Genomic DNA, 57,671 nt, shown 5'->3' on the forward strand with positions numbered 1-57,671 from the left:
GCGGCGGGTTTGAATTTCGGCAGCGTGACCTCGTCCGTGAGCTTCTCGAAGACCACTTCCACCGGCATGTCGCAGCGCACATCGTGGGGATCGCACCCGACTATGTTCGTGAGCATCTGCACGCCCTTTTCCTGGAGCTTCACTATGGCGATCACGAAGGGCATATCGTCCACGAAAGCCGACGGGCAGTTGCTCTCGACCACCGTATAGGAATAGACGGTGCCCCTGCCGGACGACTGCACCCATTCGAGCTTATCCGAAGAACAGTTGATGCAGGCGATGCGGGGATAAAAGATGTTCGTGCCGCAATCCTTGCATCTCTGATAGATGAATTTTCCTTCCTTCGCGGCCTCCCAGAAGGGCCTGGCCCACGGATTTATTACCGGTACCGGCTTCTTTGGCTTGTCCATTGCAATCCTCCTCTCGTCATGGAATCTCGGTTCCCAGGATGGTCACCTGGGCGTCCATGTAGGTCCCTCCGGTGGCCGTCTCCAGGCCAAACCGGGCGTTTGCGACCTGCCGATCCCCGGCCTTGCCCATGAGCTGCCGCACGGTCTCGATCATAAGGGCCACGGCGCCGCCGGCGCCGGTGTGCCCCTGCGACAGCATTCCGCCGTTGGTGGTGCAGGGCATTTTCCCCCCCGGCCAGGTATCGCCGTTGAAGAACATCTTCCCGCCCTGGCCCCGTTCGGCGAAACCCAGCTCCTCGAATCCGATGAGCTGGTAAATGGGATAGGAGTCGTATATCTCCGCCACGTCGATGTCCCTGGGACCGATCCCGGCCATGTCAAAGGCCATTTTCCCGGCCCTGGCCCAGCCGAACCTGCTGATATCCGGCTCCTGGGAGTAGACGAAGTGCGTCACCGCACCGCCCTCTCCCAGAAGGTAAACCGGCCTGTCGGTGAGATCGCGGGCGCGCTCCGCCGATGTCACGATGAACGCGGCGCCGCCGTCAAAGAGCATGTTCGACATCTTCGCCCGCAGCGGCGTGGAAAGCATCTTGCTCGCCATCACCTCTTCCAGGGCCAGGGGCTTTCTGAAAAAGGCGTTCGGGTTGAGCTCCGCCCACTTGCGGTTGGAGACGCAGATCGAAGCCAGCTGCTCGTCGGTCGTCCCGGTTTCGTGCTTGTAGCGCATTGTCGCCAGGGCCGCTATTGCCGAATAGTGCATGCCGTAGGGCACCTCCCACTCGCCGGATATGCCGGCGGTGGAGAAAAGGTCGATGCCGCCCTGGAGGCTGACGCCCGTGCCCAGCTTGTCCGCGTGCACGAAGAGGATCGTGGTCGCCCCGCCGCTGTTGATGAGACTGGCGGCGATCTCCAGGGCGCAGGTGCTCGAGGAGCCGCCGGCGAAAATCTGGCAATTACGCTTTACGTTTTTCAGTCCCAGCTCCTCGACGACGCGGCACGTGACCAGCTCCGTGTTGAAAACGGGGCTGAAGAGCGACGCGGTCGGCAGCACGTAGTCGATATCGTCCTTCTTGATTCCCGCGTCCTTGATGGCCATACGGGCCGATTCGATCGCGTAGCTGATCGCGGCGGTATCGGGATATCTTCCCGTCGGGATTTCACCGATGCCAATAATGGCAATCTTTCCCTTGAGCTTGCTCATAGCATCCTCCCGCTGCTCCTTATTTTTTGATGCCGGCCATTTCCTCAGCGAGCACCTTGGCCTTGGCGACGACCTTCTTCGCTTCCATGAGAATCGTCATGCGCTCGGCAAAGGGGGACCCTTCGCCATGGAGGCAGATGGTCTCCAGATCGCCGGCGGTCAGGCGCCGTATCAGGTCGAACATGCGCAGCCGGTGCTCCGTGGGAACGTCGGGGTTCGCCTTGAGATATTTATCGATATCGTCATGGGTCTCCGGGTTCTGCCAGTCCCTGTAGGTCGGCGCGGTTACGAGGAGGCCTCCCGCCAGGTCCTGGATGATTTCCACGATCTTGTGATAGTTGTGCGCAAAATGATATTTGGCGATATTCGTCGTGATCGGGTTCGGCACGGGGATGCCCGCATGCATGGTATGATCCAGGCAGGCCGAACGGGAGAGCGCGTTCAGCGTCTCGAGGTAGATGACGATCTCGGTTATCTTTTCCTTGACATGGGGCGCCTGTGACACGCCGTTATAGTCCGCTATGGCGGCGGCGATTCCCAGGAGCTGTTCGCTCAGCGGAATGCGGTAGGCGCAGCCCGTTCTGCGGTGCATGAGTGCGAAGTTGTAGACGCAGGTGGCCGCCGCCTTCCACTCCCCGCAGAGGAACACGCGGTCGTTCGGAACAAACACGTCGTCGAAGATAATGAGGGAGTCGGTGTGCATTTTCCGCAGCTCGTTCGCAACCGGGAACTCGTCCTTGCTGATCCTGCCGCGGAAGGGCCGCACGATCTGGCGGATCCCCTTGGCGTTGGCCGGGACCGCGACGGCGACCGCGTAATCGCTGTCCTCCGGTCCACTGAGGGCGCGGCACGGAAGGGCGAAAAAGTCGTTGCAATAGGCGGCCCCGGTGATGTGCACTTTAGCGCCGCGCAGCACGATGCCGTCCTTCCTCTTCTCCACGATGCGGAGGTTGAAATCGGGGTGCGCCTGCTTCGGATCGGACGGTCGGAGATGGCGGTCGCCCTTGACGTCGGTAACGCCCGCGACCACGCACTTGTCGGTCTTCTTGAGATGCTTGCGGTAATTCTCGATACGCTCCAGGTACACCTTGCCTTCGTCGCCCAGGGTCCGGGCGGTGATGGCTATGGCGTTCATGGCGTCGGCGCCGATGTCATGGGCGAGGGGAATATAGCCCTCTCCCAGCTCGGTGGCCTTGATAATCAGATCAAGATGCTTCAGGAGATCGTCGGCATTTTGGGGGACATGGTAATAGCGGCTGATGTTTTCCTTCAGCTCCTCGTCATACACGAGGGCGAGGTCCTTGTACTGGGGATCTTCGGCCATGTGATAATCGACCGCCACCGTCTCAACGCAGGCCTTGAGATCGGGCTCTTCGTTGACGTTCTCGATCTTCTTGCCCTTGTAATACACGATCCTTCCATCGTTTAAGCTGTCCTTATATTGTTGCGGAGTCATCAAACCCATAATGATTTCCTCTTTTCTAAAAATTTTTTCTTCTTATTATCAATTATAAAGGGCGCACTGGCCGTACGGAACGGCCGGCGCCCCTGAATCAATACATGCTACCAGGATTTCACCCTCGCCGGCATTGCCCGGTGATAGGGCTTGAACACCTTTTCCTCCAGGTTGGAGCCCATCATGGTGTCAACGCAGAGAGACGCGCTCAACGCCGCGGCGTCAACGCCGCAGCCCCAGAGGCGCTCGCCGTACTGGTCGCCTGCGAAATAAAGCCCATCGACCATCTGCGCCTTGACGTCAATGCGGTCATACCCAACGGGCTGGATCCACGCAAAGGCATGGTCGGTGCACATCCAGAGCAGAAAATCCATCTCCGACTTCCATTTGTCCGCGCCGAAAGTCCGCTTCCACCACCGCTCGTTCCATTCGATGACGCGGGAGACCTTGTGGGGATTGCGCATTTCGTCGTGGGTCATGGCGGTCGAGAAGATCCAGCCGTGCTTGCCCTCGGGAGCGCTCCCGGTTTCCTTGGTCAGGCTCGGGTTGGAGTTGCTCCCCTTCGCCGTGGACGCCAGGTTCCAGAGGACCATGTCTATGCAGCCGCTGTAGCCCTCTTCGGTTCCGATGACATCGGGCATATAGATGAAGCTCCGCTCCTCGATGCCCTTCGCTTCCCACACATTTGATTTCATGTTGCCGAAGCCGGTGATCATGCCGGCGCCCCAGAACTTCTTCTGGATGCGATCCACGACATCTTGCGGGAAATAGCGGGGATGGATGACATTGAGCATCTGCTTGGACGGGATGTTGCAGATCACCTTGTCCGCGTAAACGGTCTTGACCCCTTCGGCGTTCTGATAGGTCACGCCCCTGGCGACGCCCTTCTCGATGACCACCTCGAGAACATTGGTGTTGCGCATCACCGTGGATCCCTTTTCCTTCAGCAGCTGCTCCATGAGAAGCGCGAAGGATATGGTGCCCGGGTTCGCCACGGTCGAGCAGGAGCCTTCCACCAGGTTCATCTTGATGTCGCCGGCGATGCACATGTGTCCCAGGACATCGGGTGCCGGCGTCATGCGGAGGTCAGCCTGTCCCGTCTGCGACGCTGCCAGGACCTTGATATAATCATAGGCTTCCTTGTGCACGTTCTTCGATCTGAGCCAATCCTCGAAGGATATATGAGCCGTCTGCGCCACATCGTTGAAGCTCATCGTGGCCATTTCCCGCAGGGCCTTCATCGTGGACTTGAAGCCTTCGGGGCTCATCCACTGATAGGGCTCGTTTTTTCCAACCTGGTATGCCTTGTTCCCTTTTTTATAATCCACGAAGGCGAAGCCGACGTTGCAGGGCATATCAACGGGTTTTCCCAGGTAATCCATCAAATTGCGGATTTTCCCCTTGTTTCCCCAGAAAAGCCCGTGCCCCGTGTCTATTGTCGTGCCGTCAAAGAGGCCCTTTTCAAAACATTCGTCAACGTCGGGAGTGCACTTTGGAATCCAGGCCCCGACCATAGCCAGGGCGCGCTTGAACCCGTTGGCGTCCAGCTCCATCCCGTCAATGGTCACCTTGTTGCCCTTGCCTACAAACGACGCCAGGCGGCCGCCGATAAAGGGCGCTCTCTCGAGCACCAATACCTTTTGATTGAAATCCTTCGCGAGAAGACACGCCGTGCCCAGACCCGCGACGCCGGAACCAACCACTATAACATCATAATCTTTTCCCATGGTTCACCACCTTTTACTTTTCATAATGATATCTACCCGTGCGCACACGCGCCGGCGCGCCTATATTGAGCCGCCTCCGTCCGCCACAAGGATCTGGCCGGTCATGTACGAAGAAGCGTCCGACACGAGGAACAGCGCGATCCGCGCGATCTCCTTGGGCGCCGCGATCCGCCGGAGCGGCGTATGGGCCATTTCCTGCTTCAGCAGCGGCTCGTTGCTCCAGAGGGCCTGGCTGAACTTGGTCTTCACGACGCCCGGCGCTATGGCGTTGACGCGGACGCCGAACTCGCCCAGTTCCTTGGCCATGGAGCGGGTCAGCATCCCGATGCCCGCCTTGCTGATGCAGTAGAGGCCGAGCCCGATATCGGGTGATACGCCGCCCACCGAGGATATATTAAGGATATTGCCTGATTTCTGGTTCTGCATGACCTTCCCGACCAGCATGCTCATGATGGAATATCCCTTGAGGTTGGTGACCATGATCTGGTCATACATCTTCTCGTCCATGTCCACCAGCAGCCCCATGCCCGGATTTGTCGCCGCGTTGTTGACCAGTATATCGATGCGCCCGAATTCCTTTACCACGCCGTCAACCAGCGCCTTGATGGTTTCCGCCTCGCGGTTGTGATAGGCCATGCCGACGCCCTTCCTGCCCATCGCCTTTATCTTACCGGCCACGACATCCAGATCGGCCTGCTTGCGGCTCGCCACCACGACATCGGCGCCGGCATCGGCCAATTGCAGCGCGATTGCCTCGCCTATACCCCGGCTGCCCCCAGTTACCAGCGCGACTTTCCCGTTCAGAGACAAATAAGATGCATCCATTGTGATTCCTCCTGAAATTTTTGCTATTGATGGCCGCTGCCATGTAGTGTGGATAGCCCATCAATTAAACATCATTATTGACGTTGATTAATATTTTGCTGATACTACCGCTTACAATTTTATTGAGTTTTCCTTGTACATTTCATCAATCAGCGATGAGTACCTGGAATTGATGACCCGCCGTTTCAATTTAAGGGTCGGGGTCAGCTCGCCGCTCGTCTGAGTCTACTCGTTGGGGATCAGGCGGTACTTTTTGATCTCCTCGACCCGGCCGAATCCCTTCATTTTTTTCTTAACCTCCGTGTCGAACAATTCCTTGACCTTTTGATGCGAGAGAAGCTCTTCTTTTGATCCAAACGCTATCTGGTTCTTGGCCGCCCACGCCTCAAGATCGGGGAACGACGGGACGATAAGCGCCGTCAGGTAATTCCGATTATCGCCTATAACGGCGACCTGCTCGATGAACGCGGATTCCTTAAGGCTGTTCTCGATATTCTGCGGGGAGATATTCTTCCCGCCGGAAGTGATGATAATGTCCTTGAGCCGTCCCGTAATAATAAGGTTTCCCTCGTGGTCGATGACCCCGGTATCGCCGGTCCTCAGATAGCCGTCCCTGGTAAAGGCCTCACGGGTCGCCGTTTTGTTCTTGTAATACCCCACCATAAGCTGCGGTCCCCTGATGAGGATCTCGTCGCCGGCGCCGATCTTGACCTCCGTGTTTTTCACCGGAAGACCGACGGTCCCGAGCCTGATATGGCCCACCGTGTTGAAATTCGTCACCGGGGAGGTCTCGGAAAGGCCGAACCCCTCAACGATATGTATGCCCATGCCTATGAAGAACTGCGCGTCCAGAGGATTTAACGGCGCGCCGCCGCATCCCACGTAGCGCAGATTATCAATTCCGAGCGCCGCCTTCAGCTTAGTGAAGATCAGCTTGTCGGCCAGATTATACTTATAAGCGAACATTCCCTTCCGCTCAACGCCGTTACACACATAATCCATGTTCCGCTTCCCCACAGACATGGCCCATTTGAACAGCGCTTTTTTAATGGCCGGGGCAGACGCGACCTTGCCGTACACGCCGGCGCGAATTTTTTCCAGAAGGCGCGGCACCGTGGCGATCAGGGTCGGCTTTGAAAGCTTCAGGTCGTCCAGCACCGTGTTGATGTTCTCCGCGAAGTAGACCTTGATGCCGGCATAAACGCAGCCGTAGTAGACAAGGGTGCGCTCAAAAACATGGGAGAGCGGAAGGAAGGAGAGCACCTTCTGCTCCTCGTTGATGAACATCGGAAAAGCCGAAAAGTGCTGATCCACGTTGGTCATGATGTTCCGATGGCTCAGCATGACTCCCTTCGGATCCCCCGTTGTGCCGGACGTGTAAATAAACGTAATAAGGGAGTCCGGCTTTACCGCGCTGAGACGCTTATCAAAGAGCTTCTTGTCCTTGACGCCGGCGCCGGCCTTGAGAGCCTCCTTGAACGTCTTTACTCCCTTAATCTTTTTATCGATTTCATCGAAAACGACTATCTCGAGCAGCCGCGGAAGCTTTTTGCGGATCTCCAGGACCTTGTCAAGATGCTCCCTGGTCCCGACAAAGCATATGCGAGAATCGGAATTGGCGAGTATATACTGGGCTTCGACGGCGGTATTGGTCGCGTAAATCGGAACGGTGATGGCGCCGATCGATATCGATCCCATATCGGCTACCCACCATTCATATCGATTCGGAGAAAAGATCGCGACCTTGTCGCCCCGCCTGATTCCCTTCGAGACGCAATAGAGGCCGATGGAACGAACCATTTCATCCATCTTGTTCCATGAAATTTCCTCAAACATGCCCTGATTATTTTTTTTGAACACGCAGGGCTCATCTCCCATCTCTTTCACGCGGCGCTGGAAGATTTTGGGCATTACAGTGTCTTTCGCAATTTTTGTATCCTTCATAATTACCCCACCTTTTTGGGCTTATCCCATCCCAATCCCCCCCTGCACTAGTCTGGATGCACGGGGAGAGTCCACACCGGCCCCGTCAATTATTCGTGGAGAACGATTCGTCCACGATCTCGACGACGCTGATGTCCTCGCTTTTTATTGCTTTTACCGCGGCAAAAACTTCCGGGAGGACGTTTTTAATGAAATACCGCGCGCTCGCGACCTTGCCGGAATAGAACGCCGCATCCCTGTTCTCTTTTACGAACGCCGCCATCGCAATCTTGTCGGCGTCATTCACATTCTTAGTTTTCGTAAGTGCATCAAGCCGCTCCTTTGCGATGCCGGCCTGCCACAGAAGTATCCACGCGCACACGACCTTCCCCATCATCATCAGGAACGGATAGGCATGACAGATCGGCACGAAAAATTTGCCCTGCTTCCCGCAGGAGGCGAAGAAGATCCCCGTGCCGGCGAGGGCGTCCACCGCCTCATCGACATCGGCGGCGAAATCCGGAAGGCTGCCTTTGTATTTCGCGACAGTCGCTTTCATCTCCCCCAGCAGTCCCATGAAATAGGCGCCCTTTTTCATCCCCAGCTTGCGGCCGATAAGATCCAGGGACTGGATGCCGTTCGCGCCTTCATAGATGGACGCGATCTTCTCGTCGCGCATGAACTGAGCCACCGGGTAATCGCTGCAGAAGCCGTAGCCGCCGTATACCTGTATGGCGAGCTCCGTAACCTTGAAGCCGATATCCGAGCAGAAGGCCTTGCAGATGGGAGTCAACACCTCGAGCATGCCTTTCCATTTTTCTTTTTCCGCTTCGTCTTTCGCGATCGTTTCCCTGTCAATGGCGATCGCCGCGTAGTACATGAGGCCCCGCATCGCGTCCACATGGGACTTCATCCAGAGAAGCATTCTCCGGATGTCGGGGTGCTGTATGATAGGAACGCGGGGGGCCAGGGGATTTTTCATCTCCAGCAGCGACGACCCCTGGAGGCGCTCCTTGGAATAGGCAAGGGCGTGCAGATAGGCTATGGAAGCGCTGGTCAGTCCCTGCATGCCGACGCTGATCCGCGCCTCGTTCATCATCTGGAACATGATCCCCATGCCCTGCCGTTCCGCTCCGAGCAGCTCTGCATGGCAATTGTCGTTGTCTCCGAAATTGATTACGCAGGTCGCGCTGCCGTGAATGCCCAGCTTTTCTTCGATTTTGCTGATTTCGACGTCGTTACGGTGCCCAAGGCTCCCATCCTCATTGACCAGGTACTTGGGCACGAGAAAGATGGAAATGCCGGCGGTCCCGGCCGGGTCCCCTTCGATCCGCGCCAGAACGGGGTGGACCACGTTGCTCACCAGGTCGCTGTCCCCCACGGTGATGAATATTTTCGTTCCCTTGATCCTGTACGTTCCATCGGGCTGACGAATCGCCTTTGTCGTCAGGCTTCCCACATCAGAACCGGCCCCGGGCTCCGTGAGACACATGGTCCCGCCGAATTCGCCCGTCACCATTTTGGAGAAATAACGCTTTTTCTGGTCATCGGTGCCATAGGTGAGTATCAAATGGGCGGCGCCTTCGGCAAGTCCGGGATAGGACAGGAAGGAAAAGTTATGGGCAAACCAGTCCATGGACGCGAAGCGTATGATCTGCGGAAGCCCCTGGCCGCCCGCATCCTGGGGGAACGTCATGGAGTTCCATCCGCCCTCGACAAAGAGCTTATAGGGCTTGTGAAAACATTCCGGCACATGGACCTGGCCGTTTTCCAGGCGGCACCCCTGCTCGTCCGACTCTTTCAGGGTGGGAAAGATCTCCCTGATAGAGAGCTTTTGAGCTTCAGATAAGATCATATCGAATGTTTCCGTGGAAAAATCGCCATAGAGCGGCGAACTGCAGAGAGAACCAACATCGAGCATTTCATGCAATACGAACTGTTGATCCCTTTCATCGACTATCAAATTTGCCATTTGCTCCTCCGGTGGTAACAACGTTAACTTGTCTTATGTTTTGTTAACATTAGTTATTTATGGAAACTTATGTGTTATATGTCAACTTTTTTCTTCCTGATATAAAAAAAAATTCATGGGCCGCCATGCGACATAATAGTGCGCGCCAACATGGACAAATTCAGAACAATGTAATTGTTAATAGGTGAATGATGTAGATTTATCGTAAGATTCTGATAGCGACGAAGACGCGGCTATAAAAGAAGGTTGTTCAGCTTGATTTTTCGAGGTTCCCTTATGCCTGGCGGACCTGTTTTTTTCTCGCATAGGTCGAGAGAGCGTGAAGGGACCTCACGGCGCTGTGGAGATCGTTAAAGACAGGGATCTTCATGGCGGTGAGGATCTTCCTGGTTTCCCTGATCATCTCGGTCACCTCCATAGACTCCAGCTCCTGCTTGAGGTCCGGCAGCACCATGATGACCGGCTTATTCGTGGTCCTGACGACATCGCCGATTGTTTCCGCCAGCTCCCTGAAAGGAGTGAGGGGCTTCACCGATGCTGCGCCGTAGCTGATGGCAAGGGCCTTGTAGTGGTACAGGAGCTGGATCACGATCTGGGCATCGATGGCGTCATCCCGCGCCGCCTTCACCAGTATCTCGCGCAGCACCTCCGGTGTGACATAGGGATTGGCTATGTCGATGGGATTGCGCGCGCTGGAGCCGGGCTTCGGCAGCAGGGAATCGATCTCCTCCCGGATATCGGCGGCAAGCTCCGGGATCCTCATGCCGTACTGTTCCGCCATGTCGGCTGCGGAGACCCCAAGGGCCCCGCCGCCTCCCACGATTGAAACATTGCGATACTCCCCGTGGGGAAGCATTGAGAACGCCAGGGCATAATCGGAGAGCTCATGGAGGTCATAGGCCTGGATCGCGTTGCACTGGCGTATCACCGATTTCCAGATCACCGAGCTTCCGCCCATGGAGGCGGTGTGGCTCAGGACGGCCCGGCTCCCCGATTCCGACAGCCCCCCCTTGAGGATAATGACCGGCTTTCGCGAGGCCGCGTCGCGGAGAGCGTGAAAAAAGGCCTTCCCGTCCCTCACGCCTTCGATGTACATGCCGATGATCTCGGTTTCCGGGTCGTCGGCGAGGTAGCGCAGCAGCTCCGTTTCCCTGAGGTCGATGCCGTTGCCCAGGCTTATCATTTTACTGAAGGCGACCCCTTTCCATCGGCCCATGTGGGCGAAATCGATGGAATGGCCGCCGCTCTGCGAGATAAAGGCCACGGAGCCGGGGTCGCGCGAAAGATCGGGGCCGGGCAGGAAGGTTAGCCCGCCCCGGGGAGTGTGAACGCCAAAGCAGTTCGGGCCGATGATGCGGATGCCCGTCTTCGCGATTTCCGACAGCCGCTCTTCCAGCCGGGCGCCCTCGGGTGCGCCGGTTTCCGTGAAGCCCGATGAAAGGATCTCCACGGCGGCCGCGCCTTTTTTCCTGCAGGCCTCCACGGCATCGGGCACATCGGGGGCGGGGACGGCGATGATGCCGAAATCGATCATGCCCGGAATATCCTCCACGCTTTTATAGATCGGCAGGCCCTTGATTTCACCGCCCTTGGGGTTGACAGGGTACAGGGTCCCGGAATAACCGTAGGCCAGCAGGGACAAAAGGATACCCCTGCCGAAACCAAAACCCTTGGTTGCCACGCCGATGATGGCGATACTGCGGGGCTCGAAAATCTTTTTGAAGCTATCGACTGCATCAAAGCTCATGGTGACGCTTCGGTCAGGACAGGAGGAACAATGATAATGCGCGGTCAATGAACTGCTCAGCTGTTTTTGCCTTTCTTCTTTTCCTGTTTCGCGAGCTTCTTTTCTTTGGCGGTCTTGGCCGGTTTCTTTTTTGCATCTTTTCTGGTGTCCGCTGTTTTTGACATCACCATCTCCTTTGAATCTCTCATAATCTCATTTTCGACTGTCAATGAGACACGTCATACGACACTATGATTTTTTTTCAAATATTTTTTTAACGCCCGGCGGGAGAATAAAATACCCCGCAGCAAGCTGCGGGGTATTTTGTCGCATGATGTTTTCGCGCTCTCATCCCCGGAGGGGGACTACATGGCTCAATGTGAGTTTACAAGCCTCCGGGATTATTCCCGGCATCAGTCGTGGCATACCGCGCACTTGTTGCTGATGCCGAGGGCGGTATGACAATCCTCGCACTGGCCCATCAGCATTTTTCCCTTGATCATGGCCGTAGTGGTGGACGACGCTTTGTCGCCATGGCATGATCCGCACCGGGCCTTCAATTTGCCGTCTTCAAATTTCGCCGTCATGACGACCTTGTGGCTGAAATAGACGAGGTCCGGTTGTTTTGCCCAGGAGGTCCATGGTTTATCGGTATCCTTGAATGAATCAAACATGCTTTTCCTTCTCGGGGATTTGTGGTCGTTGTTCGTAAGCTGGCCGTCACGGGCATGGCACTGCGTGCACTCGCCGACGGTCGGAAGGCCCTGAAACCTTCCGTTTTCGTCATACTTGTGGCATGTTTCACAGTCACTGATGTCATATTTTTCAATATGCGTCTTGTGCATGAATGGTATGCTTTTGACGGCATCCGCCTGCATTATGTTATTGCATGATTTCTTAGAGATGCCGAAGAAAAACCATGTACAGATTATAAAAGGTATCAAAAAAAACCATACTGTGCGTTTCACGGGTATTCTCCTGATAATCTATTCTTATTTATAATAACGCTTATCGTATTAGAACAAGTCAGATATACGGATCGCTATATGTCAATACTTTTAACGATCAATTGCGGCATTTCCCGGGTGACACCCCGCATCGACGAGATATACATCGAGGTACTGTGCCGATATTGTCTCCAGTTCAGATAAAACGAACAAAGTATTTTCTGAATTTTAAAAAAGTTAAAAACGGCAAATCCATCGTTTATTACTTTTTTAATATTTTCTTCACTAGTTGTTGAATATGCTTATCTCAATTGTGGCAGAAAACGCACGCGTTGACAAGCTTACGAGCCGCATGACAATCCATGCATTGATCCATCAATTGCTTGCCCTCCAGCTTCGTTGCAGCGGCGGGAGTGGCTTTATCGCCATGGCACGAGACGCATCGCAACTTGATACTTCCGTCAGCCATTGTGGCCGACGCCGCGACCTTGTGGCTGTAATACACGAGTTCCTGCTTTTTCGCCCTGGAGGTCCAGGGCCTGTCCTTGTCCGTGTACGCGTCAAACATGGTTTTCTTTCTCGGGGACATGTGATCCTTGTTGATCAATTCGCCGTCCCGGGAATGGCACGCCGTGCATTCACCGATCGTCGGAAGTCCCTGGAATCTTCCAATCTTATCATACTTGTGGCATGTGCCGCAGTTCTTGATACCATATTCCTCGATATGAGTTTTATGGATGAAGGGGATCGGCGTGGCCTCATCCGCCTGTGCGTAATTGCATGATTTCATTGATATACCGATGACCAGTCCTATGCATAGCGCTACAATAATGACAACGATCAATGATGAACGATTCATGGAAGTACTCCCTCTGCTTTATTTCAATAAGTAAACTGTTTTAATAACAACCGGTGATCCGCAAGCCGGACTTCGTGCCATCGGTAACGTTATCGATCGACCGACACATTCCCGTTTCTATAACCCATCTCATCGAATCTTACATCAATATACGGCGTTGCTATGCATTCCAGCGGGAGATACACCGGCCGCGACAGCTTTTGCGTGTTCACTGTCTTGATGAACCTCTTGCACTTGTCGCATACTTCGACCCGGTATTCTTCCTCGTCCTCGATTTCAAAGTAGCGGAGGGTCTCATGGTCGGTGTTCTCGCAAAACGGACAGAAAACCCTTTTCGAATTCCACCTGTGGCCGCAGAAACCGCAGAGGAGAGAGCGTTTCCCGTTTTCTTCGAAGATTGACAGCTCGGGCATCGACCCGCAGACCGGGCAGTAGCCCCTGTCCCATTCATTATCCGTATTGAGATACCGGGACATCATCCCGGCGAACTCGACCAGGGACGGCTTGAGGCTGTTGTATACCACGAAGTCGAGGATGGTCGCGTCGATGTCGAACTCATTCCCAATGGATTTGATGACAGCGTCATTTTCACTGAGGAAAGCGGGGAAAAGATCCGCCGGGATTATTCGCTTGCTTTCAACGGCGCCGCCGATCTTTTTCGCGGTCCCTGAGATCTCATCGTCGGCCCCGGCGAGGATCTCGCAGATTTTAGCGAGAAGCGCGCCGGCCGATTTCTCGTCAATGATGAACTCGGGAATGGTAACCAGCGGAAATTGTCCCTTCGCCTTTGCCGACAAAACCTCATCCGGGATCACGTAATCCGCCAGATCTATGCCGCTCCTGGCATTCTCCTGCTCGACGAATATCTTTTCATACAGGCCCAGCAGGAGCCCGTAATCCGGTTTTAACCTCCTGACTTCATCAACAGCCCTGCTGATGAAGTCAGGAGTTATTACAGCATGGTTATTCACCGCTTGAACTGGCATCGTGCTCACACCGCTCCCTTTTTCGCCGTATGCCGCTACGCAAGAGACGCGCTATCCGGCTGCTTGTCCATCATCGCATTGTGCTGATACGTTTCGCGCTTATGGGTGATGAGATAGATCACCCGAACGCTGTCAGCGTCAAGGAGCGAGGCTTCGGGGAATTCCTTTTTAACCACGGCAAGCCTCTTATTCGCCCTGGCGACCATTTCATCCCTTTCGCCGAAGCTCATGGCGCCGGTGGGACAGGTCTTGACGCACATCGGAATAAGTCCTGCTTCAACGCGCTCAAGGCACATGTCGCACTTGTTGATGATGCCGGATTTTTCGTTCCGGCGCGGCACGTTGTAGGGACAGTATTCCTTCATCTGAAGAAAACCTTTTTTCGATATCTTTTTCGTCTTCTCGGTGAAGATGACGGCTCCCGTCCTTTGGTCGATAACAACCGCGCCTTTTATCTCGCCGTCGGCCGCCACCTTGCAGGGAGGCTCGGTGCAATGACGGCACTGGTCCGGGAAGAAGTTCCAGAACACCCGGTCCTGTATCTTGAATTCGGTGAACTTGACCACCTTGTAATTGAAGCAGTTGAGATCGGGAGGATTCTGGTGGCTCCCCCACCCGAGCTGCGTCGTGTAATTCGCCGGGAATCCCTGCCACTCCTTGCACGCGACCTGGCATCCCCTGCACGCGGTGCATCTTGATGTGTCTATAAAAAATGTCTTAGACATGGTGTCCTCCCGATTTTATTTCCTTGTATGATAATTCGGTGACCTTGTCGGCCTTCCTGACGTTAACGCAGCAGGCCTTGTACTCCGGTATCGAGGTGTTGGGGTCTCCGGCCCAGATCGTCAGGCGGTTCGTCGCGTCGCCGATGCCTTTCTTCGTCCATCCGAAGGCGAAGGGCATGCCCACCAGGTGGATAATCCTGCCCTGGATCCGCAATGGCGTCATCCGTACCGTAACCATCGCCACCGCTTCGACCCTGCCGCGGATGTTTTCCACGATAACCGGATCGCCGTTCTTGATCCCCTTCTCGGCTGCCAGCTCCTGGCTCATCTCCACGTAGAGCATCGGCTCCGCCTCAAGCAGGGACGGCACGTTCCTGGTCTCGCTGCCGCCGCACCAGTGCTCGGTCATGCTGTAGGTGGTGAGCACGATGGGGTAGTTCGGGTCCGCCGGCGCCGCGATCTTGTCCATGTCGCTCGCGACGATCTTGGCGCAGGGATTGCTGAGCTGCCCGGAGAAGCCGTGGTTCCGTACCGGGGTCTCCACCGGCTCGTAATGCTCCGGGAGGGGGCCATCGACCAGGCCAGATCCGAAGAGCTGTCCCAGGCCGTCCTTGAGCATGATAAAGGGATTCTTGCCGCCCTTGACCGCCAGGGGGGGCGCTCCGCCGTCTGGAACATCGCCCTCCCATTTCATGCCGTCCCAGCGGATGACCGTACGGGAAGGATCCCAGGGCTGGCCGTTCCTGTCGACAGAGGCCCTGTTGTAGAGGATCCACCTGTTCATGGGCCAGCACCAGGCGAAGTTCGGGAATATCCCGATCGCCTTCTGGAGCGGTGTCTGCTTCAGGCTTCTCCGCTTCATCCTGTTGCCGTCCTCGCTGGTGAAGCTCCCGGCATAGAGCCAGTTGAGAGACGCGGTGGAGCCGTCATCGGCAAAATCAGTGAAGCCAGAGAGCTGTTTCCCTTTATTGGGACCGCTGGTAAACTGGCCGTTTATCCGTTTCGCGATTTCTTCGGCATCATATTTCTTGTACCAGTTCAGGTTGACGATAGGCTCGGGGAACTTGCCTCCTTCGTCATCATATAAATCTATGACCTCATTCATGATATCGATCATGATCTGACCCATGGACCTGGACTTGCCCCGCGGATCCGTCGCCTTGTTGTGCCAGAGTATCAGGCGTCCGCTGTTGCTGATGCTTCCCTCTTTCTCGGCCCGGTGGCAGGAGGGGAAGAGGAACACCTCGGTCTTGACCTTCTTCGGGTCAACGCCGGGACCGTGCCAGAAATCGGTCGTTTCATTCTGGTGTATCTCCGCCATGTAGAGGAAATCGAGGTTGGCCAGCGCCTTTCTGTTCTTGTTCGTATTGGGCAGTGTGTTGGCCGAGTTGGTGGCCCAGATGGACCCGCCCTTTATTTCCCCCTTCATCATCTTATCGAAAAGATACATGTAGGAGTAGTCGCCGTCATGCTCGCTCTTCGCGGGATCGCCCTTCGGGAGCCAGCCGTAGCCGAAATCATTCTCCTTGGTGGCTTTCTTGCCGAAATAGGCCTTGAGGAAGCTTACCATGTACTTGGGCCTGTTCTGCCACCAGTTGACGCTTTCCGGCTCCTTGCTCACCGGCGTGGTCGCCTTGTTATAATCGGCAAGGGTCTTCATGGCTGCCCTCGGAAGCGGTAAATATCCTGGCAGAACATTATAGAGGATCGCATGGTCCGTGGTCCCCTGTACGTTCGGCTCGCCCCTGAGCGCCTGGACTCCCCCGCCCGCTATGCCTGCATTGCCGAGGAGGAGCTGGATGATGCCGCTGGTGCGGATGTTCTGCACGCCCACGGTGTGCTGGGTCCAGCCCAGGGCGTAGAGGATCGTTCCCGCCTTGTCCGGTTTCCCCGTCGCCGCATAAGCTTCATACACCTTCTGGAGGTTCTCCGCCGACACGCCGGTGATTTCCGAAACCTTCCCGACGGTATACCGCGCGTAGTGCCTGCGCAGTATCTGCATGACGCAGCGCGGGTTCTGGAGGGTCGGGTCTTTCTTCACGTTGCCCTTGTCGTCCAGCTCGAACTGCCAGTCCTTCTTGTTGTAGATCCTGGTCTTGGGATCATAGCCCGCGAAGAGGCCGTTGTTGAAGTTGTATCCCGGGCCCACGATGAAGGAGGCGTTGGTATAGTCATTGACATATTCTTTGAAATACAAGTTTTTCTCGAGAATGTAGTTGATCATCCCGCCCATGAAGGCGATGTCCGTTCCCGAACGGAGGGGAACATGGAAGTCTGACCGCGCGGAGGTCCGGGAGAACTTCGGGTCAACGTGGATGATCACGGCACCCCTTTCCTCTTTAGCCTTCATGACCCACTTGAAGCAGATGGGATGGTGCTCGGCGGCATTGCTGCCGATGATGAGACAGCAGTCGGTGTTCTTGATATCGATCCAGTGATTCGTCATTGCGCCCCGTCCAAATGATTCCGCCAAACTGGCGACAGAGGGGCTGTGTCAAATACGGGCCTGGTGATCCATATTGACGATACCCAGGGCGCGCTGCGCCTGGACCACTACCGAGGCTTCCTCATTGCTCATCTGGGAGGAGCCGGCGTGAAACATCGCCTCCAGACGGTTGACCGTCTGACCGGCGGCGTTCTTTTCAATAAAATGCTTGTCTCGCGTGGTCTTGATACGGCGGGCGACCTGCTCGACCATCCAGCCGTAGCTCTTCTCTTCCCACTTGTCGCTGAAGGGAGCGCGGTACAGGGGCTTCAGCACGCGGTGGTCGCTGTTTATCATCGACAGCATCGTCGACCCCTTCGCGCACAGGGCGCCTTCACTGACAGGATAGCCCGGATCGCCTTCTGTGCTTACCACTTCGCCGCATTTGACATGGGCTATAAAATGGCAGCTTACGGAACAGAATGGACATATCGATATGACTTCCTTTGCCCCTTTTATTTTAAGTTTTTTAGCGTATGATTCCGTGACCAGTAAATTCACGCCAAGGCCGCCCAGGGCTACCACCCCGGCCCCGGCGCCGGCCATCTTCAGCAAATCCCGGCGCGTATACTTCATTCTAAAACCTCCTGGAAGTTTTTGTTTCTTAATAATAGGACGTATGAATACTAACAAATTTGTAGAAAGTGTTATTGTCAATATTAATTTTTTAATAGTCATTTGTGCAAATATGTTAATATTAACAGGTCAATTATTTATATATGTTCTGTTATAATTAACACATTGCTTGATGTGTCACATTAATAAAAGCCAGGTTGTATCGATGGAAATCGGGATGAATGTGATTCAGTGGGATAACGAAACAATGTAAAAAAACGCCATGCCGGCAATCTATGCCGGCATGGCGCGCTGTAATTCCAGTACTATTCTGACTCCCGGCTCAATGCCGGTTCGGATTAATGCTTATCCCAGCTTATCGATTCTCACGGCGCAGGCCTTGTATTCCGCCGTCTTGGTAGTGGGATCGAAGGCCGGGTTTGTCAACCAGTTGGCGCACCCTTCCCGGAAATGGAAGGCCATCCAGACGAGTCCCTTCGGCACCTGGTCCGTCACATTGGCCCTGACAACGACCTCGCCCCGGCGCGATTTCACCGAGATCTTTTCGCCATGTTCGATGCCTTTTTCCCTGGCGTCGGCCGGGGAAATATCCGCCGTTTCCTCGGGGAGAAGGACATTGATCCCTTCGCATCGCCCTGTCTGGGTCCGCGTATGATAATGATAGAGACGGCGGCCCGTGGAGAGAACCATGGGATATTCCTTGTCCGGAACTTCCGCCGGCGGTATCCAATCGATGGCCTTCAGCACGCCCTTGCCGCTCGTGAAATGGCCGTCCCGGTGCAGGAAGGCCGTGCCCGGATGCTCCACGTTCGGGCAAGGCCACTGGAGTCCGTCGTTTTCGATTCTCGCGAACTTGATGCCCGCGAGGGACGGTGCCAGCTGAGACACCTCGTTGTCCCATATCTCCTGCCCGCTGTCCGATACCCAGGTATGGCCCATCCTGCGGGCGATCTCCCGGAATATCCACCAGTTCGGCTTGGCCTCGCCGGGGGCCTTGCTTGCCGTGCGTACGCGGTTGACCCGGCGCTCGCTGCTGGTAAAGGTCCCGTCATTCTCGCTCCAGGCCGCGGCCGGGAGGACGACATGGGCGAAGCGCGTCGTTTCCGTAAGGAAGATGTCCTGGCATACAAGGAACTCCGCCGATTCCAAGCAGTGCTCCACATGCTTGATGTCCGGCTCGGTATTGGCCAGGTTTTCTCCGAAGACATAGAACCCCTTTACCTTGCCGGAAATGAGCCCATCGAGCATCTGGGGTATCATGATCCCCGGCTTGTCGGGAAGCTTCGCGACGTTCCAGGCCTTCTCGAATTTCTGCCGGGCCTCGGCGTTGTCCACCTTCTGGTACCCGGGGAAGACATTGGGCAGGGCGCCCATGTCGCAGGCGCCCTGGACGTTGTTCTGGCCCCGCAGGGGGTTGACGCCGCCGAGCTCGAAACCGACATTGCCGAGAAGCATCTGGAGGTTGGCGCAGGACATGACGTTGTTGACGCCGCATACGTGCTCCGTGATACCCAGGGTGTACATGAGCGCGGCGGGCTTAACGGAGGCCATGCGCCGGGCCACGTCACGGATCATATCGGCGGACACGCCGCTGATCTCCGCCGCCTTTTCCGGCGGGTATTCCATCACCTTCTTTTTAAGCTCGTCAAATCCCGTGGTGAAGGAATCCACGTAGTTCTTGTCATAGAGATTCTCTGTTATCAGGACGTTCATCAGGCCGTTGAAAAAAGCCACGTCAGAGCCGACCTTGAGGGGAACGTGGAGCTCCGCGAAATCGCAGAGGTCCGTCCGCCGGGGATCGACGACGATGAGCCGTCCGCCGTCGAGAACCGCATCCTTGACGAAGGTGGAAGCGACGGGATGGGCCTCGGTCATGTTGGAACCGACAACCATGATCATCTTGGCGTTTTTAAAATGTGCGAATGAATTCGTCATTGCTCCGGAGCCGAAAGAGGTCGCCAGACCGGCGACAGTCGGAGCGTGTCAAGTTCGGGCACAGTGATCGATATTGTTCGTGCCGAAGGCCGCGCGGAACAGCTTCTGCATCTGGTAGGAGTCTTCGTTTATGCTCCTGGCGCAGCTGACGCCGGCTATGGCGTCGGGGCCGTCCTTCGCGATGATCCCCTTGAATTTCGAGGCGACGAGGTCCAGGGCCTCATCCCAGGACGCCGTGCGGAACTCCCCGTTCTTTTCCCGTATGAGGGGGGTTTTAAGCCTTTCTTCGGAATATATGAAATCGTAGGCGAAGCGCCCCTTGACGCAAAGCCTTCCCTGATTGGGCTCGGCGTCCTCCACGGCGGTCACCTTGGTGATTTTACCGTCCTTGACATGGAGGAGCTGCTGGCATCCAACGCCGCAGTATGGGCAGGTGGTGCGTATTTTTTGGGTCTCCCAGGGCCTTCCCTTGCCCTTCCCCTTCTTTTCGATCAGGGCGCCCACCGGGCAGACCTGGACGCACTGCCCGCAGAAGACGCAGTCGCTGTCCAGGTAAGTCGAATCGCCGCCGGTGACGATCTTGCTTTTGGGGCCGCGATAGCCCTGCGATATCGCCCGGTTGACGACGACCTCATTGCAGGCCTGTACGCACTTACCGCAGAGGATGCAGCGGCTGAAGTCGCGGATAATGAAGGGATTGCTGTCCTCAGTGGCAGGAAATTCCTTCTTTTGAGGAAACTTCAACTCGGTTATCTTATACTGATAGGCCAGGTCCTGGAGGCTGCAGCTTCCGTTGGCCTCGCAGACAATGCAGTCATGGTGGCCGCTGGCCAGGAGCAGCTCGATGGTCATTTTCCTTGACGTGTGGATCCGCTCGTTGTCCGTGATAACCTCCATTCCGGGGGTGACCGGCGTGGAGCAGGAAGCCATCAGGGACCGGGCGCCTTTGACATCGACCAGGCAGATACGGCACGCGCCGGTCGGGGTGGAGCCCTTCAGGTTACAGAGGGTGGGGATGTATACCCCGCTCGTCCGGGCCGCTTCCAGTATTGTCTGTCCTTCTTTAAAGGCGGTTTCTATTCCGTTTAGGATAAAAGTCTCACTCATACTCTCCTCCAAGACTTGTTTTCAATGGAACTTCTGTATCATACTTTTTCATGACAGTCACATTTTTGGTCATGAATCTATTACAATGAAATTGCGACGGGTGACATCGTCAATAGTTATTTTTTAATATTCATTCATTATATTATGTTAATTTTAACATGACATTTTCATTGATGTATCATGTTAAAAATAAATATGCAAAGATTTGATATAGTTTAGTTGGATAAATAGCTCCAAATAATAATAAATAATCATAAATAGTGCTATTATTGATTGACATTCTATGTTATAATAAACATGTGTCAATATATATAATTATTTTCTCCTAGCGTACCTCATCCCCATGGATATCTAACAGCATCCATACGCTTCTTGGCTTGGATCGGATTTCGGTGGTGAAAATTCTTTGGTCGCAAATCAATAAAAAGTTTGATCAATCATGAAGATGAACAGTATCGTAATTTTTTTAATTGTATTCTGCTTCGCCCTATCAACCGGACCGATCGCAGCGGCTGATATCGACCTATCCGTTGCGGCCAGCCTCAAGGAGGCAGTCACGGAACTATCAAATAATTTCGCGAAAAAGAATCATCCTGTTGCATTCCGGATAAACACCGGCGCCTCAGGGGCGCTGGCAAAGCAGATCGAAAACGGCGCTCCCTGTGATCTGTATATCTCCGCCAATGCCGAATGGACTGATTATCTAAGGGAAAAAAAGCTGGTCGATGCCGGCACCATCGCCACTTTCGCCTTCAATACACTGGTTTTCATAGCCAAACCCGGGATAAAAGCGGCCAGGCTGGAGGATCTGGTCAAACTGAAAAGGATAGCCATCGGCAGCCCGAGGAGCGTTCCCGCCGGTCAGTACGCCGTCGAGGCCTTCAGGAAGAAAAAACTGGACAAGCAGCTTGCCCGTAAGCTGGTGATGACAAAGGATGTTCGTGAATGCCTGTTGTATGCGGAGCGCGGCGAAGTCGACGGGGCCTTTGTCTATAAAACCGACGCGGAGATCATGGGCGACACCGTGAAGGTCCTTTTTACCGTGCCGCAGTCATTATACCCGCGGGTAACCTATACGATGGCGCTTACAATAACAGGGGCCGGGAAAAAAGAAGCGGCCGCCTTCCATAGGTTCATGCAATCCGCGAACGCGAAGAAGGTTCTTTCGAAATACGGCTTTAAGGTACAATAACACGATGCCTTGTTTCACGCCAGCCGACTATTCGGCAATACTGCTGTCCGTCAAGGTGGCCACCGCGGCCACCCTGCTCTCGCTTCCCTTCGGGTTCGCCGTGGCCCACCTCATGACGTTCCGGCAATTCCGGGGTAAAATTGTGCTGGATGGCCTTGTCAACCTCCCCCTGACGCTCCCGCCGGTGGTGGTGGGGTATCTGCTGCTGCTGCTCCTGGGCAGGAACGGGTGGATCGGTAAAACCATACTTCAGCCCCTGGGCATCGAGCTTATCTTCACCTGGAAGGCGGCGGTGATAGCCACGGCGGTGGTGGGCTTTCCCCTGATGGTCAGGTCGATCCGCGTCGGCATGGAATCGATCGACCGGGGGCTCATCCAGGCCTCGCGCACTCTCGGGGCCGGCCGGTTCGATACTGTCATAACGATAATACTGCCCCTTTCCCTGTGGGGGATCATTTCCGGGTCCGTGCTCATGTTCGCCCGGGGGCTCGGCGAGTTCGGCGCCACCATCATCGTTGCCGGCAACATACCGGGCGTCACCCAGACGATCCCCCTTGCCATTTATGAATACGTAAGCTCGCCCCACGGCGATACGATGGCCATGATGCTCTGCGCCGTATCCATTACCATCTCCGTCGCGGTCCTCATCTTCCATGAATGGATCGGCAGGCGCACGATACGGGCGGTCTGATATGGACCTGACCATGGGCGTGTACAAGGAATTCGGCGCCTTTAAGCTGGATGCCGATTTCGAGATCACGGGCGACCGTATCGGCCTGTTCGGGCCTTCGGGGAGCGGTAAAACGACCCTGGTGGGAATCCTCGCCGGATTACACAGCCCCGACGAGGGCGCCATACATCTCGACGGCGAAACCCTCTTCGACAGCCGCAAGGGTATACGCGTTCCCATCCCGAAACGCCGCATCGGCATTGTCTTTCAACGGTCCAACCTTTTTCCCCACATGAGCGTTAAGCGCAACCTCCTCTACGGCTACCGTCGCTGTCCCCCTGAAAGCCGGACAATAAAAATGGACACCCTGTTGGCGGTCCTCCAGATAGAGCATCTGCTTCACCGGGAAGTGGGAAACCTCTCCGGCGGCGAACGCCGGCGGGTCGCCATCGGCCGTGCCCTTCTTTCCAATCCGCGGCTGCTCATCATGGACGAGCCCTTATCCGGGCTCGATGACAGCCTCAAGTTCCAGATCATTCCCTTCCTGAGAAGCGCCTGCGAGACATTCGGGATACCGTACATCTTCATCTCGCACTCCCTGATCGAAACGAGGCTCATGACGGAACAAGTTTTGACCGTCGACCGGGGTTTCATCTCAGGCCAGATGACGGCGGAGGAACTGGCGCGGGCCCATATGGGCGACCACTCGGCGCATTACATGAACCTCCTGAAAGCCGGGCTGCCCCGCCATCATCACGGACTGTACGTGTATGACTGGAGCGGCCGGCAGCTGCTCATCTCCGACGGGGATGACCGGCCCGAGTCCCTCTTCGAGCTGTCATCGGCGGAGATCATACTGTGCAAGCGGCATCCACAGGCAATAAGCGCGCGCAATCTCCTTCCGTGCATGGTGACGGACGTGTTCGAAACGGGGGGAAGGCTCGGCGTGGAGCTGGCTTTCGGCAAAGAGCGCCTTATCGCGGAAATCGTCAGGAAGGCCGCCGACGATCTCGGCATACGAAGGGGCGCGAAAATATACGCCGCGATAAAAGCCACGGCATTCAGGAGGCTCGGATGATAGGAAGTCGCGGGAACAGCTGGCCGCGTCGCCGTGGGGCGGTTAACGCCGCCATGCCGCATCTCATCCGGTATCCCGCCATCGGTCGCCGGATAGACTTGACAAAGATACCGATGATGGTATATAAACAATATTCCCTTATACACTTTCCACAGGAGATATGACATGAACGACATCCGCATCAACAGGCTTACCTATGACAATAAGCGAGCATCCTATAGTCTGGAAGACTATATACGAATCGTGAAGGAATTCCACGGGAGTCTGGCCCCGGGTCTCCTGATAGGAGGCTTCATGGTCGACCTTGCCCTGAAGAACCTCCCCGATGGTGAATTTTTCGACGCCATATCGGAAACCAAGACCTGCCTTCCCGACGCGATACAGCTCCTGACGCCCTGCACCATCAGCAACAGTTGGCTTAAGATCATGGATTTTAGCAGGTACGCCATCTGCCTCTACGACAAGAGCACCGGCGAGGGGATCAGGGTATACATCGACCCTTCCAAAATGGAACAATGGCCCGAGATCAAGAACTGGTTTTACAAGCTCAAGACAAAGAAAGAGCAGAACTACCAGCTTCTCATGGACCAGATCAGGGAGGCCGGCGCGGGACTCTGCAGCATGAAAAAAGTGAAAATGAAGACCGAATTGCTGGGCGGCAAAACCAGCGGAAGCCGCGTTGTTAATTGTAACAAATGCGGAGAGGCCTTTAAAATGAAGGATGATCCTCTCTGCCCCGCCTGCGGGGGTGGCGATCCCTACATGAATCAATGACGCGGCGGCCATCAATCCGAATCCCCGGGGGACACCATGAAAGATTTGAAGGCGGTTATCAGAATTCACGTGTGGATAGAATCGGACAAGGGCATGATCCTTGGACCGGGAAGGGCGAAGCTGATCGAGAATATCGAAAAGTACGGATCCCTCCAGAACGCCGCAAAAAAAATGGGCATTTCCTACCGGGCAGCGTGGGGCAGAATAAAGAAGACCGAGGAGGTGCTCGGGTACAACTTGCTGGTGAAAACTCCGGGAGGATACCATCTCTCCGACCTAGGGAGGGAGCTGTACCAGAAATACAAAGCCTGGTATCAAAAGATAGAAAGCCACGCACTGCGCGAATCACAGGGCGTATTCCCATGGAAATCCGTTCCTTATCAAGCGGATGAATAACAGGGTCGGGGGCCCCGCTGAAGGGGCCCGGACCCGGCCCGCCCGGCTCTTACAGCGATGCGGCAACCTTTCTGCCAAAGTCAGCGCAGGCCTTCACCGCCTCATTGTCCGGGTTCCAGAGAGCCTTGACCCCCTCCCCCATGAGTTCAAAGCCGGCCGACTCGAGCCCGTTCCGGATCATTTTCACCGACTCGCCGCTCCACCCATAGGTCCCGAAGGCGAAGGCCTTCTTGTTCCTGAATTTCAGCCCCCGCATTTCCTCAAGAAGGCCCGCCACGGAGCTCAGGATGCCCTGGTTGATCGTGGGGGAACCCACTCCCACCGCTCTGGCCTTGAACACCTCCGTGATGATGTCGTTCTTGTCCGTATTGGATGCGTTGAAGAGCTTCACCGCAACATCCCTGTCAGCCTCCCTGATGGCGGCGGCGATCGCCTCCGCCATGGCCCGGGTTCCGCCCCACATGGTGTCGTACAGTATCGTGACCTGGTTTTCCCGGTACGCGTCGGCCCAGGCCAGGTATTTCTCGATGATCTGGGTCGGGTTGTCCCGCCAGATGACGCCGTGGCTCGGGCAGATTATGTCCACCGGCAGCTTGAACGCGAGCACTTCGTTTATCTTTTTCGTCACCAGCGGGCTGAAGGGCGTGAGGATATTGGCGTAATACTTCATGCACTCGGCGAAGAGCTCATCCTGATCCACCGTGTCATTGAACATCCCGCTCGTGGCGTAATGCTGTCCGAAGGCGTCGTTGCTGAAAAGCACATTGTCGCCGGTCAGGTAACACATCATGGTATCAGGCCAGTGGAGCATGGGAGCCTCTATGAAAATCAGCTCTTTTGAGCCGAGGCTCAGGCGGTCGCCGGTCTTCACCGTGACGAAATTCCAGTTTTCGTGGTAGTGGCCCTTCAGCGACTTGACCCCGTTGGCCGTGCAGTAAACCGGCGTGTCCGGTATGCGGCGCATCAGCTCCGGAAGGGAGCCGCTGTGGTCGATTTCGCCGTGGTTGGCTATGATATAATCGATTTTTTTCAGATCGATTTCCTTCTCCAGCGCCGAGACGAACTCCTTCGCAAAGGGCGCCCAGACCGTGTCCACGAGAGCGGTTTTTTCGTCCCGCACCAGGTACGCATTATAGGTAGAGCCGCGGTGCGTTGAATATTCATTGCCGTGAAATTTTCTCAGCTCCCAGTCGACCTTACCCGCCCAAGTGATACTGTTTTTTACCGTAAAAGCCATGATATACCTCGCTGCATTCGAAATTATTATTACTATTATTCGGCCCTCCGTCGGACGGGCATGAATTATGCAAGATTACGCTCATTCAACATACTTGACTCCTTCCCTCCTCACCGGTACATTAATGATGAAACTGCTGAATATCACACGATACGGAGGTGCGCCATGTTCAAACCAAAAAGAATCCTGGTAACAACCGATTTCTCCGATGAATCCGATGCAGCCCTCCGCGAGGCCGTCGGCATCGGCGAGCAGTTCCGCTCCACCGTCTACCTGCTCCATGTCATTCCGGAACCGGTGCAGTACGGCTTTGACTATCCCCTGGACGAGCCCCTCATCGCCGCAGGGCACGGCAGGCTCCGGAATGAAGCGGCGCGCAGGATGGATGAGATGATCGGCAGGGTCGCTCCGGATTCCATAGTGCAGATCATGAAAGAGATCCGCTTCGGCAACACCGTTGACGAGATCATCGCAGTCGAGCGCGACCGCGATATCGATCTCGTCATGGCCGCGACCCACAGGCCGCACCGCAGATGGTTGGGCGACACCCATCATCTCATGAAAGACCTCGTCAACAGGTCAGCCTGTGAAACAATAATCGTGCGATAACCGGTCAATGATAATACTCCTGCATTTTACGGTTCCCCGGATCCATGGGGGAATATTTAAAACGATACCATACCGCACAAAAGGAGGTACAGCATGTTTAAACCAAAACGCATCCTGGTAACAACAGACTTCTCCGCCGAATCCGACAGAGCCCTGCGCGAAGCCCTCGGCATCGGGGAGCAGTTCCGCTCGACCATTTATCTTCTCCACGTGATTCCCGAAATCGAGCAGTGCGCCGTTGACTACTGCCTCACCGAATCGGTGCTCCAGGCCGAAAAAAACAAGCTCCGTGATGAAGCGGAATACAAGATGGATGAGATGATCGGCAAAATCGATCCCGACCGCATGGTGCAGATCGTGAAGGTGATCCGCTTCGGCAACACCGTTGACGTGATCGTATCGTTCGAGCTTGAACGCGCCATCGACCTGGTCGTGGCCGCTCCCCACAAGCCGCAGCGGCGCTGGTTCGGGGACACCCATCATTTCATGAAAGACCTGGTGAACAGATCGGTCTGCGAGACCATGGTTGTCAGATAATCAATTAGCCCCATCGAAACGCATTGTCGTTCCATGATATCCGGCGAATATCATGGTTTTTTGTGTCACCGTGGCCGCGGCGGACTCTTCACGAAACGCTTATCGCTTCCGCCGGGCAATCATTGGCCGCCTCTTTCACCGATTCTTCGTGCCGGGACGGCACCGGGTCGGCATAGGCGACGGCCGTGTCTCCCTCCATCCTGAACACTTCCGGGCAGGTCTGCACGCAGAGCTCGCAGGCGGTGCAGAGGGCCGGATCAACTTTTGCTTTCATTGCGCACCCTCCTCTTATTTCCTCACCGGCAGATATATATCGCGGAGCCGGTGCAGCATGTCGTGGTATTTTTCATGGACCCCGGCGCCTATCTCCTCGCGCTCCACTCGGTCAAAGCCCTCCAGCAGCTCTTTCTGCTGGGTGTCGGTCAGGCGCTCATCGGCCATGCGGAACAGGATGTTGTTTTCCTTCATGATGTGGCCGTCCAGGAGCTTCACGTAGCCGCCGGCATCGGCAATGAAGCGCTCCGACGCCATGGTGTCGCCGGCCTTCATCTCCTCCAGCGCCTCCTTCATGCCCTTCACGAAGTAGCGTCCCTCGGAGTGCTCCGCCAGCATGACCCCGATGGGCCCGTTGTCCCCGCCGAGGCCTGTCTTTCTCAGGGCCGGGAACAGAAGGTTTTCCTCCTTGGCGTGGTGGCACCGGTCGGCGAAATTTTGAATGAAATCGATCATGTCAGCCAGGTGGGACGGGTCGGCCCCTTCTCCCTCCTCGATCCTCGCGCAGGCAGAGTCTACAACTTGAAGCATCACCAGAATCAAGTCATGTTCTTCTCTTAGAATATCCGTTGCCTTCATGTATCATGCCCTCCACGATTAATGTGATATGGCGCCGTCATCATGCCGGTCAATCCACAGCGCCCGCCTTCGCCGATGATACATCAAGTATACTATATAAATTATGTCCGGTCATTGACTTGTGTCAAATACCTGAACATTTTTTTATTTGATTTGTTGCATAACTAAGTATAATAAATCAGCCCTGCCTTTCGTTGATTAAAATTTTTTCAGAAAATCTATTATTCTTTAATGATTAATGATGATAAAACGCTTGACTTAATTTGGTAATTTGGCTATATTACCAAATATTCAATGATTTATGGTGCTGATACATGAAACCTTTAACCATGCTCAATGACGCATCGCCATCAAACCGGGGTCAGAGCTGCTGCGCTCCTCCCCGGGATCAGACCGGTCCCGGAGCAAACATGGCTGTACGGCAGCAAGCCGCCGATTCCCTGAAAGAGATCACAAAAGACAGGCCCGGATGGCAAATAGGTATCCTGAACACCCCATCGGGCCTGGTACCCCTGATCACCGCAGAATGGTCCGGAAAAGACCGGTGGGGACAGGTCCGGGCCAGGATGACATCATTTAGAATGGATTACATCGTCAGGCCAGGGCTCTACGCCATCGGCAAACCGGACGCGTCATCGGAGATTTTTGTGTCAGCCAATTACAAGCTCAGCTTCGATATCCTTCGGCGGGAGCTGAAGGGCCTGGACGGGTGGATCCTGGTCCTCGACACCAGGGGCATCAACGTCTGGTGCGCCGCCGGCAAGGGCACCTTTGGAACCGATGAGCTGGTGAAAAGGATCATAGCCTCGAACCTTTCAAGCCTTGTCACCCACAGGCGCGTCATCATTCCGCAGCTGGGCGCCACCGGCGTGAAGGCTTCGGAAGTTAAGAAAAAAACCGGGTTCTCCGTCTGCTTCGGTCCGGTCGAGGCGTCGGATATTAAAGGATATTTCGCGGCGGGCCGCCATGCGATGCCGTCCATGCGAAGAATCCGCTTCGGCCTGGCGGAGCGCCTGGTCCTTGTCCCGATGGAGCTGAACCAGGCCATGAGAATATTTCCCCTGGCGGCCCTGATCATTCTGGCGCTGTTCGGGCTCCAGCCGTCGGGCATTCTCTTTTACAACGCCTGGTTCGAGGGATGGTCCTTTCTCGCCCTGACCCTGGTTGCGGTCTTTGCCGGCGCCGTGTTGACGCCGGCCCTGCTCCCCGTCATTCCCTCCCGCTCCTTTGCCATGAAGGGGCTGATCACGGGGGCCGCCCTGACGGCGCCCCTCCTGTTCCTGACCCCGACAGGGAGGAGCTCATGGTTTTTCCAATCATCGGCCCTGGTTCTCTTCCCGCTTCTTTCATCGTACCTGGCCCTCCAGTTCACCGGGGCGACAACCTTTACGACCATATCCGGCGTCAAGAAGGAGCTCGCGATATGGCTGCCGATCTATATCGCCGGACTGGCCCTTTCGATCATCCTTATCATCCTGTATAAAATCCAGACATGGGGGCTCCTATGAAGTACCTGAAAAACGTAACCACCCTTCATTATGACGCTGAGAAATGCGCCGGCTGCGGGAAATGCACCGAGGTCTGTCCCCACGGGGTGTTCGTGATGAACGACGGGAAAGCTTCGGTCACAGACCGGGACCTCTGCATGGAGTGCGGCGCCTGCGCGCTGAACTGCGAGTTCGGCGCCCTCACCGTCGGTTCCGGCGTAGGCTGCGCCGCGGCCATCATCCGGAGCATGATCACCGGCGGCGAAGCGGTCTGCGGCTGCAGCGACGCGTCCCCGGACGCGAAAAACACGGGCTGCTGCTGAGGGGAGGCCTATCCATATGGAACAAAAACTGCATCCCCAATTCGAGGCGCGAGCAAGCATACTCAAGGCCATGGGACACCCAACGCGACTTTTCATCATCGAGGAGCTCTACAAGCAGGAGCGGTGCGTGAATGAGCTCACTGACATGATAGGTGCCGACGTCTCCACTGTCTCCAAGCACCTGAGCGTGCTGAAAAACACCGGTCTTGTCCTTGATGAAAAGCGGGGCACCAGCATTTATTACCGGCTCTGCTGTCCCTGCGTGGTCGACTTCATCGGCTGCATAGAAACGGTCCTCAGGACAAGCCTGGAAAAGCAGCTGAACATCGTCCAGTGCTGCGGCATAGGCCTGAAGCCCGATAATGTGAAATGATCGCCCGCTGACATGCCCGATTACGGAAACCCATATGCTCCGTATCTCCGCGATGATCCCCCCTGGGAGGAGAGACGGAATTTCATTGACGGAATCCCGCCGCGGTTTCACCATGAATAAATACGCGCGCTATCTCATGAAGACGAAAGAAAATTTTTTCCTGGTTTTCAGACCCGAAAATCAGAAAGTGTCCCCCCGCGTCTCGCAGGTCTACCTCGAGCTGTCCACTCACTGCAACCTGTCATGCCGCAGTTGCATCAGGAATACCATCGTCGATTTCAGGAAAAGACATTTCACACCCGCACTGATGAAAAAAGTGAAACTGATGCTGGAGGCCCTTGGGCCGGAGAGGATCGTGCTCCTCGGCTTCGGCGAGGCGCTGTGCAACCCCCACATCAGGGACCACCTGAGGTCGCTCCGGGAGATTGAAACGAAGATCGTCCTTGTCTCCAACGCGTCGTTCCTGACCGGGGAGATGTCATCATTCCTCGTCGAACTTCCCCTTGACGAGATCTACGTATCCTGGGACGACGATATATTCGGCTCCGATGCCGCGATCCGCCGCGGCGCCAGCGCCGATCTCTTCAGGAGGAACATTGAAACCCTGGCCGGGAAAAAAGCCTCGGCCGGAAGAAGACTCCCGACAATCGGGCTGCAGATCGTCGCTACCCGGACCAATCATGGGCATATGGCAAAGACCATCCGGTACGGCCATTCCATCGGCATCGAACAATTCATAGTCTCCAATCTGTATCCTTACGACGAATCCATGACCGGGGAGATCCTCTATGACATCAGGAGCGGCCATGAGGTGGACCTGCGCAAATTGCTCCGCCGCGAGATTAGGAAATATACGGTCAGGGTGGCCCATCAGAAAGGACGCCGCAACAGGTCCTGTCCCTTCATTGAAAAGGGCACCATCTTCATTACCGCTGACGGCGAAATAGCCCCGTGCCCCGAGCTGGCCTATACCCACCCGGCCTATTATTCAGGACTGCCGAGAATTCATACAAGGTTTATACTGGGAAGCGTCTCTACCGGGTCGCTGGATGATATATGGGAAGGAGAGGCCTTTACCGACCTGAGGAATAATTTTCAATATTATGATTTCCCTGATTGCGCCTATTGCTACCGGCCTGATATGTGCTACAAACGCACGGTCGAAGGATCCGACTGCTACGGCAACCGCACGCCCTGCAGCGAATGTCTATGGGCAAAGGGGATCGTGATCTGTCCCTGAGGGACCCCACACCGTCCGTTCTTACAGTCTCGCCATCGGAATCTCGATGCGGTACACCGTTCCGCCTTCACTGGTTAACGAAAGAGTGCCATTGAGCTGCTTTACCATCAACCGTATCAGCTGGCTCCCCATGCCGGTTGAGGCTTTCCTTTGGGTTTCTGGCTGCATACCCCTGCCATTGTCCGAGATCTCGAGGATAAGGGTGTCGTCCCGGGTCTGAAGCATTACGGTAACCCGGCCCTCCCGGCCCTCGGGGAAGGCGTACTTCACCGCGTTGGTCAGGATCTCGTTCACGGCAAGACCGATGGGAATGGCCGACTTCACCTTGACCCGCACTTCCCCCATCTGCGTGGACAGTGTGATCCGCTCGTTATCGGAAATATACGATTCGACTATGGACCTGCAGATCTGGTCCAGGTAGTGGTCGAGACGCACGTCCTTCACCTCGTCGGAACGGTAGAGGAGATCGTACAGGTTGGAAAGGGACATGATCCGATCCCGGAGCTGCTGGAGGACCAGCTGTGTCGATGGATCTTCGATGCGGTGCGATTCAAGATCGACAAGGCCCACCATCATGGTGAAGCTGTTTTTCACGCGATGCTGGAGCTCCCGCAGCAGCATCCCCTTCTCTTCAAGCGTTTTCGCCAGCGCCTCCTCGGCCCTCTTGCGCTCGGTGATATCGCGAATGATGCCGACGGCGCACCACCGTCCCTTCAGCATCATGGAGGACATGGAAAGATCGACGGGAATCTCGATGCCGTCCTTCCGCTTCGCCGTAAGCTCCAGTGTCTTGCCCACGACGTTTCCCTCCCCGGTTGCCTGGAAATGGGGATAATTCATGCGGTAGGCTTCAACGTACCGGTCAGGCATTATCAGCTCATGGAGGTTAATCCCCATGACCTCATCCCGTTCATATCCGAGTATGCGGGTCGCCGCGTCGTTCCAGAAAGAGACATTGCCGCCGTTGTCGATCATCACGATGCCGTCCTGGGCGGATCCGGTTATGGCGTTAAGGGTCTTTTCCCTGTCGCGGAGCTCCTCCTCGGCCCTCTTGCGCTTGCGGATGTCCCTGGTGGAACCCTGAATGCCGACGGGCTCGCCTTTTTCATTAAAAATCCAGTTGGTGGTCGTCTCGATATCTATTATCGATCCGTCCTTGGTGTACTGCTGCACTTCAAGGGTCTTGGCGTGGATTCGCTCCCCGGGCGGTTTCCGGAGCTCTTCCCTGAGCTCCTTCATGATGTCGGGAATGTAATCGGCCACGATGTATCGGTCAAGGGGTATTTCCATTACCTCCTCAGGCGTATAACCGGTGAGATACGTCACCGAAGGGGTCACATAGGTGAAGCGGCCGTCCAGGGTCATGGTCCAGATCACGTCTGAAGAATTCTCGGCTATGAGGCGATAGCGCTCCTCGCTTACCCGCAGGGCCTCTTCGGCCCGCTTCCGGTCGCTGATATCCTGGATGATGGCCAGTATTATATCGACAGCGCCGTTTTCCTTCCGGACGCAGCCCACGGCGAGGCTGGCCCAGACAATCTCGCCGTCCTTCCGGATGTATCGCTTGTCCATATGATACGACTCGATTTCGCCCTTCAGGATCCTATCGAACTGCTGCACGTCGGCGTCCAGGTCGTCGGGATGGGTCATGTCGGCCCAGGTAATGGACTGGAAATCCTCGCGGGTGCGGCCCATGATCTCGCAGAGCCGGTCGTTGACCTCGATCCAGTGCTTGTCCGCCGAGGTGATGGCGATGCCGGTGAGAGACATCTCGAAGTAACTGCGGAACCGCGCCTCGCTGATCCGCAGCTCGGCCTCGATGAGCTTGCGGTCGGTGATATCCTCGGCCGAACAGACCAGGTATTCCACGTTCCCCAGCATATCCAGCTTGGGGGTTTTGACCACGGTTACATACCGGAGCTCCCCCTGCCCGTTGATAACCCACGATTCCATTTCAGCGCGCTTTCCGGTGGAAAACACCTCCTGGTTGCTCTCCACCTGCTGCCAGGCATCCTCATCAGATAAAAGCCCCCACAGGCCGTGGTAGTTAACCTCGTCGACCGAGCGCCCCAGGAAGGCGGCGTGGGCCTCGTTGACCCTGCCGTAGGTTTCCGGATCGGTAAGGTACCATATCTGAGTATTGATAGTGTCGAGAAGAAGGGACTGCTCGTCCGCCACCAGCTGGATCACCCCTTTGGCTTCATGGGCGCGGCGCTGGGCGGAGTAAAACAGGATCACCATGCAGGAAAAAAGCATCACGCTCAGGATCGTCTTCAGGCGCTCGCGCTCTATCATTTTTCTCCAGCTCTCCGCGTCCATATCGAAGCCCAGGAGACCGACAAACCTGCCGTCTTCGGCCGTAATTGACACGGATGTGGAGATCCAGGCCCCCCATCGGTCCGTTTCCGGATTCAGAACAACCGGTTCCCTGGATGAAAAAATAGCCCTGGCCTCCTCGGTAAGCTCATCATAGACCTGCCCCGGGGGAGAATACCCGGAAGATTCCACCGGTTCGGAATCGGCCAGAAATATGGCTTTGTCATCCACCAATCGCATCAGGTAATAGAATCGAATTTTATCCGAGACCCCTTTCATCTTGACCAGCTTCTCTTTGAGACTCCGGTAATCGGGGCTGGCCAGGTCGGCGGCGGTCCCGGTAAGCCGGGCGACCTTTTCCGCATCAATGCACGCCTTGCCGGTTTGCAGTATCTTCACTATGTCATTGCGCTCCTCGGATTCTTTTTCCTTCCCCGAGAAATCGGCAATGGCCCATCCCGCGAAAATGATAAGGATCAACAGCATGAGCAGCGACACTTCGGCGAGAATGCGCTTACGCCTTGCCGGCGCCGGAATGGTCTGTCGTAACGACCATGTGTATCTCCATACTATTGCGGCGGCGAAAAAAGCGAGAATGCCCTGAAGAAGATGCATGGGGAAGCCAGTGGCGTCCAGGAATGACGCCTCATTGATGATCGACGCGGGGAAGAAGGGTGCCGGTGGAGGCATAATGAGAATGGACATGCCTCCCAAAACCGGTAAAATGGCGCCAAGGGCCATGATCGACTTTCTTTTTATATAACGTACCCGATACCGCCATAGGACCCACCCCGCCCAGAGGCCCCCGGGGAAACCCATGAAATAATGCATTGAAGCGTTCATCCCGTCAAGGCCGAAAATCCCCCCGCACAGCCCCAGGGCTGCCAGGGGCGCGTGAATCCATCTTCCCGGCATCCTTCTGTTTATAGCCGCGATGCCGGACCGTCCGAACTCCAGGAGGCTCAGAAAGCTCAGGCCGATCAGGGCCACCCTGAGGACCGGAAGAATCCGGCCGCTGCCGAAACCCAGTGCCAGAGATCCAAGCCATTCTGATACGCCGTACAGAAGGCCGAAAAAAGCCAGATGCATCCACGGTATCGTCTCTTCCTTAATACGCGCCAGGGGAAAGACCATGGCCGCGGTAATGATAAAACCAAGCCCGCTGATGTAGAGGCTGTAGTCATGATTTAGTATAAAGAATTCATTCATAAAAACGCAGCCGGATCGGCATTCCAAAGCAGTTACTATTAATATATATCATCGCGGTAAAAGATGAAGCAATAATTAATAAAAAACACACAAAATATTCGGCCATCCTGTGCATTGAACGCGGTTATTAAGGCACGCGAATAATGAGGCCCGCAATGACCCGTTACGGGGAAATATCAGGTGAAGACACAGCCCAATCGGCTCAATTCTCCTCGACGCCGTAGGCGCCCTCTTCCTTGAGGAAGGAAATCTTTTCCCTGAGGCTTGCGGCCATGGAAGCTATGTCCCTTGCGTGACCCGTGATGTCCTCGGCCCGGGCCGCGTTGGTCTGGGACAGCTGGTTGATGTCACTGATGGTGTTCATCACTTCGAGGGCCGCTGTCTTTTGCTCCGTCGAGGCCGTGGTTATCTCTTCGGAGCGCTCCTTCACCGTTGCAACCGCCCCATGGGCTTCGCCGGTCGATTCTATGGAGGTTCCCATGGCGGCGCTGACGGTTTCCATCATCCGGTTCGACTCCTCCACGCCGGCCAGTATCTCCCGCATTATCTTCACCGTGTCCTGGACCGCGGCGGCCCCCTTGCCGGTCTCGGACTCGCTCTTGGCGATGAGGGCCGCGATCTCCTTGACGCTCGCCGATGTCTGCTCCGCGAGCTTGGCAACCTCGTCTGCGACCACGGCGAAGCCGCGCCCGTAATCGCCGGCCCGGGCGGCCTCGATGGACGCGTTCAGCGACAGGAGGTTGATCCGGTCCGATATGTCGTTGATGATCCCCAGTATGCCGGTCATCTCCCTGGACGTCGATCCGATCTCGCTCATGGTGGCGTCCATGCGGCCGATATACCCTTCGCCGGCGCGGGCGGTCGCGGCGATGGCGTCCGTCCGGGTCAGGGTCGCCGCGATGCGTGACTCCATCTCCCGCGCGAGCCCGACCAGGCCGTCCATGCGCTTCATGAGAGTGTCCATCAGCTCCGACTGGCGACGGGCGCTCTCGCTCACCTGCTCCGCACCGGAGGAGATCTCCTCCATTGTCGCGGTGATCTCCTCGATCGACGACGCCTGGCCCTGGATATTTTCGGCGAAATGGAGCGCGTCCCCGGACAGGTCCCTGGACGAGTCATCGAGTCTCGCCGATACGCTCTGCATCGATTCCATCAGCTTTTCATTGATCTCGCGCTGGGCCTCGCGCTCCCGCTTCGCGTCCTCGCTCCGGAGCCGCTTTGACGTCTCGGTGATGGAGGTCATCATCATGGCGATGATGAACGAAATGATGATGGTGATGCTCATCGAGGCGGTCACGACATACTTGATGGCGGGATCAACAATCTCCGACGGGAGCACCGTGAGGAGGACCGTCGCTTCCGAGATGGCGGCCACGGCGACGAGGACCCATTTTCTGCAAAAGAGAAGGGAAAACATGATGGGCATCATGAAGGAGAATTCGCTGACCAGAAAGCGCTGGGCGGAGCCCGTCGCCTCGGTCCCCTTGACGTTGAAGATGAGGCTTCCCAGCACACCGAAGGCCATGATCGTCACCGCTATATTGTAGTGGCCCCGCGCCACGAACACCATGCTGCCCAAGAGTATGAGGATGATCGTTAAAATGATCAGATTCAGCGCCTGGAACAATCCCCGGGGTATGAGGATATTCATGATAACGACAAAGACCAGGAGAATTGGAATGATGATCAGGAAAAAGTACCAGATGATCCTTACCCGCCCGCGGAGGTCATACGACTTTGGGTCGTAACGTTCGAGCATGGCGTTTATCCCGAAGTTCATTCGATACCTCCATATCAGCTACGCGTCGTTTCAGACCACCGGCCGGGCAAGATACAATAAACTACTGTTTTAACATATCAAAAAAAATCGTTACTGTCAAGATGAAGGAACCGGGAGGAAGGAATTAATGTAATTCGGTATGACCGCTTAAAGGAAGCGCCGGTACACGGCTACTATCTCCCGCACGGCCTTTTCCCAGTTGAAGTGACGCTTCACCCGCTCGATGCCGGCCGCGCCCATGGCCTTCATGCGTTTCGGATCGCCGATGAGGCCGTTGACTGCGTCCGCCAGGGCGATATCATCGCGGACCGGGACCACCACGCCGGCATCGCCCACCACTTCCGGGAGGGCGCCGCCGTCGCTGGACACGACCGGCACGCCGCAGGCCATGGCCTCGGCCGCGGGGAGGCCGAAGCCCTCGTACACGGAAGGTACGATGGCCAGCTCAGACTCGCTGTAGAGGCGCACCAGGTCCTCGGTGGTGGTCTTGCCGGTAAAATGAACGCGGCCCTCCAGGCCGAAAGCCGTCATCAGCCGGTCCGTGACCTTGTGGTGGGGCGCGCCTCCCTCCACGGCCGTGACGGTGACCCGCCGGTCGATGCGGGGAAGCGCCTTCAGGAGATAGGCGAAGCCCTTCTTGCCGTCCTCGACGTTGCCGACAAAGATGATCCTGCCCTTTTTCTTCCTCACCCCCGGCAGCGGCCGGAACACGGACCGGTCTATGCCGTTGTAGACCACGGTCTGGTTTTCCAGGGGCACGCCGAAATCGCGGCGGATCATCCTTTTCGAATCCTCCGACACGGTGATGATGTGGTCCAGACGCCTGGCCACGATCGACTGCATCAGGGTGGGATAGAACATCACGGTCTTCGCCTTGTTCTTGAACTTCTGAGTCCGCTCCAGCACGTTCACCAGGTCGATCGAAAGGGGATGATGGATCGTGGCGATCACCGGGATCCCGAAATACTTCATCATGAGGAGGCCGTAGCCGACGGACTGGTTGTCGTGGATCACGTCGAAGGAGTGCTTCTCATGGAGGTCGCGCAGGAGCATGTAGGCGCGCCACCCGAAGGCGCTGATCTCGGAAAAGGCGCCGGTGCGGCTGGCCAGGTATTCGTAAAAATTGAGGGGACGGAGGATCGCGAAGGGATCGTCCGCCTCTATGATATCTAGCTTCTTGCGAACGAAGTACTGGTTGTTGTGTATGGCGTGGAGAACGACCCCCTTCATCGGGAACGGATAGGGCGGTCCCACGATGGCGTGGACCTCGTGGCCCTGGCGCACCATCTCGTCGGCGATGTACTTGAGGTAGATCCCCTGGCCGCCGGAATAGGGATTTCCGCGGTAGCAGAGGAGGCAAATCTTCAGGGGCTTGTCCGTTCTCATCGCCGCGCCTCGCGCCGGATGGTGATCGGCGGCTGCTGCATCTGCTTCTTCCGCTCCCATTCTCCCTGGAGGATGATCTTTTCCGGGTCGAGCTTCTTGACCACCCGGGCGGGGTTGCCGGCGACGACGACATTGGGCGGCACGTCCCTGGTCACCACCGCGCCGGCGCCGACGATGGAGTTCTCGCCGATGCGGACCCCCTTCAGGACAATGGCCGAGTCGCCCACCCAGGCGCCCCGCTCCAGCACGATGGGTGCGCTCCCGCCGGGCATGCAGGTCCGGTCATGGATGTCGTGCCAGTCCGAATCGGACAGGTAGCAGAAGTTGCCCAGCATGCACCCGTCGCCGATGGTGATGGACGAGGCGGAGCTGACCCGCACGCCGTTCATGACCAGTACGTTGTCCCCTATGGTGATGCTCCCCTCGATGTCACCCAGCTTGATCGTGGAGAGGTTCGTCCGGTAGCCGTTGCCCGCGACGATGACCACCCCCTTGCCGAGGCTGATATTGGGGCCGTAGACCACGACGTTCCAGATTCCCCACACGTTGGGGACGGCGGCGATATGGGTGAATTTTCTCTTAAAAAACAGCTGGTAGTGGAAATACGACCGGACCAGATAGAGAAACGCCCTGATATATGAAAACACGGTCTTTTTTTCGTCTGTATCGAACATGGTCAACACCTGCGCCGGAGATGCGCCGCGGGGGCCCGGCCTTTCTATTCAGTTATTTCAGCGGAGTCTCGGGAATACGCGGTGTCACCGGTCTTCTATTCTCGAAAAATCCATGAGCGTCGCAAAATGCTTCAAAATGCCCTCCAGGACGGCAAGCCTGTTGTCGCGGAGCGACACATCCTTGTCCATGACCAGGACCTTGTCGAAGAACCTGTCTATGATCGGCTTCCCCTCGATCAGGAGCTCAAAGAGCCCGATATAATCGCTCGAGGCTATGCGCGCGTCGATGTCCTCCGCCCGTGAATCGAAGAACCGGTGAAGCTCCTTTTCCTCGTCGCACTGGAAGAGGGACGGGTTGAAGGACAGGGCATAGGCGCCGTTCTCCTTCCGGAAGGCCGAAACGATATTGTTCATCCGCTTGAAGCTGAGGAGCATCTGTGAGAAATTGTCGTTCTTCCTGAACCGGTTGACGCTCTTCGCCCTGCGGTAAAGCTCCAGGAAGTCGCTCGAGCCCGTGGAGAGGCACGCGTCGATCTCGTCGTGGGAAAGCCCGCTTTCCGAGTAGATGGTCTTTGCCCGCACCGCGACGAACTCCACGATCTTGCCGGCCAGGTCTTTGCCGCCGCCGTAATTGCCCGCCACGGAGTCAAGGAGGTCCTTCAGGTTGAGATTGATTTCATTTTTAATGAGGAGCTCCACGATGGCGTTGGACTGGCGCCGCAGGGCGTAGGGGTCCGCCGATCCCTTCGGGATGTTCCCCACGGAGAAGGATCCGAAAATATTGTCGATCTTTTCCGCCAGGGAAAGGACGATGGAGGTCATGGCCGTCGGCTGCGCCTCGCCGCTGTAGCGCGGCTTGTAGTGGTCCTCGATGGCGTCGGCCACGTCCTTCGCCTCGCCGTCCTCCAGTGCGTAGATCTTTCCGATGTGCCCCTGCAGGGAGGGAAACTCGAACACGACAGCGGTCATCAGGTCGGTCTTACAGAGATCCACGGCGCGGGCGATCCGCTCCCGCTGCGGGGCGTCGAGGCCCAGGCGCCCCGCGATGTAATCGGCGATGGCCCGCACCCTGACAACCTTATCGTATATGGAGCCGAGCTCCTTGTGGAAGAGGACGGTTTTCAGCGATTCGACCCTGTCCCCGAGCTTCACCTTTCGGTCCTCGGTGTAGAAGAAGCGCGCGTCGTTGAACCTCGCGGAAATGACCCGCTCGTTCCCGGCCCTGACGTTCGCCGTGGCCGGGTTGTTCGACACGACCAGGAAGGCGTCCGTCAGCCTGCCGCCTCCGTCCACGACGGAAAAGTATTTCTGGTGCTCCCGCATCTCGGCGATGAGGACTATATCGGGGAGGGTCAGGAACTGGCGGTCGAAGCGGCAGGTGCAGATATAGGGCCGCTCCACCAGGTAAGTCACGGTCTTGAGGAGCTCCTCGTCCTCGAGGAGCTTTCCGCCCGCTTTCGCGGCCGCCTCGGCCAGGTCCTTCCGGATCATCTCCATCCGCTCCTCCTGGTTCACGATGACCCCGTTCTTTTTCAGGATATCGTCGTAGGCGCCGATACCCGTGATCTCAATCATGGTATTGTTCTGCACGTAGTGGCCCCGCGTCATATTCGAGGAGGCGATGCCGTCGACCTCAAAAGGTATCACTGTCCCGTTGAAGAGTATCACGAAGTAGCGGATGGGCCTCGGGAAGGTCACGGTCTTATCGCTCCACCGCATCCGCTTCGGGAAGGGAATGGCGCTGACGATCTGGGTGATGATGCCGGGCAGGAGCTCCTCTGTTTTCTTCGAATCGAGCTTTTTCTTCGCGAACACGTAGGACCCCTTGTCGGACTCCCTGGTGAACACGTCACCGGCGGAGATGCCGTTGCCCTTGACAAAACCCTCCAGGGCCTTCGTGGGCTTCCCCGACCCGTCATAGGCGGCCTTCACCGAGGGACCCTTGAGCTCAACCTCCTCCTCGCGCTGCGACGCCGCAAGCTTCGAAATGAGCACCGCTGTCCGCCGCGGCGTGGCGTACACCTCGATGGAATCGAAATCGATGCGGTTCCCGCCAAGGTTCTCGACAAACACCTTTTTCACGGCCTCGATGGCCGGCGGGATATACCCGGCGGGGATTTCCTCGGTGCCTATTTCCAGTAAAAAATTAGCGTCCTTCAGCATGTACATCGCTCCGGTCCATGATTTCAACGGCGCACGGGGAGGCCTCTCCCGGCTTGCCCTCGGCTGCCTGTGTATACAGGGATGCCCCGCGGGGTAATGAGTCAATTCATTTTTTGGGTCTATAACTCCAGGCGTTTCACAGTTACCCCTCTCATTTTTCACGGGTTCCGCAGCAGGCGGAAGTGAACCGATTGTTTATCCGAATTTTTCAGGGCCTCGCCTGATTCATCGTAAGAATTATCTTTCACCCGAGTGCGCCTCAGATTCACAGCAATCCATCCGGCGCTACTATGCGCTCTTCTCGCAGCAGGACAAAATCGAATGAGACATAAACGATTTTCACAACGTGGCCCATGATCTCTGCCAGGCCAAGACCTGGCTGATTTTTTCGCACCCGCCAGAGCGGCATAATCACATCAGAGGCATGTCATTGAAAATGTTCTCGCTGTGATATGTGGCTCCATACCTGCACGAAGATTTAAGCGATAAAAATATTACAATGCAAGTTCCGCATATAATATACTATTTGACATCATCATGGCTTTAGAAATACTAACTTAAATTTAAGGATTACTTATATTTATCATGAGGTTTATATATGGAAATAATTATTGCGAAAGATTATGAAGAAATGAGCCGAATATCAGCGGAGATAATCGCCAGCGAGGTCAGGAAAAAGCATGATCTGACCCTGGGACTGGCAACGGGTGACACCCCCATCGGAACCTACAAAGAACTTGTCAAAGTCTATAACGAAGAAGGACTTGACTTTTCAAAGGCAACCACTTTTAATCTGGATGAATATGTGGGACTGGCCCCCCTTCATGAAAACAGCTACAATTATTTCATGAAGGAGAACCTGTTCAAGCACGTGAACATCAACCCTTCACGGGTATTCGTACCGCAGGGAAACACCAACGACCCGGAGATCTTCTGCGAATGGTATGAAAAGAAAATAAAGGAGTCCGGCGGCATCGACCTCCAGATACTCGGGATCGGGAGAGACGGCCATATCGCTTTTAACGAGCCGGGATCTTCTTTCGCAAGCCGGACAAGGGTAAAGGCCCTCTACAAGGAAACCATAGAGGACAACGCCAGGTTCTTTACAAAGGAGGAAGATGTGCCGCGCTTCGCCATTACCATGGGTATCGGAACGATCCTGGAGGCGCGGAAAATCCTCTTGATCGCCAACGGCAAGAAAAAAGCCGAGGTCTGCGCGAAATTCATCGAGGGACCCGTGACATCGATGATAACGGCGTCCGCCCTGCAGCTCCATTGCCACGTGACGGTCGTCCTTGACAGGGACGCAGCCTCCATGCTTACCCGCACGGAGTATTATAACTGGGTGCGCGACAATAAAAAACTTGTTCAGAAAAAGATCGGCAGGTAATCAAACAAGAAGGTGCGAGACAACAATGTCACAACTACTGGCAAACCTGACAGGCGGCATCCTGAAAGAATCCGAATTCCTTAAAAGCATTGAGCTTCTAAAGAATGATTCGTACAAAAGCAGGCTTTTCAAGGATGCCGTCAGAACGCTGAGCGACGAAGAAATCGACCAATTAAAGAAACAGGGCAATATCTGCGATGACTGGGGCGCCCTGCTGGTTGCGGATGGATTTACCGCCGACTGCATATTCAGCAGCGCCTTTCACGGCTCCTGCCGCCTCGGGGCACTGGACGGGACGCGGTCCGCGATCGACTGCTCAACGTCCCTTCCCGCGGGAATTTACCGCAGCACCATCATCAATGCCGAAATAGGAAACGGATGCGTCATCCATGATGCAGGCATCATCTCAAACTGCGTGGTGAACGACGGCGCCGTGCTGGTGAGGAACGGATCCATAACCGCGTCCGGATCCTGCACCTTCGGCAACGGAGTGGAAATTGCCGTCGGCAACGAAACCGGCGGGAGAGAGATACTATCCTACGCGGAGCTGACGATTCCCGTCGCCGAGGCCGTGGCAAAGAGAAGGTCCGACAGGCTTCTTTTGAATGATTATAAAGAATTCATCGGCCGGTACGTGGAAAAATGCACCGCACCGGCGGGATATATCGGGAAACGGGCGATAATAAGGAATTCGTCAACCATCGAAGACGCCTATGTCGGGGACGGCGTCGTCATCTTCGGCGCCACTCTTGTCAAAAACTGCACCATCCTCGCGACCCCTGAAGAGAAAACAGAGATCCGCGACGGCGCCTTTGTGCGGGACTCCTGCATCCAATGGGGAAGCGAGGTCGCGTCCATGGCTCTTGTCGATAAATCCGTCCTGTGCGAGCATTCCCACGTGGAGCGCCATGGGAAGGTTACCATGAGCGTCATCGGGCCCAATACGGGCATAGCCGAGGGCGAAGTGACCTCATGCCTCCTCGGGCCCTTCGTCGGATTTCACCACCAGTCGATGCTCATCGCCGGCATATGGCCCGAGGGGAAGGGCAACATTGCCTACGGCGCGAACATAGGGTCCAACCACACCTCGAAGTCTCCCGACCAGGAGATCTGGTGCGGCGAAGGCCTTTTTTTCGGCCTCGGGACGAATATCAAGTTCCCGTCCGACTTCACAAAGGCGCCCTATTCGATCATCGCGACGGGCGTTGATACGCTGCCGCAGAAGCTGGTATTTCCCTTTTCCCTGATAAACAAGCCGGCCCCTGTGGCGCCGGGCGTTCCCCCCTCCTTTAACGAGCTCTTCCCCGGGTGGGTCCTCTCCAATAACATCTATGCCATACGAAGAAACGAGGGCAAGTATAAGAAACGAAACAAGGCCCGCAGGTCGTCATTCACCTTTGCGGTATTCAGGCCGGATATTATCGACCTGATGGTGCTTGCGAGAGATGCGCTGAAGCAAGCCGTCCCGGTGAAAGCATTTTACACGGATGCCGACATCCCCGGCATCGGAAAAAATTTCATGACCGACCGGAGCAGGATGAGCGGCATCGAGGCCTATGAGCTATATATCGAGTATTACTGCCTGACGCAGATGCTGAATCGCGTTATTTCCCTGCGAGCGGAAGGAAAGGCCGGCGCGCTCGCCGGGATCCATGACGAGGCGACCGGTGACCGGGACTGGGAGCACGCGCGGAAGCTTATCGAGGCGGAGGGGCACCGCGGCAGAACCCTCAGGGACAGCCTCGCGCGCCTGATCGATATTCTCAGGTCGATATCGGAAAGCACCCTCTCTTCAAAGGCGCGCGACGACGCGCGGGGCGCGAGGATCATCCCCGATTATTACGACGTCAACACCGCGGCGTGCGACGATTCATTCATCAAGGAAACGGTGAAAGAAACGGCGGGATTGACAGAACAGATCCAGGCTATCATCAAAACGCTGTGATACCGCAGCAGGGTAATTAACGGGCACAATGGCGAAGGCTGGTATCGGATTCCGTATCAGCCCTTTTTCTTGCGGAAATAAATGAAGGGATTGATGTTCCTGCCGTTCTGGATAATTTCGAAATGGAGATGGGCCCCGGTGGAGCGCCCCGTGTTGCCGCTTACGGCAACGCTCTGGCCCTGCTTCACGTACTGGCCGGTGCGCACCATGACCCTCGACAGATGGGCATACACCGTCTTCCACCCGCCGGGATGGGCGATGATGACGGTCCTGCCGTAGCCGCCGAGCCACCCGGTATAGGTGACCTGGCCGTACTTCGACGCCCGCACCGGCTGAAATATGCAGCGGATGTCAAGGCCGGGGTGAAATTCCGAGTGGCTCGGGTCCCAGGGGTCCCGGCGCCATCCGTACCCGCAGGTGATGAACCTGCCGAAGGCCGGCCACAGGAACCCGGAAAAAGTGTTCAGCGGCTTCGCGTCCGGGATGAAGAGAACCGTGTTGGAGGCGACGAAATCAGGGTTCCTGATATTGTTTTCCTCGATGATTTTCTTCAGGGAGACCTTGTATTTTCGGGCGATGGATACCAGCTCGCCCCCCTTCTGCATCTTCAGCAGCAGGCCGTCCTTGTTCGGTATTTTCAGCACCATCCCGTTTTTTAAAATGCTGTCGGCGGTGAGGTTGTTGGTTCCCCGGATCGTATCAACGGAAACGCCGTATTTCTTCGCTATTTTTTGCAGCGATTCGCCGTTCCCGATGCGGTGCTCGCTGATCACCAGCTTCTGCGATTGTCCGGGCGACGCGTAATCGGTCTGCTTCGATTGAAGGAGATTTTTCTTGATCGCTTCATCATCGATAACGACCGGTTCCTTCTCCTTTGATGGATACAGGGAAAAGACGACGATGACCGCCGCCAGCGCGATCCCCAGGGCCGCCGCCAGCTTCTTCCGGTGCGCCGACATCCGGGGATGGCTCAACAGGGATATTGTCGGCAGCGTGATGACGGATTTTTTAAGCCGCGGGGCCCTCATCTGGAATAGACGGATCTCCGGGACCTTCATCCGGATGGTCTTGATGAATATTTTCTTCTGACCTATATATACGACGACGATCTCGTTCGAAAAAATCGAAATGGTGAATTTGCTGAACTTGATTGTTTTAGAAAAAATCTTTTTCATATGGTCGCAACGCTGTTCGTCCTCACGAAAGCGAACGGAGCCCCCTCACTTCTTATTCGGCAGATTCGATAGAATTATTTACATGTTTACCGCTGTCGGAATGCTATTCAAAAACAGCATCGGCGGATGTGCTCCTCATGGCGGATACTGGTTCCGGACAAGTCAACGGGCCGGTGTTAACGGGAACCGATATTCCTGATATCGGTAGTCTCGCCCTGGGAAGAGCCGCCGTGAAAGGATTCTTCGATAACTTTCTTGGTATCCTTTTTATGTCCCCCGGTAATGTTAAAATTTCCGGAAACCACAACCCCCTTCTGAAGCAGGACCGAGGGGGCGTTGATATCGCCCAGTATCTTGCCGGTCTCCAGCAACCGCACCTCGTTTCGCGCGGAGATGTTGCCGATGACGGTGCCTGCTATGACGACTGATTTGGCGACGATATCGGTTTTCACCTTGCCGGTCTCACCCACGACAAGCTCCTCGTCGGTTTTGATCTCACCTTCGAACTTGCCGTCGATACGGAGCGACCCGCTGATATAGAATTTTCCTTCGAAGACCGAGCCTTCTCCGATGGTGCTGTTCATGCCATCATTTTTCGACGCCATATCATTTCTCCCTGTGCCAATATAGGAATTTATATTTTACATAAAGCATCGTTCGACAAAGTAAAGCAAAAAATACCCGTTGAAAAAAAATTTTCCCGCACGCTGTTCAGAGTCCCGCGGCGGCGTTATGTTACATAGCGCCTTAAAACACGATGCACGATTGGGGGATTTTCATGTCATTCAAAGTACCGACGGACACCACCGAAAGCTTCCTTCCCCCGAAAATCCTTTCGCTGATCCTCATGAAATCGTCCATGGTCACCCTGTTGATGTAGTCCACGACCTCGCCGAAGCCGAAGCTCCGCCTGAAGGTGATCTCGTCCTTCGCGAGCTGCCCCATGCGCACCTCGACGCTCTCAAGACTCAGGGCCAGGTTGCCCTTCATGAAGTCCTTTGCGTCCTGGAGCTCCTCTGCGGTGATCCCCTGCGTGGCGATATCGCGGCACTCCACGCCGATCAGTTCCACGGCCCGCTTGTAGTTTTCCGGCAGCGTCGCGCAGTAGATACCGAAGACGCCGCTGTCGCTGTATGACGAGTGAAAGGAATAGATGGAATAGCTGATGCCTTCTTTTTCGCGGATGTTCTGAAAGAGCCGAGACGACATGCTGCCGCCCAGGACCGTGCTCAGGATGTAGAGGCCCCACCGGTCGTCGTCGTCGCGCCTGATCCCCCCGGTGCCGAGGCAGAAATGCACCTGTTCGAGGTCCTTCTCCAGATGAAAGTAATCGACGCGGCTCGGGGAGCGCGGCGCCGGCGCCGGCGCCGCGGCCGTGCCGTTGGTTCGGGAGAAATATTTCGCCGTGAGCCGCTCCGCCTCCTCGCGGCTGAAGTTCCCTGCGAGGGCGAGGACCACGTTGTCGTTGCGGTACTGGCTCTCGAAAAAACCAACGAGCTTCTCCCGCGTGGTGCCGCGGATGCTCTCGTGGGTCCCCAGGATGGGATGGCTCAGGGGATGGCCCTTGAGCATGTTTTCCATGAACATGTCATGGATGAGCTCGTCGGGAGCGTCCTCGTACATCCTGATCTCTTCCATGACGACATTCTTCTCTTTTTCGAGCTCGCCGGAATCGAAGAGCGAATCGTAGAAGGTCTCCGCGAGGAGCTGCATCGCCAGCTCGATATGATCGGAGACGACATTGATGTAATAGCAGGTGTATTCCCGGTTCGTGGCTGCGTTATGCTGGCCCCCGACGCGATCCACGATCCGGGCTATGTCCCTGGCGGAATAATTCTTCGTGCCCTTGAAGAGCATATGCTCGATGAAGTGGGCGTACCCGTGCTGGTCATCGGTCTCGTTGCGGGAGCCCGATTTGATCCAGAGCCCCACCGAGACCGAGACGACGCCCTCGATCGGCTCGAGCAGCACGGATAATCCGTTATCCTGTCTGTATCTGTATACCATCAACGAACCGGTTCGATCATAAGGCGTCTTTTCTGCTCAGGTCGATCCGGCCCCGATCATCGACCTTGATGACCTTGACCTTGACCCGGTCGCCGATATTCACGACGTCCTCGACCTTGTTGACCCGGGTGACGTCAAGCTTGGAAATATGGATGAGCCCTTCCTTGCCGGGCATGATCTCGACCATGGCGCCGAATTCGAAGATGCGGCGCACCGTTCCCTCGTAGACCTTGTTAATCTCCACTTCCTCCGTGAGACCCATGATGAAGTCCTCGGCTTTCGCCACCGACTCCTGGTCCGGACCGGTAAGGGTCACCGATCCGTCGTCCTCGACGTTGATGTCGGTGCCGGTCTCTTCTATGATCTGGCGTATCACCTTGCCGCCCGGCCCTATGACCGCGCCGATCTTCTCGGGATTGATCATGATGGTCTTGATGAGCGGCGCGTAAGGCGAGAGTTTCTTCTCCGGCTTCGGAATTATCTGGTTCATGATGCCCAGTATATGGAGACGACCTTCTTTTGCCTGTTCGAGGGCGACTTTCATGATCGCGGGCGTAATCCCCTGGATCTTGATGTCCATCTGGAAGGCGGTGACGCCGGTCTCCGTGCCGGTGACCTTGAAGTCCATGTCGCCCAGGTGGTCCTCGAGGCCGATGATGTCGCTCAGGATCGCGTACTTATCGCCTTCCATGACCAGGCCCATGGCGATGCCCGCCACGGCGGCCTTGAGGGGGACGCCGGCATTGAACATCGACAGGGAGCCGGAACATACCGACGCCATGGATGAGGACCCGTTTGATTCGAGTATCTCGGAGACCTGGCGGATGGTGTAGGGAAAAACATTCTTGTCCGGAATCGCATATTCAAGAGCGCGCTCCGCCAGCATGCCGTGGCCGATCTCCCGGCGTCCCACGCCGCCATGGCGGCCTGTCTCACCGACGGAGAAGGGCGGGAAATGGTAATGAAGCATGAAGCTCTTCTCGCCCTCGCCTTCGATGTCATCCATGCGCTGGACATCGTCTACAGACCCAAGAGTCGTGACGCCAAGGCTCTGGGTCTCGCCCCGGGTGAACACCGCGGAGCCGTGGGCCCTCGGCAGGATGCCCACCATGATGTCGATGGGCCGTATCACCTTCAGGCCGCGCCCGTCGGCACGCTCGCCTTTTTCCAGGATGCGCCTGCGCACGAACTCGCCGTCCAGATCGTCGATGGCGCCGGCCGCCTGGCCGATCGTTTCAGGGTAGAGCTCGGCGAGCTCCTTTTTCGCCCTTTCGATGATCTCGTTCTTGGCGTCTTCCCGCTCGTGCTTGATCTTGTATTGCGACAGTTGATCAACGTCATTAGAATACCGTTTTACGATTTCTTCCTTCAGCTTCTCGTCGGGAATGTAAGGCGTATACTTGAAAGGCTTTTTGCCGACGGCCCTGGCTAGCTCTTCCTGCGTGGCGCAGATTTTCCTGATCTGCTCATGGGCGACCTCAACAGCGGCGATCATGTCGGCCTCGGAAATATTTTTCGCCGATCCCTCGATCATGGTCACCGCGGTCTTGGTACCCGCGACGACGACATCGATATCGCTCTCAGCGTCCTCGGCAAAAGTGGGGTTTATGATCCACTGCCCCTTCACCCGGCCGACACGCACCGCTCCCACCGGCCCGAGGAACGGGACCCCGGACACGGCCAGCGCCGCTGATGCCGCGTTGATTGCCAGGATATCATGCTGGTTCTTCCGGTCCGCGGACCAAACGTAAATAATTATCTGGACTTCGTTAATGAAATCCTTCGGGAAGAGCGGCCGTATGGGACGGTCCGTGAGACGGCTTGTCAGCACCTCTTTATCGCTGGGCCGCGACTCCCTTTTGATGAAGCCGCCCGGAAATTTACCGGCGGCATAGGCTTTCTCGCGATAGTCGACGGTCAGGGGAAAAAAATCCTGCCCCTCCTTGATTTCTCTCGATACCACCGCTGACGCGAACACGACCACTTCCCCGTAAGAAACCGCGACGGCACCGTCGGCCTGTTTCGCCAGGTACCCGGTGTTGAAGCTGAGCTTCTCTTTGCCAACCTCTACATTGAATTCGATAGACATAGCTATTACCTCTTTACTGTTGCTTGTCGCTCCGACGGGATGCCGGCCGCCAACATGGTTACGCCAGAATATAGAGGTCAGAGATTGCCCCGACCGGGGTCATGACAATGTCTGGCTCCTATATTCCGGACTTCGTGCACAAGCATATTCAGCGGATGGCGAACATCTCCGTGGAGCTGTGATCCGGGCCCGGTTATCTCCGGATGCCCAGTTCCTTGATAAGTCCGCGATAGCGGCCAAGGTCTTTCTTCTTGAGATAGTCAAGGAGCCGTCTTCTCTGGCCGACAAGTTTCAGCAGGCCGCGGCGGGAATGAAAATCCTTCGCGTGGACCTTGAAATGCTCCATTAACTGATTGATGCGGTCAGTCAGAAGGGCAATCTGAACCTCCGGGGAACCGGTGTCCTTGTCATGAGTCTTGAATTTTTCGATGATCTCTTTCTTCTGATTCATCTTCGCTACTATCCTCCCAGTGGGTTAATATCGGGCAAGTGCGTGATAGTACGCTCTCCCCTAATCCCTTCCGTCTTGGAAGGGGATCATTATTAGACTTGTTTTCAAGTTTAATAATCAACATACATGCCCCCGACGCCGAAGGCGGCGGGGGCATGTATCTATCATTAACGCTTAATAACGAATTTATTATGTCCCTATTCAGGAATTAAATACATTCAAATATTTAATATGCCATTTTTGGATATCCACATCGGCAATTGCAATAAGATTTTCACTTTCATCAATAATAATGAAGGTTTTTCCTCCCTTATCGTCGATAACAAGGGCCCCTTCCCTGGGAAATAACGACCCGTTCAGGATCCGCCGGCGGGCCGAGGCATCGGCGACGATTTTCCCGTAGGGCTCCAGGGCCTCGGCGGGGCGCATATGGAAGGGACGCTCAGGACCCTCGCCCCTCAGGTATGATTCGAGCTCCGGGATGGTGACGGCGTTCTCTATGGTGAAAACGCCAGCCCCGGTCCGCCGCAGCCGGGCCAGGTGCGCGCCGGTGCCGAGCATCTCGCCCAGGTCCCGCGCCAGGGAACGGACATAGGTCCCCTTGGTGCAGCGGACGCGGAAGGTGAAACGCCCCTCTTCGAGGACCGTGTCAAGGATCTCGAAGTCATGGACCCGTATCGTCCGCGGCCGGAGATCGACCTTCTCGCCACTGTGCGCCCGGTCCGACGCCCGGCGGCCGTTAACCTTCAATGCCGAATAGAGGGGCGGCTGCTGGAGGAGCTCTCCGGTGAGACGCGCCGCGCAGGACTCAATATCGCCGCGGGTCACGGCCCCGAAGGGCCGCTCGGAGGTGACGGCCCCCTCGCAGTCATCCGTATCGGTGCTCACGCCGAGCCTCACCGTGCCGGTATAACTCTTGTCGTCCTCGAGGAGGTACCGGGCCAACTTCGTTGACCGGCCGTTGCACACGATCAGGAGCCCCGACGCGAAACGGTCCAGGGTTCCCGCGTGCCCGGTCCTTTCCGCGCCGGTGATGCGCTGCACCCGGCTTATGGTGTCATAGGAGGTGATCCCCTCGGGCTTGTCGATGAGGAGTATATCGTCGCTCAGGTCATGGCGGCCGGCAACGCCCCGTTGGTCCTCCGCCCCTTTACTCATCGTCAGACGCACCGCCGTCTCCCTCGCCGGGCTCCCGCCCGTCTTCATCTTTCATCTCCTTCTCTTCCAGCTTGTTCAGGAGATCGACCATGTTCACTCCTTCGACCAGGGACGAATCAAGGAAGAATGATATCTTAGGGGTGACCCTGATGCCGAGGCTCTTGCCGACCTTGTGCTGGACATAGGGCGTCGCCGACTTAAGGCCCTCCAGGGTTTTGCGCATGGCCCGGGGGTCCCCCAGGACCGAAATGCCGATCTTCGCCGTGGAATAATCCTTGGCGAGCTCGACGCCGGTCACGGTGGCAAAGCCGATCCGGGGGTCCTTTATCTCACGGATGAGCAAATCGGATACGATCCTGTGTATCTGCTCCTCAATCTTTTCTCTTCTGTAACTCATGGTTGTGCCTGTGCTGTTTGATGCCCTCACTCGCGCTCCGCGCGCCTTCTCCCATTTAGCTTGATAAAAAGGAGAGGGGTTTCTTTATAATTGCCTCGGACGATCTCCCCTTCTCCTTTCTTCCGTGTTCAATGGGAGAAGGGGCCGGGGGATGAGGGTACCTCGTTTCTGGCTGGAGGGTGAGGGGACCTGTGTGCTACAAATTTTTTGTAGGAATATATAGTACCAGTTTCTTGTTATATTGACACACTGCCATTGGCGTCATATCGTCTTGGCTATTTCAACCAGCCTGTACACCTCGAAGCTGTCCCCTTCCTTCACATCGTTGAAATTGTCGAGACCGAAGCCGAACTCCTGTCCAGCGGCAACCTCGGACACGTCGTCCTTGAAGCGCTTCAGGGACTTCAGGGCGCCGTCGAAAACGACAACGCCGTCCCGCAGGAGCCGCATCTTGCTGCTCCGCTCGATCTTTCCCGTGTTCAGCATGGCGCCGGCGATGGTCCCGACCTTGGATATCTTGAACACCTGCTTCACGTCGCCGGAACCGGTGACCTCTTCCCGTATCTCCGGGGAGAGCATCCCCTCCATGGCGGCTTTGATGGAGTCGGTGACCTCGAAGATGACGTTGAAGAACTTGATCGACACGTTCTCGCGCTCGGCGATTTCCGAAACCTTGCCGGTGGGCCGCACGTGGTACCCGATGATGACCGCGTTCGACGCGGACGCAAGCATGACGTCCGATTCATTGATGCCGCCGGTACCGGTGTGGATAACCTTGACCCGCACCTCGCCGATGGAGAGCTTCTCCAGCGACTCTTTCAGCGCCTGGCTGGAGCCGTCGACGTCGGCCTTGACGATGATGCGAAGCTCCTGCACCTCGCCCTCGCGGATCATCTCGTTCAGGGACTCCAGGGTGACTTTCTTGACCTTCTTTGCCGATTCGGCCCGCTTGTACTCGAGGCGCTTCTGCGATATCTGCTTGGCCGTCTTGTCCGATTCGACTCCCTCGAAGGGGTCCCCGGCGGAGGGCACGCCCGATATGCCAAGGACCTCTACCGGGGTCGCCGGACCCGCCACCTCGATGGGCTTGCCCAGGTCGTCGAACATGGCGCGCACCTTCCCGGAAAAAACGCCGATGACAAAGGGATCGCCCACATGAAGCGAGCCGTTCTGTATGAGGACCGTGGACACGGCGCCGCGGCCCATGTCCAGCTTCGATTCTATGACCGTGCCCCGCGCGAGGAGCTTCGAGTTCGCCTTCAGCTCCAGCATCTCGGCCTGGATGAGGATGAGCTCCAGCAGGGCGTCGATATTCTTGACGAACTTGGCGCTGATCTCCGCGAAGAGGGTATGGCCGCCCCAGGACTCCTGCACCAGGTCGTACTTCGCGAGCTCGTGCTTGACCTTGTCCGGGTTGGCCTCCGGGAGGTCCACCTTGTTTATAGCCACGATGATGGGGACCCCGGCGTCCTTGGCGTGGTTGATCGCCTCGATGGTCTGGGGCATGACGCCGTCGTTCGCAGCCACGACGAGCACGACAATATCCGTTATCTTTGCGCCGCGGGCCCGCATGGTGGTGAAGGCCTCGTGGCCCGGCGTGTCGAGGAATGTTATCTTCTTCTCGCCTATCTTGACGCTGTAGGCGCCGATGTGCTGGGTTATACCGCCGAATTCCTGGTCGATGATATTGGTTTTTCTGATGGCGTCCAGGAGCTTTGTCTTGCCGTGATCGACGTGGCCCATGACCGTGACGACCGGCGGGCGCGTGACGTTGTCTTCAGGACGATCGTCCTCGACATGCTTGATGACGGTCTCGTCGTAGAGGGATACCACCTTCACGTTAGTGCCGTATTCCGACGCGAGGATCTCGGCCGTCTCCGCATCGATGACCTGGTTGATGGTGGCCATGACGCCCAGGTGCATCAGCTTGGCGATGACGTCCGCCGCCTTGATGTTCAGCTTCTTGGCCAGCTCGCCGACCGATATATTTTCGGTTATATGGATCTCCCCGGGGGCCTGGGCCTCGCGCCGCCGTTCTTCGGCGGTCTTCTTCCGGAGGGTGATCTCCTTTTCTTCCTGTTCCTTCTTATATTTTCGTTTATCTTTTTCCTTGGTTTTCTTTCGCTTCTTATCTTTGCTGTCGCCTATGGCTGACGTCGGTTTATCGCCTCCCGTAGCCCCTGTCGCGCCCGGCCCCGCCTGCCGCGCAGGACGTCCCGGACCGCCCTGGGGACGCCCCGGACCGCCCTGGGGACGCCCCGGACCGCCTTGGGGACGCCCCGGACCGCCCTGGGGACGCCCCGGACCGCCCTGAGGACGCCCCGGACCGCCTTCCCTTCGCGGCGGCCTTTCTCCCTCTCTTCTCTGACCTGCCGGACGCGCTCCGGCAGGGGAACGGCGTTCTGCCGTCGTCGGGGCCTCTTCACGCTCAGGTTTCCCGGGCTCTTCCTTTTTTACAGGCTCTTCCACGGCTTCGGCGCCTTCCTTCCCCTCTTTGGGGACCTGCACCTTCCGCTTCAGCTTGATTTTCTTTCCCTTTTTGCTGTCCTCGATCTGCTGGGCCTTCCGTTTTTTGATGGCCTCGATCTTTTTCTCGATGAGAAATATATTTTTTTCCTGAAGATCAGATTCTTCGGTTTCGCAGGCGATTTCCAGTTCCCGGCACACTTCCATCATATCTTCCCACGAGATATGATTTCTTCTGGCTATTTCAATGGCTTTCATGTATCAGTTTGTCATCCTTCGCATTATAGATTACGGGGTATCGAAATCCCGCCTGCGCTCCTCAGCGCACCACCAGGGCCGAACCGTGCCGGAGCCTATTCTTCCTCTTTCGGTTTTTCCTGCCCGTCGGTCCCCTTTGTCCCCTCTGATGTTTCCGTGCCTTCTTCAGAACTTTTCTCCGTGCCCGGGTCCTCCTCTGATGCTTTCTCTGATTCTCCTTCCTCTGATTCATCGAAATCAACGCTTTCGGCGATTATCTCAAGTATTTTTTTGGCGGTTTTCTCGCCGATGCCGTCGATGGCCATGAGCTCTTCCAGCGATTTTTCCACGAGATCCTCGACGGAGAAGACCCCGCCGTTCTCCAGGAGCTTGATGGTCCTCGTCTCGAGGCCGGGCAGCTCTGACAGCGGCGTTTCGTCCTCGTTGACCTTCGAGAAGAGCTGCTCCACGATGGCGCGCGACTCGCTCGAGGAGAGGAAGTCGCGGTACGAATCCTCGGTCTTGATGTCAATGTCGAAGCCGCAGAGCTTCGACGCCAGGCGCACGTTGTGGCCCGCCTTGCCCAGGGCCAGGTGCTTCTGGTCGTTGTCGATAACGGCTATGACGCCGCCATCGGATTTCTCGACGATTTCATGGACCTTCGCCGGGGTCAGGGCGTTGCCCGCCATGATCTTCCGGTCCTCGAACCATTCCACGACATCGATCTTCTCGCCCTCGAGCTCCCGCACGATCGACTGGATGCGGATGCCCTTCATGCCGACGCAGGCGCCGACGGAATCGACATCATCGCGCTCGCTCGTGACGGCCACCTTGGTGCGCATTCCCGGCTCGCGCACGACCTTGACGATGCGGACAACGCCGTCATATATTTCCGGAATCTCCATTTCGAAGAGCTTCTCGATGAAGGTGGGGTGCGTGCGGGACAGGATGATGCTCGGTCCCTTGGAGTTCTTCTGCACGGCGAGAATGAGCGCCTTCACCCGGTCGCCCACCTTGTAGTGCTCAAGGGGGTTCTGCTCGCGGGCCGGGAGTATTCCCTCGGTGCGGCCCAGGTCGATGTAGATGGCGTCCTTGGTCTTGCGCTGGAGAAAGCCGTTGATGAGCTCTCCCTCCTTGTCGACGAATTCGCCGTATATGATGTTCTTCTCAGCTTCCTTTATCTTCTGGATGATGACCTGCTTCGCGGTCTGGGCAGCGATCCTTCCAAACGATTCAAGGGGATCCTCCTCGACCTCGATGTCGTCCCCCAGCTGGGCGTTCGGGGCGATCCGGGAGGCCTCGCCGGCCGATATCTCCTCGGCCCTGTTCCGGACCGTCTTGACGACCATTTTCTTGGACACGACCTTCACGCTGTTCTTGTCCCGGTCGAAAACGACCCGCACGTTGTCGATCATGCCGTACTGCTTCTTGAACGCGGACAGCATCGCGGATTCCACGATCTGCTCGATATATTCCCGGGGGATTCCCTTGTCGGTCGCTATTTCGTGTAATGCCTCAAAAAAATTCTTGCTCATGGCTCCTGCACCTTTTTAATAATCAAGATTAGCGCTGATAATCACATCGAATGGAATTTCCGTTGTTCCCTTTTCATGGGAAACCGCCACGGTCGCATCGGTCATATCACCGATGGTGCCCTTGACGACCCGGCGGCCGCCATCATCTTCATAAATGACCTTCACCGGGGCACCGGGAAACCGCCTGAACTCGGAGCTGTTGCGCAGCAGCCTGTTGAGGCCCGGCGATGATACTTCCAGGGAGTAGTTCGGCAGGTCTTCCTCGGCGTCCAGCCGCGCTGACAGCTCCCGTGAGAATTTCTCGCAATCGAGGTGCGATATCCCGGCGAGGCTGTCAATCTTAACATGAATCTGGGAATTCTCTCCTTTATAAAGGATTGAGGATTCGTAAATCAGGTAGCCCAGGGCGCCGGCGGTATCCTCGATAAGCTCCAACATTCGTTCTTTGATCTGCACGACTGTATATCCATAGTAAAAGAGAGTGGGTGGCCCACTCTCCTGTCAATCGCTCATCACAATACCCAACATCATCTTAACTGAACCACTATCAACTATGGCCCTATAGATTGCAAGCTTTTTTTACAGGGCCTTCTCCGGCTCGATGACAATCCTGTTCCGGCCCGCATTCTTGGCCGCGTACATGCGTCCGTCGGCGATCTTGACCAGCTCTTCCGCGGCAGCCGCCCCCTGGTCAAGCTCGCGGTTATCGGCGATGCCTCCGCTGAAGGTGACATGGATCTGGGCATTCTCGAAGGTATATTGCTCCCGGTCGATGGAGTCCTTGATCCTCTGCAACACTTCGAAGGATTCCTTCTTGTTGCAGTCCTTGAAGAGGATTATGAATTCCTCGCCGCCGTACCGGGCCACCAGGTCATAGGGCCTGACGCTCTTTTTCAGATAATCGGCGAGCTGTCTCAGGACGAAGTCCCCCGCCTGATGCCCCAGGGTGTCATTGATATTCTTGAAATGATCGATATCGATCAGGGCTATGGAAAAGCATTTCCGCGTGTTACGCCGGCCGTGCTCCACGATCTTGTCGAGGTATTCGAAGAAATAGCGCCGGTTATGGACCCCGGTCAGGGGATCGGTGATGGTCTGTTCGCGGAGCTCATGCTCCTGCTTCTTTTTGATGAGGGCCGAGCGGATCCGGGCGCGCAGCTCTATCTCGTTGAACGGCTTTTTGATATAGTCAACGCCGCCGGATTCAAAGCCCCGTTCCACGTCCTTGCCCGTGTCCTTCGATGTGATAAAAATGATGGGAATATCGGCGAATTTTTCGATGCTCGACAATTTCTTTGCGATCTGGAATCCGTCCTCCCCCGGCATGACCACGTCCAGGAGGATGATCGACGGGGTTTCGCGCTTCAGGACATGCCACATCTCCTCGCCGCAGGAGGCGCTCAGGAAGGTATAATCTTCAAGGAGTTTCGTTAATAACGCGGTATCGACACGGGAGTCATCGACCAATAAAATCGTTTCAGCCACGGGTTCATGTTCCTCCTGACATTCACGGGATGCCTGGAAAGCGGACACGGCGAGTCCGTGTTGCTATGGTCATAGCTTTGATTTGTACGCTTTCCCTGTCAAACAGTAAAAGGTTTTTTTTATTAATTTAAGGGCTGTTCGTAAAATTTAAAACGGCCGCACCGTCCCTGGCGGCATTGA

46 protein-coding genes (1 of these 46 only partly in view) are annotated in these 57,671 nt (G+C 56.2%); 13 read left to right on the top strand and 33 right to left on the bottom strand.

The annotated features are described in order from the left end of the window. From KA369_00210 to fdhF, 14 genes are all read right to left on the bottom strand, one after another. Positions 1–410 carry the 5' portion of a Zn-ribbon domain-containing OB-fold protein gene (locus tag KA369_00210; protein MBP7734368.1) on the bottom strand. The gene continues 7 nt to the left of window position 1, outside the view, so the window shows 410 of its 417 coding nt (coding positions 1–410); it begins with the start codon at positions 408–410; its stop codon lies beyond the left edge, outside the window. A gap of 16 nt (positions 411–426) precedes the next feature. Beyond that, positions 427–1,611: a thiolase family protein gene (locus KA369_00215; protein ID MBP7734369.1), complete on the bottom strand. Its 1,185-nt coding sequence runs from the start codon at positions 1,609–1,611 to the stop codon at positions 427–429. A 19-nt stretch (positions 1,612–1,630) separates the two neighbouring features. Continuing rightward, positions 1,631–3,076: a hypothetical protein gene (locus KA369_00220; GenBank protein ID MBP7734370.1), complete on the bottom strand. Its 1,446-nt coding sequence runs from the start codon at positions 3,074–3,076 to the stop codon at positions 1,631–1,633. 98 nt (positions 3,077–3,174) lie between these two features. Continuing rightward, on the bottom strand, positions 3,175–4,794 hold the full coding sequence (locus KA369_00225) for an FAD-dependent oxidoreductase (protein ID MBP7734371.1): 1,620 nt from the start codon (positions 4,792–4,794) through the stop codon (positions 3,175–3,177). Positions 4,795–4,854: 60 nt separating this feature from the next. Continuing rightward, entirely contained in the window at positions 4,855–5,619 is a 765-nt protein-coding gene (locus KA369_00230) for a glucose 1-dehydrogenase (protein ID MBP7734372.1), read from the bottom strand. 225 nt (positions 5,620–5,844) lie between these two features. Further along, positions 5,845–7,563, bottom strand: coding sequence for a long-chain fatty acid--CoA ligase (locus KA369_00235; protein MBP7734373.1), 1,719 nt, complete (start codon positions 7,561–7,563; stop codon positions 5,845–5,847). 85 nt (positions 7,564–7,648) lie between these two features. Beyond that, a complete protein-coding gene (locus tag KA369_00240; protein ID MBP7734374.1) occupies positions 7,649–9,514 on the bottom strand; it encodes an acyl-CoA dehydrogenase in 1,866 nt (621 codons plus the stop codon). Positions 9,515–9,788: 274 nt separating this feature from the next. After that, positions 9,789–11,261 (bottom strand): CoA-binding protein, encoded by a 1,473-nt coding sequence (locus KA369_00245; protein MBP7734375.1) that lies wholly within the window; start codon positions 11,259–11,261, stop codon positions 9,789–9,791. 392 nt (positions 11,262–11,653) lie between these two features. Continuing rightward, positions 11,654–12,208 (bottom strand): cytochrome c3 family protein, encoded by a 555-nt coding sequence (locus tag KA369_00250; GenBank protein MBP7734376.1) that lies wholly within the window; start codon positions 12,206–12,208, stop codon positions 11,654–11,656. Between the two features lie 286 nt (positions 12,209–12,494). Further along, a complete protein-coding gene (locus KA369_00255) occupies positions 12,495–13,046 on the bottom strand; it encodes a cytochrome c3 family protein (GenBank protein ID MBP7734377.1) in 552 nt (183 codons plus the stop codon). 89 nt (positions 13,047–13,135) lie between these two features. Continuing rightward, positions 13,136–14,032, bottom strand: a complete 897-nt coding sequence (locus KA369_00260; GenBank protein MBP7734378.1) for a formate dehydrogenase accessory protein FdhE — start codon at positions 14,030–14,032, stop codon at positions 13,136–13,138. A 35-nt stretch (positions 14,033–14,067) separates the two neighbouring features. Continuing rightward, positions 14,068–14,757 (bottom strand): formate dehydrogenase, encoded by a 690-nt coding sequence (locus KA369_00265; protein MBP7734379.1) that lies wholly within the window; start codon positions 14,755–14,757, stop codon positions 14,068–14,070. Further along, the gene (gene fdnG, locus KA369_00270; GenBank protein ID MBP7734380.1) at positions 14,750–17,818 is read right to left on the bottom strand and encodes a formate dehydrogenase-N subunit alpha; all 3,069 of its coding nucleotides are present in this window, start codon (positions 17,816–17,818) and stop codon (positions 14,750–14,752) included. Before fdnG ends, KA369_00265 begins: the two co-directional genes overlap by 8 nt. A gap of 345 nt (positions 17,819–18,163) precedes the next feature. Continuing rightward, entirely contained in the window at positions 18,164–20,860 is a 2,697-nt protein-coding gene (fdhF, locus tag KA369_00275; protein MBP7734381.1) for a formate dehydrogenase subunit alpha, read from the bottom strand. 445 nt (positions 20,861–21,305) lie between these two features. Here fdhF and modA point away from each other — a divergent pair, with 445 nt between their 5' ends. The 5 genes from modA (at position 21,306) to KA369_00300 (ending at position 24,970) form a co-directional block, all read left to right on the top strand. Next, positions 21,306–22,052 carry a molybdate ABC transporter substrate-binding protein gene (gene modA, locus KA369_00280; GenBank protein ID MBP7734382.1) on the top strand — a complete coding sequence of 249 codons (747 nt, stop codon included), beginning with the start codon at positions 21,306–21,308 and terminating at the stop codon, positions 22,050–22,052. Positions 22,053–22,056: 4 nt separating this feature from the next. Then, positions 22,057–22,743: a molybdate ABC transporter permease subunit gene (gene modB, locus KA369_00285; protein MBP7734383.1), complete on the top strand. Its 687-nt coding sequence runs from the start codon at positions 22,057–22,059 to the stop codon at positions 22,741–22,743. A gap of 1 nt (position 22,744) precedes the next feature. Then, on the top strand, positions 22,745–23,800 hold the full coding sequence (gene modC, locus KA369_00290) for a molybdenum ABC transporter ATP-binding protein (GenBank protein ID MBP7734384.1): 1,056 nt from the start codon (positions 22,745–22,747) through the stop codon (positions 23,798–23,800). A 165-nt stretch (positions 23,801–23,965) separates the two neighbouring features. Next, entirely contained in the window at positions 23,966–24,574 is a 609-nt protein-coding gene (locus KA369_00295; GenBank protein ID MBP7734385.1) for a tRNA CCA-pyrophosphorylase, read from the top strand. 36 nt (positions 24,575–24,610) lie between these two features. Beyond that, positions 24,611–24,970, top strand: coding sequence for a LysR family transcriptional regulator (locus tag KA369_00300; GenBank protein MBP7734386.1), 360 nt, complete (start codon positions 24,611–24,613; stop codon positions 24,968–24,970). Positions 24,971–25,019: 49 nt separating this feature from the next. On the opposite strand, the gene KA369_00305 is transcribed toward KA369_00300, so the two are convergent. Beyond that, on the bottom strand, positions 25,020–26,207 hold the full coding sequence (locus KA369_00305; protein ID MBP7734387.1) for an anaerobic nitric oxide reductase flavorubredoxin: 1,188 nt from the start codon (positions 26,205–26,207) through the stop codon (positions 25,020–25,022). Positions 26,208–26,372: 165 nt separating this feature from the next. Between KA369_00305 and KA369_00310 the strand changes: the two genes are divergently transcribed. Both KA369_00310 and KA369_00315 read left to right on the top strand, forming a co-directional pair. Then, positions 26,373–26,816, top strand: coding sequence for a universal stress protein (locus tag KA369_00310; GenBank protein MBP7734388.1), 444 nt, complete (start codon positions 26,373–26,375; stop codon positions 26,814–26,816). A 93-nt stretch (positions 26,817–26,909) separates the two neighbouring features. After that, entirely contained in the window at positions 26,910–27,353 is a 444-nt protein-coding gene (locus KA369_00315) for a universal stress protein (protein ID MBP7734389.1), read from the top strand. A gap of 88 nt (positions 27,354–27,441) precedes the next feature. Here the strand turns inward: KA369_00315 and KA369_00320 are convergent, their stop codons facing one another. Both KA369_00320 and KA369_00325 read right to left on the bottom strand, forming a co-directional pair. Beyond that, entirely contained in the window at positions 27,442–27,627 is a 186-nt protein-coding gene (locus KA369_00320; GenBank protein MBP7734390.1) for a ferredoxin, read from the bottom strand. A 14-nt stretch (positions 27,628–27,641) separates the two neighbouring features. After that, positions 27,642–28,205, bottom strand: a complete 564-nt coding sequence (locus KA369_00325; GenBank protein ID MBP7734391.1) for a hemerythrin domain-containing protein — start codon at positions 28,203–28,205, stop codon at positions 27,642–27,644. Positions 28,206–28,615: 410 nt separating this feature from the next. On the opposite strand from KA369_00325, the gene KA369_00330 reads away from it, so the two are divergent. From KA369_00330 to KA369_00345, 4 genes are all read left to right on the top strand, one after another. Next, positions 28,616–29,713 carry an acetyl-CoA synthase subunit gamma gene (locus tag KA369_00330; GenBank protein ID MBP7734392.1) on the top strand — a complete coding sequence of 366 codons (1,098 nt, stop codon included), beginning with the start codon at positions 28,616–28,618 and terminating at the stop codon, positions 29,711–29,713. After that, a complete protein-coding gene (locus KA369_00335; protein MBP7734393.1) occupies positions 29,710–30,015 on the top strand; it encodes a 4Fe-4S binding protein in 306 nt (101 codons plus the stop codon). Before KA369_00330 ends, KA369_00335 begins: the two co-directional genes overlap by 4 nt. A gap of 16 nt (positions 30,016–30,031) precedes the next feature. Beyond that, complete coding sequence (locus tag KA369_00340; protein ID MBP7734394.1) at positions 30,032–30,388, top strand: winged helix-turn-helix transcriptional regulator; 357 nt, start codon at positions 30,032–30,034, stop codon at positions 30,386–30,388. 112 nt (positions 30,389–30,500) lie between these two features. Next, positions 30,501–31,628 carry an SPASM domain-containing protein gene (locus KA369_00345; protein MBP7734395.1) on the top strand — a complete coding sequence of 376 codons (1,128 nt, stop codon included), beginning with the start codon at positions 30,501–30,503 and terminating at the stop codon, positions 31,626–31,628. 21 nt (positions 31,629–31,649) lie between these two features. Here the strand turns inward: KA369_00345 and KA369_00350 are convergent, their stop codons facing one another. From KA369_00350 to KA369_00370, 5 genes are all read right to left on the bottom strand, one after another. Beyond that, on the bottom strand, positions 31,650–35,153 hold the full coding sequence (locus tag KA369_00350; protein MBP7734396.1) for a PAS domain S-box protein: 3,504 nt from the start codon (positions 35,151–35,153) through the stop codon (positions 31,650–31,652). Positions 35,154–35,355: 202 nt separating this feature from the next. After that, positions 35,356–36,933, bottom strand: coding sequence for a hypothetical protein (locus KA369_00355; protein ID MBP7734397.1), 1,578 nt, complete (start codon positions 36,931–36,933; stop codon positions 35,356–35,358). Between the two features lie 147 nt (positions 36,934–37,080). After that, the gene (locus KA369_00360) at positions 37,081–38,319 is read right to left on the bottom strand and encodes a glycosyltransferase family 4 protein (GenBank protein ID MBP7734398.1); all 1,239 of its coding nucleotides are present in this window, start codon (positions 38,317–38,319) and stop codon (positions 37,081–37,083) included. Then, entirely contained in the window at positions 38,316–38,993 is a 678-nt protein-coding gene (locus KA369_00365; GenBank protein MBP7734399.1) for an acyltransferase, read from the bottom strand. Before KA369_00365 ends, KA369_00360 begins: the two co-directional genes overlap by 4 nt. Positions 38,994–39,077: 84 nt before the next feature. Continuing rightward, positions 39,078–41,156, bottom strand: a complete 2,079-nt coding sequence (locus tag KA369_00370) for a glycine--tRNA ligase subunit beta (protein ID MBP7734400.1) — start codon at positions 41,154–41,156, stop codon at positions 39,078–39,080. Positions 41,157–41,754: 598 nt separating this feature from the next. On the opposite strand from KA369_00370, the gene nagB reads away from it, so the two are divergent. Next, positions 41,755–42,546, top strand: a complete 792-nt coding sequence (nagB, locus tag KA369_00375; GenBank protein ID MBP7734401.1) for a glucosamine-6-phosphate deaminase — start codon at positions 41,755–41,757, stop codon at positions 42,544–42,546. A gap of 25 nt (positions 42,547–42,571) precedes the next feature. Continuing rightward, positions 42,572–44,491: a DUF4954 family protein gene (locus tag KA369_00380; protein MBP7734402.1), complete on the top strand. Its 1,920-nt coding sequence runs from the start codon at positions 42,572–42,574 to the stop codon at positions 44,489–44,491. A 56-nt stretch (positions 44,492–44,547) separates the two neighbouring features. Here the strand turns inward: KA369_00380 and KA369_00385 are convergent, their stop codons facing one another. The 11 genes from KA369_00385 to KA369_00435 all read right to left on the bottom strand — a co-directional run bounded on the left by KA369_00385 (position 44,548) and on the right by KA369_00435 (position 57,491). Next, positions 44,548–45,666: a peptidoglycan DD-metalloendopeptidase family protein gene (locus tag KA369_00385; GenBank protein MBP7734403.1), complete on the bottom strand. Its 1,119-nt coding sequence runs from the start codon at positions 45,664–45,666 to the stop codon at positions 44,548–44,550. Between the two features lie 176 nt (positions 45,667–45,842). Further along, the gene (locus KA369_00390; protein ID MBP7734404.1) at positions 45,843–46,271 is read right to left on the bottom strand and encodes a polymer-forming cytoskeletal protein; all 429 of its coding nucleotides are present in this window, start codon (positions 46,269–46,271) and stop codon (positions 45,843–45,845) included. A gap of 142 nt (positions 46,272–46,413) precedes the next feature. After that, entirely contained in the window at positions 46,414–47,673 is a 1,260-nt protein-coding gene (locus KA369_00395; protein MBP7734405.1) for an insulinase family protein, read from the bottom strand. Between the two features lie 16 nt (positions 47,674–47,689). After that, positions 47,690–49,762, bottom strand: a complete 2,073-nt coding sequence (locus KA369_00400) for a polyribonucleotide nucleotidyltransferase (GenBank protein ID MBP7734406.1) — start codon at positions 49,760–49,762, stop codon at positions 47,690–47,692. A gap of 193 nt (positions 49,763–49,955) precedes the next feature. Further along, complete coding sequence (gene rpsO, locus KA369_00405) at positions 49,956–50,213, bottom strand: 30S ribosomal protein S15 (GenBank protein ID MBP7734407.1); 258 nt, start codon at positions 50,211–50,213, stop codon at positions 49,956–49,958. A gap of 201 nt (positions 50,214–50,414) precedes the next feature. After that, positions 50,415–51,419: a tRNA pseudouridine(55) synthase TruB gene (gene truB, locus KA369_00410; GenBank protein ID MBP7734408.1), complete on the bottom strand. Its 1,005-nt coding sequence runs from the start codon at positions 51,417–51,419 to the stop codon at positions 50,415–50,417. After that, complete coding sequence (gene rbfA / locus KA369_00415) at positions 51,364–51,768, bottom strand: 30S ribosome-binding factor RbfA (GenBank protein MBP7734409.1); 405 nt, start codon at positions 51,766–51,768, stop codon at positions 51,364–51,366. The genes truB and rbfA overlap by 56 nt, the downstream gene beginning before the upstream one ends. A gap of 261 nt (positions 51,769–52,029) precedes the next feature. Beyond that, positions 52,030–54,492 carry a translation initiation factor IF-2 gene (gene infB / locus KA369_00420; protein ID MBP7734410.1) on the bottom strand — a complete coding sequence of 821 codons (2,463 nt, stop codon included), beginning with the start codon at positions 54,490–54,492 and terminating at the stop codon, positions 52,030–52,032. A gap of 95 nt (positions 54,493–54,587) precedes the next feature. Beyond that, on the bottom strand, positions 54,588–56,006 hold the full coding sequence (gene nusA, locus KA369_00425) for a transcription termination/antitermination protein NusA (protein MBP7734411.1): 1,419 nt from the start codon (positions 56,004–56,006) through the stop codon (positions 54,588–54,590). Between the two features lie 15 nt (positions 56,007–56,021). Next, positions 56,022–56,462: a ribosome maturation factor RimP gene (locus tag KA369_00430; GenBank protein ID MBP7734412.1), complete on the bottom strand. Its 441-nt coding sequence runs from the start codon at positions 56,460–56,462 to the stop codon at positions 56,022–56,024. Between the two features lie 123 nt (positions 56,463–56,585). Next, positions 56,586–57,491, bottom strand: a complete 906-nt coding sequence (locus tag KA369_00435) for a diguanylate cyclase (GenBank protein MBP7734413.1) — start codon at positions 57,489–57,491, stop codon at positions 56,586–56,588. Positions 57,492–57,671 lie beyond the last annotated feature (180 nt).

Source organism: Spirochaetota bacterium (genome assembly GCA_017999915.1).
Taxonomy (GTDB): Bacteria; Spirochaetota; UBA4802; order UBA4802; family UBA5550; genus RBG-16-49-21.

Excerpts from the sequence above, each read along its gene's own strand:
- KA369_00215 (MBP7734369.1), bottom strand. The coding sequence starts at position 1,611 with ATGAGCAAGCTCAAGGGAAAGATTGCCATTATTGGCATCGGTGAAATC.
- KA369_00220 (MBP7734370.1), bottom strand. The coding sequence starts at position 3,076 with ATGGGTTTGATGACTCCGCAACAATATAAGGACAGCTTAAACGATGGA.
- KA369_00225 (MBP7734371.1), bottom strand. The coding sequence starts at position 4,794 with ATGGGAAAAGATTATGATGTTATAGTGGTTGGTTCCGGCGTCGCGGGT.
- KA369_00230 (MBP7734372.1), bottom strand. The coding sequence starts at position 5,619 with ATGGATGCATCTTATTTGTCTCTGAACGGGAAAGTCGCGCTGGTAACT.
- KA369_00235 (MBP7734373.1), bottom strand. The coding sequence starts at position 7,563 with ATGAAGGATACAAAAATTGCGAAAGACACTGTAATGCCCAAAATCTTC.
- KA369_00240 (MBP7734374.1), bottom strand. The coding sequence starts at position 9,514 with ATGGCAAATTTGATAGTCGATGAAAGGGATCAACAGTTCGTATTGCAT.
- KA369_00245 (MBP7734375.1), bottom strand. The coding sequence starts at position 11,261 with ATGAGCTTTGATGCAGTCGATAGCTTCAAAAAGATTTTCGAGCCCCGC.
- KA369_00255 (MBP7734377.1), bottom strand. The coding sequence starts at position 13,046 with ATGAATCGTTCATCATTGATCGTTGTCATTATTGTAGCGCTATGCATA.
- KA369_00260 (MBP7734378.1), bottom strand. The coding sequence starts at position 14,032 with ATGCCAGTTCAAGCGGTGAATAACCATGCTGTAATAACTCCTGACTTC.
- KA369_00265 (MBP7734379.1), bottom strand. The coding sequence starts at position 14,757 with ATGTCTAAGACATTTTTTATAGACACATCAAGATGCACCGCGTGCAGG.
- modA (MBP7734382.1), top strand. The coding sequence starts at position 21,306 with ATGAACAGTATCGTAATTTTTTTAATTGTATTCTGCTTCGCCCTATCA.
- modB (MBP7734383.1), top strand. The coding sequence starts at position 22,057 with ATGCCTTGTTTCACGCCAGCCGACTATTCGGCAATACTGCTGTCCGTC.
- modC (MBP7734384.1), top strand. The coding sequence starts at position 22,745 with ATGGACCTGACCATGGGCGTGTACAAGGAATTCGGCGCCTTTAAGCTG.
- KA369_00295 (MBP7734385.1), top strand. The coding sequence starts at position 23,966 with ATGAACGACATCCGCATCAACAGGCTTACCTATGACAATAAGCGAGCA.
- KA369_00300 (MBP7734386.1), top strand. The coding sequence starts at position 24,611 with ATGAAAGATTTGAAGGCGGTTATCAGAATTCACGTGTGGATAGAATCG.
- KA369_00305 (MBP7734387.1), bottom strand. The coding sequence starts at position 26,207 with ATGGCTTTTACGGTAAAAAACAGTATCACTTGGGCGGGTAAGGTCGAC.
- KA369_00310 (MBP7734388.1), top strand. The coding sequence starts at position 26,373 with ATGTTCAAACCAAAAAGAATCCTGGTAACAACCGATTTCTCCGATGAA.
- KA369_00315 (MBP7734389.1), top strand. The coding sequence starts at position 26,910 with ATGTTTAAACCAAAACGCATCCTGGTAACAACAGACTTCTCCGCCGAA.
- KA369_00320 (MBP7734390.1), bottom strand. The coding sequence starts at position 27,627 with ATGAAAGCAAAAGTTGATCCGGCCCTCTGCACCGCCTGCGAGCTCTGC.
- KA369_00325 (MBP7734391.1), bottom strand. The coding sequence starts at position 28,205 with ATGAAGGCAACGGATATTCTAAGAGAAGAACATGACTTGATTCTGGTG.
- KA369_00330 (MBP7734392.1), top strand. The coding sequence starts at position 28,616 with ATGGCTGTACGGCAGCAAGCCGCCGATTCCCTGAAAGAGATCACAAAA.
- KA369_00335 (MBP7734393.1), top strand. The coding sequence starts at position 29,710 with ATGAAGTACCTGAAAAACGTAACCACCCTTCATTATGACGCTGAGAAA.
- KA369_00340 (MBP7734394.1), top strand. The coding sequence starts at position 30,032 with ATGGAACAAAAACTGCATCCCCAATTCGAGGCGCGAGCAAGCATACTC.
- KA369_00345 (MBP7734395.1), top strand. The coding sequence starts at position 30,501 with ATGAATAAATACGCGCGCTATCTCATGAAGACGAAAGAAAATTTTTTC.
- KA369_00350 (MBP7734396.1), bottom strand. The coding sequence starts at position 35,153 with ATGAATGAATTCTTTATACTAAATCATGACTACAGCCTCTACATCAGC.
- KA369_00355 (MBP7734397.1), bottom strand. The coding sequence starts at position 36,933 with ATGAACTTCGGGATAAACGCCATGCTCGAACGTTACGACCCAAAGTCG.
- KA369_00360 (MBP7734398.1), bottom strand. The coding sequence starts at position 38,319 with ATGAGAACGGACAAGCCCCTGAAGATTTGCCTCCTCTGCTACCGCGGA.
- KA369_00365 (MBP7734399.1), bottom strand. The coding sequence starts at position 38,993 with ATGTTCGATACAGACGAAAAAAAGACCGTGTTTTCATATATCAGGGCG.
- KA369_00370 (MBP7734400.1), bottom strand. The coding sequence starts at position 41,156 with ATGCTGAAGGACGCTAATTTTTTACTGGAAATAGGCACCGAGGAAATC.
- nagB (MBP7734401.1), top strand. The coding sequence starts at position 41,755 with ATGGAAATAATTATTGCGAAAGATTATGAAGAAATGAGCCGAATATCA.
- KA369_00380 (MBP7734402.1), top strand. The coding sequence starts at position 42,572 with ATGTCACAACTACTGGCAAACCTGACAGGCGGCATCCTGAAAGAATCC.
- KA369_00385 (MBP7734403.1), bottom strand. The coding sequence starts at position 45,666 with ATGAAAAAGATTTTTTCTAAAACAATCAAGTTCAGCAAATTCACCATT.
- KA369_00390 (MBP7734404.1), bottom strand. The coding sequence starts at position 46,271 with ATGGCGTCGAAAAATGATGGCATGAACAGCACCATCGGAGAAGGCTCG.
- KA369_00395 (MBP7734405.1), bottom strand. The coding sequence starts at position 47,673 with ATGGTATACAGATACAGACAGGATAACGGATTATCCGTGCTGCTCGAG.
- KA369_00400 (MBP7734406.1), bottom strand. The coding sequence starts at position 49,762 with ATGTCTATCGAATTCAATGTAGAGGTTGGCAAAGAGAAGCTCAGCTTC.
- rpsO (MBP7734407.1), bottom strand. The coding sequence starts at position 50,213 with ATGAATCAGAAGAAAGAGATCATCGAAAAATTCAAGACTCATGACAAG.
- truB (MBP7734408.1), bottom strand. The coding sequence starts at position 51,419 with ATGAAGACGGGCGGGAGCCCGGCGAGGGAGACGGCGGTGCGTCTGACG.
- rbfA (MBP7734409.1), bottom strand. The coding sequence starts at position 51,768 with ATGAGTTACAGAAGAGAAAAGATTGAGGAGCAGATACACAGGATCGTA.
- infB (MBP7734410.1), bottom strand. The coding sequence starts at position 54,492 with ATGAAAGCCATTGAAATAGCCAGAAGAAATCATATCTCGTGGGAAGAT.
- nusA (MBP7734411.1), bottom strand. The coding sequence starts at position 56,006 with ATGAGCAAGAATTTTTTTGAGGCATTACACGAAATAGCGACCGACAAG.